Annotated in this window: 41 protein-coding genes and 1 pseudogene; 20 read left to right on the plus strand and 22 right to left on the minus strand. The window is 68.2% G+C overall.

Annotated features, from left to right (window positions below; genetic code table 11):
* The coding region (locus tag MKK84_RS35870; protein WP_409566466.1) for an FAD-binding oxidoreductase at nucleotides 1-421 on the minus strand (421 nt) is incomplete at its 3' end.
* Between MKK84_RS35870 and MKK84_RS08635 the strand changes: the two genes are divergently transcribed.
* From MKK84_RS08635 to MKK84_RS08665, 7 genes are all read left to right on the plus strand, one after another.
* Nucleotides 317-589, plus strand: a complete 273-nt coding sequence (locus MKK84_RS08635) for a DUF6504 family protein (protein WP_409566467.1) — start codon at nucleotides 317-319, stop codon at nucleotides 587-589. The two genes, MKK84_RS35870 and MKK84_RS08635, sit on opposite strands and share 105 nt — an antisense overlap.
* Nucleotides 586-3,864, plus strand: a complete 3,279-nt coding sequence (locus MKK84_RS08640; RefSeq protein ID WP_243918779.1) for an error-prone DNA polymerase — start codon at nucleotides 586-588, stop codon at nucleotides 3,862-3,864. Before MKK84_RS08635 ends, MKK84_RS08640 begins: the two co-directional genes overlap by 4 nt.
* Before the next feature lie 236 nt (nucleotides 3,865-4,100).
* Nucleotides 4,101-5,219, plus strand: a complete 1,119-nt coding sequence (locus MKK84_RS08645) for a histidine kinase dimerization/phosphoacceptor domain -containing protein (RefSeq protein ID WP_243918781.1) — start codon at nucleotides 4,101-4,103, stop codon at nucleotides 5,217-5,219.
* Nucleotides 5,216-5,698 carry a response regulator gene (locus tag MKK84_RS08650; protein ID WP_243918783.1) on the plus strand — a complete coding sequence of 161 codons (483 nt, stop codon included), beginning with the start codon at nucleotides 5,216-5,218 and terminating at the stop codon, nucleotides 5,696-5,698. The genes MKK84_RS08645 and MKK84_RS08650 overlap by 4 nt, the downstream gene beginning before the upstream one ends.
* 9 nt (nucleotides 5,699-5,707) lie before the next feature.
* A complete protein-coding gene (locus MKK84_RS08655) occupies nucleotides 5,708-6,169 on the plus strand; it encodes a hypothetical protein (RefSeq protein WP_243918785.1) in 462 nt (153 codons plus the stop codon).
* Nucleotides 6,170-6,236: 67 nt separating this feature from the next.
* Nucleotides 6,237-6,647, plus strand: a complete 411-nt coding sequence (locus MKK84_RS08660) for a Uma2 family endonuclease (protein WP_243918787.1) — start codon at nucleotides 6,237-6,239, stop codon at nucleotides 6,645-6,647.
* 3 nt (nucleotides 6,648-6,650) lie between these two features.
* The gene (locus MKK84_RS08665; RefSeq protein ID WP_243918789.1) at nucleotides 6,651-6,851 is read left to right on the plus strand and encodes a hypothetical protein; all 201 of its coding nucleotides are present in this window, start codon (nucleotides 6,651-6,653) and stop codon (nucleotides 6,849-6,851) included.
* Here the strand turns inward: MKK84_RS08665 and fae are convergent, their stop codons facing one another.
* Both fae and MKK84_RS08675 read right to left on the minus strand, forming a co-directional pair.
* On the minus strand, nucleotides 6,852-7,391 hold the full coding sequence (gene fae, locus MKK84_RS08670; RefSeq protein ID WP_020092273.1) for a formaldehyde-activating enzyme: 540 nt from the start codon (nucleotides 7,389-7,391) through the stop codon (nucleotides 6,852-6,854).
* A 64-nt stretch (nucleotides 7,392-7,455) separates the two neighbouring features.
* Nucleotides 7,456-8,697, minus strand: a complete 1,242-nt coding sequence (locus MKK84_RS08675) for an NRAMP family divalent metal transporter (protein WP_243918791.1) — start codon at nucleotides 8,695-8,697, stop codon at nucleotides 7,456-7,458.
* A 78-nt stretch (nucleotides 8,698-8,775) separates the two neighbouring features.
* Here MKK84_RS08675 and MKK84_RS08680 point away from each other — a divergent pair, with 78 nt between their 5' ends.
* Nucleotides 8,776-8,991, plus strand: coding sequence for a hypothetical protein (locus MKK84_RS08680; protein ID WP_243918793.1), 216 nt, complete (start codon nucleotides 8,776-8,778; stop codon nucleotides 8,989-8,991).
* 10 nt (nucleotides 8,992-9,001) lie between these two features.
* Here MKK84_RS08680 and MKK84_RS08685 read toward each other — a convergent pair whose 3' ends face one another.
* On the minus strand, nucleotides 9,002-9,469 hold the full coding sequence (locus MKK84_RS08685) for a hypothetical protein (RefSeq protein ID WP_243918875.1): 468 nt from the start codon (nucleotides 9,467-9,469) through the stop codon (nucleotides 9,002-9,004).
* A 385-nt stretch (nucleotides 9,470-9,854) separates the two neighbouring features.
* On the opposite strand from MKK84_RS08685, the gene lexA reads away from it, so the two are divergent.
* Nucleotides 9,855-10,583: a transcriptional repressor LexA gene (gene lexA, locus MKK84_RS08690; protein ID WP_243918794.1), complete on the plus strand. Its 729-nt coding sequence runs from the start codon at nucleotides 9,855-9,857 to the stop codon at nucleotides 10,581-10,583.
* Here the strand turns inward: lexA and MKK84_RS08695 are convergent.
* The gene (locus MKK84_RS08695) at nucleotides 10,577-12,847 is read right to left on the minus strand and encodes a ComEC/Rec2 family competence protein (protein WP_243918796.1); all 2,271 of its coding nucleotides are present in this window, start codon (nucleotides 12,845-12,847) and stop codon (nucleotides 10,577-10,579) included. The genes lexA and MKK84_RS08695 overlap by 7 nt on opposite strands.
* A 181-nt stretch (nucleotides 12,848-13,028) precedes the next feature.
* Here MKK84_RS08695 and gltX point away from each other — a divergent pair, with 181 nt between their 5' ends.
* From gltX to MKK84_RS08710, 3 genes are all read left to right on the plus strand, one after another.
* Nucleotides 13,029-14,456 (plus strand): glutamate--tRNA ligase, encoded by a 1,428-nt coding sequence (gene gltX, locus MKK84_RS08700; RefSeq protein WP_243918799.1) that lies wholly within the window; start codon nucleotides 13,029-13,031, stop codon nucleotides 14,454-14,456.
* A gap of 236 nt (nucleotides 14,457-14,692) precedes the next feature.
* The gene (gene gltA / locus MKK84_RS08705) at nucleotides 14,693-15,982 is read left to right on the plus strand and encodes a citrate synthase (protein WP_243918801.1); all 1,290 of its coding nucleotides are present in this window, start codon (nucleotides 14,693-14,695) and stop codon (nucleotides 15,980-15,982) included.
* 52 nt (nucleotides 15,983-16,034) lie between these two features.
* Entirely contained in the window at nucleotides 16,035-16,940 is a 906-nt protein-coding gene (locus MKK84_RS08710; protein ID WP_243918803.1) for a DNA-3-methyladenine glycosylase family protein, read from the plus strand.
* Between the two features lie 582 nt (nucleotides 16,941-17,522).
* Here MKK84_RS08710 and parC read toward each other — a convergent pair.
* Entirely contained in the window at nucleotides 17,523-19,769 is a 2,247-nt protein-coding gene (gene parC, locus MKK84_RS08715) for a DNA topoisomerase IV subunit A (protein WP_243918805.1), read from the minus strand.
* Between the two features lie 109 nt (nucleotides 19,770-19,878).
* Nucleotides 19,879-20,598 carry a DNA repair protein RecO gene (gene recO / locus MKK84_RS08720; protein WP_243918807.1) on the minus strand — a complete coding sequence of 240 codons (720 nt, stop codon included), beginning with the start codon at nucleotides 20,596-20,598 and terminating at the stop codon, nucleotides 19,879-19,881.
* 130 nt (nucleotides 20,599-20,728) lie between these two features.
* On the opposite strand from recO, the gene MKK84_RS08725 reads away from it, so the two are divergent.
* Both MKK84_RS08725 and MKK84_RS08730 read left to right on the plus strand, forming a co-directional pair.
* Complete coding sequence (locus MKK84_RS08725) at nucleotides 20,729-21,130, plus strand: hypothetical protein (RefSeq protein ID WP_243918809.1); 402 nt, start codon at nucleotides 20,729-20,731, stop codon at nucleotides 21,128-21,130.
* Between the two features lie 19 nt (nucleotides 21,131-21,149).
* Nucleotides 21,150-21,845, plus strand: a complete 696-nt coding sequence (locus MKK84_RS08730; protein ID WP_243918811.1) for a gamma-glutamylcyclotransferase — start codon at nucleotides 21,150-21,152, stop codon at nucleotides 21,843-21,845.
* Nucleotides 21,846-21,848: 3 nt separating this feature from the next.
* Here the strand turns inward: MKK84_RS08730 and MKK84_RS08735 are convergent, their stop codons facing one another.
* Nucleotides 21,849-21,992, minus strand: a complete 144-nt coding sequence (locus tag MKK84_RS08735) for a hypothetical protein (RefSeq protein ID WP_243918813.1) — start codon at nucleotides 21,990-21,992, stop codon at nucleotides 21,849-21,851.
* A gap of 276 nt (nucleotides 21,993-22,268) precedes the next feature.
* Here MKK84_RS08735 and MKK84_RS08740 point away from each other — a divergent pair, with 276 nt between their 5' ends.
* Nucleotides 22,269-22,892 carry a hypothetical protein gene (locus tag MKK84_RS08740; protein WP_243918816.1) on the plus strand — a complete coding sequence of 208 codons (624 nt, stop codon included), beginning with the start codon at nucleotides 22,269-22,271 and terminating at the stop codon, nucleotides 22,890-22,892.
* A gap of 55 nt (nucleotides 22,893-22,947) precedes the next feature.
* On the opposite strand, the gene MKK84_RS08745 is transcribed toward MKK84_RS08740, so the two are convergent.
* Nucleotides 22,948-23,979: a LacI family DNA-binding transcriptional regulator gene (locus MKK84_RS08745; RefSeq protein WP_243918818.1), complete on the minus strand. Its 1,032-nt coding sequence runs from the start codon at nucleotides 23,977-23,979 to the stop codon at nucleotides 22,948-22,950.
* Nucleotides 23,980-24,121: 142 nt separating this feature from the next.
* Here MKK84_RS08745 and MKK84_RS35875 point away from each other — a divergent pair, with 142 nt between their 5' ends.
* The 3 genes from MKK84_RS35875 (at nucleotide 24,122) to MKK84_RS08760 (ending at nucleotide 26,049) form a co-directional block, all read left to right on the plus strand.
* Complete coding sequence (locus MKK84_RS35875) at nucleotides 24,122-24,379, plus strand: SUKH-4 family immunity protein (RefSeq protein WP_409566468.1); 258 nt, start codon at nucleotides 24,122-24,124, stop codon at nucleotides 24,377-24,379.
* A 142-nt stretch (nucleotides 24,380-24,521) separates the two neighbouring features.
* Complete coding sequence (locus MKK84_RS08755; protein ID WP_243918822.1) at nucleotides 24,522-25,871, plus strand: alpha-glucosidase/alpha-galactosidase; 1,350 nt, start codon at nucleotides 24,522-24,524, stop codon at nucleotides 25,869-25,871.
* 31 nt (nucleotides 25,872-25,902) lie between these two features.
* Nucleotides 25,903-26,049, plus strand: a complete 147-nt coding sequence (locus tag MKK84_RS08760) for a hypothetical protein (protein WP_243918824.1) — start codon at nucleotides 25,903-25,905, stop codon at nucleotides 26,047-26,049.
* Nucleotides 26,050-26,268: 219 nt separating this feature from the next.
* On the opposite strand, the gene dnaE is transcribed toward MKK84_RS08760, so the two are convergent.
* Together dnaE and MKK84_RS08770 are read right to left on the minus strand one after the other, a co-directional pair.
* Nucleotides 26,269-29,787 carry a DNA polymerase III subunit alpha gene (gene dnaE, locus MKK84_RS08765; protein ID WP_243918825.1) on the minus strand — a complete coding sequence of 1,173 codons (3,519 nt, stop codon included), beginning with the start codon at nucleotides 29,785-29,787 and terminating at the stop codon, nucleotides 26,269-26,271.
* A gap of 205 nt (nucleotides 29,788-29,992) precedes the next feature.
* Complete coding sequence (locus tag MKK84_RS08770) at nucleotides 29,993-30,133, minus strand: hypothetical protein (protein WP_243918827.1); 141 nt, start codon at nucleotides 30,131-30,133, stop codon at nucleotides 29,993-29,995.
* Nucleotides 30,134-30,324: 191 nt separating this feature from the next.
* Between MKK84_RS08770 and MKK84_RS08775 the strand changes: the two genes are divergently transcribed.
* A complete protein-coding gene (locus MKK84_RS08775) occupies nucleotides 30,325-31,572 on the plus strand; it encodes a glycosyltransferase (protein WP_243918829.1) in 1,248 nt (415 codons plus the stop codon).
* A gap of 254 nt (nucleotides 31,573-31,826) precedes the next feature.
* Here MKK84_RS08775 and MKK84_RS08780 read toward each other — a convergent pair whose 3' ends face one another.
* The 4 genes from MKK84_RS08780 to proS form a co-directional block, all read right to left on the minus strand.
* Nucleotides 31,827-32,087 carry a hypothetical protein gene (locus tag MKK84_RS08780; protein WP_243918831.1) on the minus strand — a complete coding sequence of 87 codons (261 nt, stop codon included), beginning with the start codon at nucleotides 32,085-32,087 and terminating at the stop codon, nucleotides 31,827-31,829.
* A 324-nt stretch (nucleotides 32,088-32,411) separates the two neighbouring features.
* Nucleotides 32,412-33,125, minus strand: coding sequence for an ABC transporter ATP-binding protein (locus MKK84_RS08785; RefSeq protein WP_243918833.1), 714 nt, complete (start codon nucleotides 33,123-33,125; stop codon nucleotides 32,412-32,414).
* A 13-nt stretch (nucleotides 33,126-33,138) separates the two neighbouring features.
* Nucleotides 33,139-34,443, minus strand: coding sequence for a lipoprotein-releasing ABC transporter permease subunit (locus MKK84_RS08790; protein WP_243918841.1), 1,305 nt, complete (start codon nucleotides 34,441-34,443; stop codon nucleotides 33,139-33,141).
* Between the two features lie 9 nt (nucleotides 34,444-34,452).
* A complete protein-coding gene (gene proS / locus MKK84_RS08795) occupies nucleotides 34,453-35,778 on the minus strand; it encodes a proline--tRNA ligase (RefSeq protein WP_243918848.1) in 1,326 nt (441 codons plus the stop codon).
* A 555-nt stretch (nucleotides 35,779-36,333) separates the two neighbouring features.
* Here proS and MKK84_RS08800 point away from each other — a divergent pair.
* Nucleotides 36,334-36,504, plus strand: a complete 171-nt coding sequence (locus MKK84_RS08800; protein WP_243918850.1) for a hypothetical protein — start codon at nucleotides 36,334-36,336, stop codon at nucleotides 36,502-36,504.
* 7 nt (nucleotides 36,505-36,511) lie between these two features.
* Here the strand turns inward: MKK84_RS08800 and MKK84_RS08805 are convergent, their stop codons facing one another.
* The 7 genes and pseudogenes from MKK84_RS08805 to MKK84_RS08835 all read right to left on the minus strand — a co-directional run.
* Nucleotides 36,512-36,838 carry a DUF1467 family protein gene (locus MKK84_RS08805; protein ID WP_243918851.1) on the minus strand — a complete coding sequence of 109 codons (327 nt, stop codon included), beginning with the start codon at nucleotides 36,836-36,838 and terminating at the stop codon, nucleotides 36,512-36,514.
* A 4-nt stretch (nucleotides 36,839-36,842) separates the two neighbouring features.
* Complete coding sequence (gene mce / locus MKK84_RS08810; protein WP_243918853.1) at nucleotides 36,843-37,247, minus strand: methylmalonyl-CoA epimerase; 405 nt, start codon at nucleotides 37,245-37,247, stop codon at nucleotides 36,843-36,845.
* A 200-nt stretch (nucleotides 37,248-37,447) separates the two neighbouring features.
* Nucleotides 37,448-39,121, minus strand: a complete 1,674-nt coding sequence (locus MKK84_RS08815) for a ribonuclease J (RefSeq protein ID WP_243918855.1) — start codon at nucleotides 39,119-39,121, stop codon at nucleotides 37,448-37,450.
* Nucleotides 39,122-39,139: 18 nt separating this feature from the next.
* Nucleotides 39,140-39,943, minus strand: a complete 804-nt coding sequence (locus MKK84_RS08820) for a biotin--[acetyl-CoA-carboxylase] ligase (protein WP_243918869.1) — start codon at nucleotides 39,941-39,943, stop codon at nucleotides 39,140-39,142.
* Between the two features lie 7 nt (nucleotides 39,944-39,950).
* A complete protein-coding gene (gene nuoN, locus MKK84_RS08825) occupies nucleotides 39,951-41,396 on the minus strand; it encodes an NADH-quinone oxidoreductase subunit NuoN (protein WP_243918871.1) in 1,446 nt (481 codons plus the stop codon).
* Nucleotides 41,397-41,406: 10 nt separating this feature from the next.
* A complete protein-coding gene (locus MKK84_RS08830) occupies nucleotides 41,407-42,927 on the minus strand; it encodes an NADH-quinone oxidoreductase subunit M (protein WP_243918873.1) in 1,521 nt (506 codons plus the stop codon).
* 1 nt (nucleotide 42,928) lies between these two features.
* Nucleotides 42,929-43,592: pseudogene (locus MKK84_RS08835) on the minus strand (NADH-quinone oxidoreductase subunit L); the annotation flags it as partial.

The raw sequence follows: 43,592 nt of genomic DNA on the forward strand, positions 1-43,592 counted from the left end.
CGGGCGCGAAGAACAGGCCATACTCCGCCAGAGCCGCGTTGAGCTGGTCCTTCACTACCCCCGCCTCGACGCGCGCCGTGCCGCGCACTGGGTTGATCGCGAGGATGCGGTTCATGTGCCGTGAGAGATCGACCACGATCCAAGAGAAGGCGCCGGCCTTCATGACTGTCGCGTTCCTTCCGGAAACGTCGCTCCCCTCTCCCGACCCTCGCTGACGCGCGGGCCACCCTCCCCCGCAGAGGGGGGAGGGAAATCGCACGCCCTTACTTCCCTCGTCGATACCCCCTGGCCCGATCATCTCCCGCCCCGCCCCCTGGTGCTGTTCCCCCGGGGCGAGGCCGCCTGCGATGTGCTCTCGACCATCCCGGAGGGGCCGCCAAGGCGGTTCCGCTGGCGCGCGCAGATCCACCGCGTCACCCATGCCGAGGGGCCAGAGCGGGTCGCCGCCGAGTGGTGGCACGCGCCCGGGAACGACCGGGACTATTACCGCATCGAGTGCGAGGCCGGTCACCGCCTCTGGCTCTACCGCGACGGGCCGCATGCCCCCGACCGCCCGGCCGCGTGGTACGTCCACGGGCTGTTCGCGTGAGCGATCTCGCCTACGCCGAACTCGCCGTCACCACGAACTTCTCCTTCCTGCACGGCGCCTCGCACCCGCAGGATTACGTCGTGCAGGCGGCTTCCTACGGCCTGCGCGCGATCGGCATCGCCGACCGCAACACCGTGTCCGGCGTGGTGCGGGCCCATGCGGCGGCGCTGGCGCTGGAGGGCACCGCGATCCGGATTCTGCCCGGCGTACGCCTCGTCACCGAGGAGGGGTTCGAAGCCGTCACCTACCCGATGGACCGGGCTGCTTGGGGGCGCCTCTGCCGGCTGCTGACCCTCGGCAACCGGCGGGTCCGAAAAGGGGAGTGCCGCTTTTCCTTTGCCGAGATGCTGGAGGCCGCCGAGGGGCAGATGTTCATCGCCATGCCGCCGGCAAGGCGTCTGCAGGAGGGGTTCCGGGCGCGGCTGGAGGCGCTCGCCGCCGCCGCCCCGGGCCGGACCTTCCTGGGGGCGAGCCACACCCGCCGCGGCGACGAACGGCGGCGCCTCGGCCTGCTCGCCGAACTGGGCGCGGCTTCGGGCGCCCCGATGGTCGCGGTCTCGGACGCGCTCTACCACCACCCCGAACGGCGCCCGCTCCAGGATGTGGTCACCTGCATCCGGGAAGGCTGCCGGATCGGGGAGGCCGGCTACCGCTTGGAGGCCAATGCCGAGCGCCACCTGAAGCCCCCCACCGAGATGGCCCGGCTGTTTGCCGACCATCCGGGGGCGCTGGCCCGCACCATCGAGATCGCGCAGGCCTGCGACTTCTGCCTGTCCCAGCTGCGCTACGAATATCCCGATGAGCCGGTGCCGCCCGGTCGCACGCCGCAGGACTATCTGGCGGAAAAGACCTTCGAGCGGGCACGCTGGCGCTACGGCGGTGAGGTTCCGGCCGCCGTCGCGGCAACGCTCCACGAGGAGCTGCGGCTCATCGCCAAGATGGACTATGCGCGCTACTTCCTGACCCTGTTCGACGTGGTCGAATTCGCTCGCAGCAAGGGCATCCTCTGCCAGGGGCGTGGCTCGGCGGCCAATTCCGCCGTGTGCTTCTGCCTCGGCATCACCGCGGTGGACCCGTCCAAGCACCGGCTTTTGTTCGCCCGCTTCATCTCGGAGAACCGGGGCGAGCCCCCCGACATCGACGTCGATTTCGAACACGAGCGCCGCGAGGAGGTGATCCAGCACCTCTATGCCCGCTACGGCCGGGAGCGCGCCGCCCTCTGCGCCACGGTGATCCATTACCGCCCCCGCATGGCGATCCGCGAGGTCGGCAAGGTCTTGGGCCTGACCGAGGACGTGACGGCGGCGATCGCCGACACGGTCTGGGGCTCCTGGGGCACCGGCATGCCGGACCAGCACGTGCGTGAGGCCGGGCTCGATCCCGACAACCCCGCGATCCGGCAGGCACTCGACCTCGCTCATCAGCTGATCGGCTTCCCCCGCCACCTGTCGCAGCATGTCGGCGGCTTCGTGCTGACCCGCGGCCGCCTCGACGAGACCGTGCCGGTGGGCAATGGCGCCATGGCGGACCGCACCTTCATCGAGTGGGACAAGGACGACATCGACGCCATCGGCCTGATGAAGGTCGACGTGCTGGCGCTCGGCATGCTGACCTGCCTCAAGCGCGGCCTCGACTTTCTGGAGCGCGACCACAACACCTTCTACGAGACGCTGGCCGACCTGCCCCGGGAGGATCCCGCCACCTACGCGATGCTGGCGAAGGCCGATTCCGTCGGCGTGTTCCAGGTCGAGAGCCGGGCGCAGATGTCGATGCTGCCGCGCCTGAAGCCGAAGGAATTCTACGACCTCGTGGTGCAGGTGGCGATCGTGCGCCCCGGCCCGATCCAGGGCGACATGGTCCATCCCTACCTGCGGCGGCGGTCCGGGATCGATCCGGTAGAGTACCCCGCCCCGCATCCGGACTATGGCCCGGCGGACGAGTTGAAGGAGGTCCTGCACAAGACCTACGGTGTGCCGCTGTTCCAGGAACACGCCATGCAGATCGCCATCACGGCCGCGGGCTTCACCCCGGCCGAGGCCGATGGCTTGCGCCGAGCGATGGCGACCTTCCGCCATGTCGGCACGATCGGCGGGTTCGAGGAAAAATTCATCGGCGGCATGACCCGCCGGGGCTATCCGAAGGATTTCGCCGAGCGCTGCTTCGCGCAGATTAAAGGCTTCTCAACCTACGGTTTCCCGGAGAGCCACGCGGCGAGCTTCGCACTCCTCGTCTACGCCTCGGCCTGGATGAAGTGCCGGCACCCCGACGTCTTTCTGGCCGCGATCCTCAACGCCCAGCCAATGGGCTTCTACCAGCCGGCGCAGCTCGTGCGCGACGCCCGCGCCCACGGGGTCGAGGTGCGGGGCGTCTGCGTCAATGCCAGCGACTGGGACTGCACCCTGGAGCCGGCCGCGAACCCGGAGATGCACGCCGTGCGGATCGGCCTGCGCGTCGTGCGCGGCCTGCCCGAGGCTGCGATGCGCCGGCTCGTGCGGCTGCGCGCCAACGGCTATGCCAGCATCGAAGGCTTGCAGGCGTCCCTCGCCCTGCCCCGCAACACCCTGGAGCGGCTGGCCGAGGCGGATGCGTTCCGGTCGCTCGGCCTCGACCGGCGTGCCGCCCTATGGATGGTCCGTACCCTGGAGGGGACGTCATCCCGCAAGGCCGCAAAGGCCGACGGCACCGAGCGCCGCGCCCATCTCCTCGATGCGCCCCTGCCGCTCTTCGCGTGGCACGCCGATGACGGCCTGTTCCGGCACGAGCCGGCTGTGGAGCTACCGGCTTTGGCCCCGTCCGAGGCGGTGGCCGAGGATTATGCCGCCACCGGCCTCTCGCTCCAGGGGCACCCGGTCGCCTTCTTCCGGGTGCGGCTCGCCCGGATCGGCGCGATCCCGGCCCGGGCCCATCTCGATCCCGCCTTGCCCCAGGGGGCGCGGGTCACGGTGGCGGGGCTCGTGCTGATCCGCCAGCGGCCGGGCACCGCCAAGGGCGTGGTGTTCCTGACCCTGGAGGACGAGACCGGTATCGCCAACGTGATTATTTGGAAGACGGTGTTCGAGGCCAATCGCCGGGCCGCCATGCAGGCCCGGTTCCTGGCCGTGCGTGGCCGGATCCAGCAGGCGGATGGGGTGGTCCACCTCGTGGCGGAGGGGTTTCGCGATCTCACCGCTTCCTTACGCGACCTGCGCGAGGCCGGGATGACGCTGCCCCCCGAGAAGACGGATTTCGGCGTGCCCCCGGACCGGCGGATGTATCCCAGCCGGGACTTCCACTGAGTCCCTCTGGCGCGACTCTAGGATGTTGCCTTCGACATTATCCCCTTGGATCTATTCTGGTCACCCGAATGGGTTGATCACCCAAGGTGCGGCGTTCTGTCTACCGAAATATGAACCTTCCGCGCATTGGCCCCGAACCGATCCCATGACTAGGTGGTTAAGCTCGCGATTGCGGAAGCGCAGCCACGACCCGATTGCCGGAGGTGACGAACGCCGGGCAGAAGAGAGCAGGTTCGATGGAACAGCCCGACGCTTGGCATCAGACGGACCGGCTCGATACCGAACAGGGCAAGGGCGATCCCTTCGCCGCCGCGGTCCGCGCCACGCGGATGCCGATGATCATCACCAATCCGCGGCTTGCCGACAACCCGATCGTCTTCGCCAACGACGCCTTCCTGCGGATGACTGGCTACGACCGCGCCGAGGTCATGGGCCGCAACTGCCGCTTCCTCCAGGGCAAGGAGACTGACCGCGGCGCCATCGCGCTGATCCGCGAGGCGGTCACGGCCCGCACCGACATCGCGATCGACATCCTGAACTACCGCAAGGACGGGGTGCCGTTCTGGAACGCGCTCTATCTGAGCCCGGTCGTCAACGAGGCCGGCGAGGTGCTGTTCTTCTTCGCCTCGCAGCTCGACGTCACCGACCGGGTGGACGCGCATCTGCGGGTCCAGCAGGAGAAGGACCGGTTCGAGGCGGAGGTCTCCAAACGCACCCGTGACCTGACCGAGGCGCTGGCCACGCAGACCATGCTGGTCCATGAGGTCGATCACCGGGTCAAGAACAACCTGCAAATGATCGCGGCCCTGTTGTCCATGCAGACCCGGGCGATCACCGATCCGGCTGCCCGCACCGCCATGCAGGCGATGCTGACCCGGGTCGAGGCGCTGGGGACGGTCCATCGGCGGCTCTACCAGTCCAACAATGTCGAGCGGTTCGACGTGGCCGAGTTCGCCCGCGACCTCGCCACCGATCTCGTCCGCGGTTCCGGCGACCGGATCCGCCTGCATCTCGACCTAGAGGCGGTGGAGATCCCGGTCGCCAAGGCGCCGCCCGTGGCGCTGATGATGAACGAATTGATTACCAACGCTCTCAAGCACGCCTTCCCGGGCGACCGCCCGGGGCGGCTCTCCGTGACGGTGGCGCCGGACGAGGCCTACTTCACCATCAAGATCGCCGATGACGGCATCGGCATGCCCCTCCAGGTGATGGAGCAGCGCTCCTTCGGGAAGCGCCTGATCGGCACACTCTGCCGCCAGCTCAATGCCAGCATCGCCTGGATGACCAACGATCCCGGAACGATCGTCACCATACGCCTGCCGCGCGAGATGGCCGGCGGTCTGGAGGCTGCGTGACCGAGCCGCTCAAGATCCTCGTGGTCGAGGATGAAGCCCTCATCCTGATGCAGATCGAGATGATGCTGGAGGACGCTGGCCACTGCGTCGTGGGCACGGCCATGACCGCCCGGGAGGCCATCGCCCTCGTCCACGAGACAAGGCCCGAGTTGGTTCTCATCGACCTGCGCCTCGGCGACGGCTCCTCGGGTCTCGACGTGGCGCAAGCGGTGCGCGATCTTGGCGGTATCACGGCCGCGTTCATGACCGCCAACGCCCAGGCGCTCAGCGAGGATATGGCGGGAGCCACGGCGGTGATCGCCAAGCCGTTTACCGGTACGGTACTGGAAGAATCTCTGACCTACCTGGAGGATTGCGTGCGCCGGCCGCCGCCAACCGCGAGCGTGCCGCCGGGGATGCGCGTCGCCGAGGCGTGGCTCGCGAATTTTGCCCGGATGCGGGCCGATTCGACCCCTCGACAGGGGCCGCGCCGCAGCTAGAGTGCTGTCATGCCGAGCTTGACCGTGACGCGCCTCCTGGCCGCCCTCGCCTGCCTGCCGCTCCTCGCGGCGGCAGCCCGGGCCGATACCTGCGACGACCTCGCCCGGCAGATCGCGGGGGCGATCGGTGGCAAGGTCGGCAAGCGCGCTGGCCCCAGCATCGACATCCGCCTCGCCGGGCTGATCAAGTTCGACGTGACCTGCCGGGCCGAGCCGATCGTGCAGGCAACCTCGGCCGAGCCCGCCCCCTCGGCGACCTTCTTCCGCGACCTGTCGGTGGCCTCCGAGATCCTGATCGGAGAAGCGGCCGCCACGGTCGAGCCGATCATCGCCAACGCCTACCGGACGTCCCTGTCGGAGCGGCGCAAGTCGTTCATCCAGCAGAACGGCTGGTCGGCCTCCTGCTACACCGACTCGGGCAGCACCACGATGCGCACCCTGTGCTCGGTGGGGCGCATCCCGCCGGGATAAGGCGCCCTTGACCGGGCGAGCGGCCGGCGGGACGCTCCGCATCTGTCGAGTCTGCTCGGGCTATCCCATGACGATTCTCGAGACGCAGCCCGTCCACAGGACCGATCCCCACCGGGGGTTCTGGGACTTCATCGTGACGCGTCCCAACGAGGAGAAGTGGGAACTCATCGAGGGCCAGATCGTGATGCAGGCCCAGCCGAGCCTCGTGCATCAGGTCATGGTCGTCAATCTCCAGCGCCTCCTGAACGAGGGGCTGGCACAGTCGGGCTCGACGTGGATCGCCCTTCACGACCCGGCCATCGACCTCCGACCCTTCATCACGGGACATACCTACGTCCCTGATGTCGCGGTCATCGATGCGGCGACCATCGAGGCTGACCAGAACGTCGTCGACGGCTGCTATCTGGCTGCCGAGATCCTCTCGCCGAGCGACCACCGAAAGCTCCCCGGCACGCGCCAGACGAAGATCGACGTCTAGCGTGTGGGCTACGAGGCCTTGCCGCTCTGTCAGGCCGTGCTCCTGATCGAACAGAAGAGCCCCGCACTGACCCTGTCGGTGCAAATCGGCCAGACCTGGACCCTCATTCGCCTGACCGGGGATGACCGTCTGGTCCTCCCCGGCTTCGGTCTCAACTGCGCAGTGGCCGATCTCTGCGCCCGCACGCCCGTGGCGCGGCGCTGATCAATATTCGATCACGCCGTCCAGCGCGTAGTGCTTCACGGTTTTCCGGTTGGCGATCAGCTCGTCCACCGTCGGCTCGCCCTTAAGGGCGCGGGCGATGGCGAGCTTCGTCGCTTCGTAGTTGGTCCGGTAGAGGTCCTTCTGGTCGAGGTTATCGTCCTCGGCGCAGCGCTGATCGAGCCAGATCATGATGATCATGCACAGCTCGTCGAGCCCGTCCTTCGGCAGGATACCCTCGATGATGCAGTCCACGATCGCGTCGCCGGTGGCCGCCTGGACCACCCCTCCGAGGAGTTCGGCATACTCGGCCGTGTGGATCGTGACCTTGGTGGTCATCATCGTGGCGGGGCGCACGAGCTGGTTGAGGTCGCGGACCACGAACATCCGGGTGTGGCCCTGCACCTGACCCATCATCGACGCGAAGGCCTGGCCCACCGGACCGCGCACGGAGCCGATCAGCACCTCTGGCATCGCGTCGGTGTACTGGCCCTCGGCCGCCAGCACCGTGGCCTCGCCCGTACGGAACCAGATCTCTTGCATGTGTCGACTCCACCGTCTCGGAAGACCCGGGGGAGACATCATCGGGCCGCGCGCGTCAATCGCTTCAGAGCAGGCCGACAGCGTCGAGCACACCGACCAGCGCGAAGGCAATGGTGACGCCCGAGACGACGTAGACCACCCACTTGTAGGCGCCCGCGACACGCTTGCCCTCCGGAAGGGCGCGGGTGGCGAGCAGGATCAGGAAGCCGAGCGCGAGCGGCAGGAGCAGGGCGTTCATCACTTCGACGGCGATGTTGAGCGCAACCAGATTCGGCACGAGCTGGACGGCCACCGCGCCGGCCGCCACCACCAGCGCGAAGGCGCCGTAGAAGGCCGGTGCCTCCCGGAGCGATTGCTCCAGGGAATGCGGCTTTCCCATCACGTCGCCGAAGCCCCAGGCCAGCGCGAGGGCGACCACGTTCAGCGCCACGAAGGCCGCCGCGATGATCCCGACCCCGAACACCATCTGCCCGAGCCACGGCCCGAGCGCCGGCGTGAAGGCGCCGGCGAGATCGCCCACGGTCTCCAGCCCGTTCCTCGTGCCCTGCCCGGCCTTGCCGATCGTGGCGGCCGCCGCGATCAGGATCGCCCCCATCACGCATTGCGAGATTACCGCACCCACGAGGGTGTCGATCCGCGAGTTCCGCGCGTGGTCCCAGCCGAGGCCTTTGTCGACAATCGCCGATTGCTGGTAGAAAATCATCCACGGCATGATCACCGCGCCGATATTGGCGGCGATCAGCACCCGGTACTGACCATCACCGAGCGGTATGTGGGCGAACGACGTGGCGATCTCGCCCAGATTCGGCCGCGCCGCGATGGCGAGGCCGATGAAGACCAGCTCGAACAGGCCGACCGCCAGCGCCACCACCTCGACGCGCCGGTAGCCGCCGGTGAAGACGAGCCCGAGGAGCAGAAGGGCCGGCAACCCGAGGCACACGAGCCGCGGCACCCCGAACAGGTCGCCGATCCCGGCGATGCCGGAGAATTCGGTGACGATGGCGCCGATCCCGGCGACCACGAGGCCGCCATACGAGATCCAGGCCCAGACCGGCCCGTAACGCGCGCGGATCAGCTCGCCATGGCCACGGCCCGTGGCGGTGCCGAGCCGGACCGTCAGCTCCTGGACGACGTACAGGATCGGGATCAGCAGGATCTGCAGGAGCAGCAGCGAGTAACCCCAGCGGGCGCCGCTCTGGGCCGCCGTGATCAGGCTTCCGACATCCGTGTCGGCGAGCATCACGACAAGTCCGGGGCCTGCGGTCTTGAGGAACGCGTTCAGGCGAGGCAGGGAGGCGCTGGGCACGGCTCGGGAACAGGCCCGGGTCAGGGCGGTTCCGGCGGGCGCCTGCGGCGTTTTCCCGGCACGCGGGAGGAGTATGCGATGGCACAGGGCACGGATCGGGGCTCGGGCTGGAGCCTTCAGGCGAGCGCCGTGCCCGATGGGGTGCGGCTCGAACTCGCCCTGTCCGACCTTGGCGGCGGGCCGGTTACCGCCGCAATCGTGCTGGACCGGGCCGAGGCCCGCGCCTTCGCGCGTGCCCTCCTGGCCGCGGCCGGCGACGCGACAGAACGCACCTTCCCGAAGCCGGGGACCTGAGCGGGCCGGCTCAGCGCTGGGCTGCACCCGGGTTGCGGCCCGGCAGGCGCGGCACCACCGTTCCGCGCCGCTCGACCGGCACGTCGCAGGCGTAGGCGAACTCCGACTTCAGCGAATCGAACACGGTCTCGCCGGTGATCCGGCAATCCTCGCGCACGGTCTCGTCGAGATAGGCGCGGGCGGCCGTGCGGAAGCGCGTCACCCGGGTCGCACCCGGCTCCGGATCGATGCGGACCTCACTCAGGTTGCAGCCGGCATATTCGCGCAGGGCGTTGGAGACGACCAGCATCCGGCGCAGCTGCCGGTTGTCGTAGACCTCGTAGGGTTCCTTGCAGCCGATCGTGACCACCTGCGGCGTCAGCGCCACGTAGTTCCGGGAGATGTAGGCGAACCCGGTGGTGCAGCCGGCAAGCGCCGAACCCAGGATCAGGGCGCCGAGGGAGAGCCGGAGGTGCCCTGGAGCCGCGCGCTTCCGCATCCTCGTCATCCCAAGCCCGATACCGCCCCGCTCCCCGGCGAGGCGCGCGAGCATTGAAACGGCTCCGCTTGTGCCGTCAATGCGTTTGTGGTTCGCATCGCCCGCGCCGGGTGGGACTCAGCTCCCTGGCGTCCGGCACGGGTTCGGCATGTCCTTCGTCCCGGGCCTGGAGGCCTGACCGGCAACGACGGTGTGCGTCACAACATAGGTGCGGCAGGCCGGGGGCGCACCGCGTTCGAACCGGCCGAGGATCGACAAGATCGTCGATCGACCGGACAGCGTGGCCATAACGCGCTTGCAGAACACTTGCGGAACGTTTAACCTGTTCGCGATTTGTTTCAGAGGCCGCCTCGGGGCGGTCCGCAAAGTCGCGAGGCCCCCGTCGATGCTCACGCGCAAGCAGCTTGACCTCCTGCGGTTCATCCAGAGCCGCGTGCAGGAATGCGGCGTTCCCCCGTCCTTCGACGAGATGAAGGATGCGCTCGATCTCAAGTCAAAGTCGGGCATCCACCGGCTTATCACGGCCTTGGAGGAACGCGGCTTCCTGCGCCGGCTGCCGAATCGGGCGCGCGCCATCGAGGTGATCCGCATCCCCGAAAGCCTGGCGCAGGCGGCGGCGCCCACTCCGGAGCCGCGCCGCTTCACCCCAAGCGTGGTGGAGGGCGGCAAGTCCCGACAGCCGGCGGCGCCTCCCATGCCGGCGAGCGCACGGATGATCGACGATTCCGGTCGGGCCATCTCCATCCCTGTCATGGGTCGGATTGCGGCCGGAACACCGGTCTCGGCGATCCAGAACCAGAGCCACGCCATCACGCTGTCGCCGGACTTTCTCGCGGGCGGTGAGCACTACGCCCTGGAGGTGCGCGGCGATTCGATGGTTGAAGCCGGGATCCTCGACGGCGACCTCGTGGTGATCCGCAAGCAGGACACCGCCAATACCGGCGACATCATCGTGGCGTTGATCGACGACGAGGAGGCGACGCTCAAGCGCCTGCGCCGCCGCGGCTCTTCGATCGCCCTGGAGGCTGCCAACCCGGCCTACGAGACCCGCGTCCTGGGCCCCGACCGGGTCCAGATCCAAGGCCGGCTGGTCAGCCTCGTTCGCCGCTACTGAAGGGGTTCGGCGGGGGCGTCGATCACGACGTCCGTCGCCGGGGCCTGTGGCGTTTCGGGTAACGCCATGCCGCCGGCTGCTCCGATGGGGGAATCCGTCGATTCGAGACGCGTACGGGCAGGCCTCGGACGCCAGGGGGCGGACCGGCCGTCGCCGTGGGCGGTGCGCATCGTAAACCCGTTTCCATCAGCACGCAGGGCGACGGCCCCGTTCATGGCCAGCATCCGGCGATCGATCACCAGAGGCCCCGTGCAGGTCGGCGGCGCCGCGAGGCTCGTGATCAGCACGGCGGCCCGGGCACAATCCTCCGGGAAGGCGCGCCGATCGCGGACCAGGGCAACGGCCCGTCCGTCCGGGAGAAGCGCGGTACAGCCGAGCCGGTCGCAGCGGCCGCCCGGCGCCGCACCGGAGCCGCGGTCGAGCCGCCGCCCGTCGCCATCCGCCTTCAGCCATTGCTCCAGCACGAAGCCCGAGGGGCTGCCGAGGATCGCGAGCCGGCTATCCGGGCCGCGTACCGCGGCGCCCCAGCCCTGCCGGTCGACATAGAGATCGTGGCGCTCCGGTTGGGCCATCAGGCCAAGCCCGAGCAGTACGGGTGGCAGGGCAAGCCAGCGGAGCTGCGAAACCGGTAGCGTTGCTAGGAGCAGCGCTGCCGTCAGGGCGGCGAGGGCCCCGGTGCCGAAGGCTGGCACCACCACGCTGGCCCGCTCGAACCCGGCGATCCAATGCGAAATCGCCAGCATGCCGCCCACCGCCTGTCCCATCAGCCACCAGACCGGCCGGTCGAGGGCGAAGGGATAGGCAATGCACCCGATCACGGCCGAGGGCATCACCACCAGCGAGACGAGCGGCAGGGTCAGAGCGTTGCCGATAAGGCCGAAGGGCTGGATCGTCTGGAAGTGGTAGGTGGCGAAGGGCGCGGTCGCGATCTGCGCCACCAGCGTCGTCGCCAGGGTGCCGGTGACCGCCGACAGGCTGGTCCCGACGAACCGGCCTATCCGTCCCGCCCCGGGCCGTACGAACAGGCGCCCGTCGATCAGCCGCGCACAGGCGATCAGCCCGGCCACCGCGCCGAACGACATCTGGAAGCTCGGGCCCAGCAGCCCTTCCGGTTCACGGGCCAGGGCGATCAGGGCGGCCAGTGCGAGGTTGCGCATTGACAGGGCTGGCCGGTCCGCGAGAATCGCGCCCAGCATGATCAGGGTCATGATCAGCGAGCGCTCGGCGGCGATGTCCCAGCCCGAGAAGGCGCAATAGCCGCTCACCCCCACCATGGCGAAGCCGGCCGCGATCTTCTTGATCGGCCAGAACAGGGCGCAGTGGGGGACCAAAGCGAGGAAAGCCCGCACCAGCCAGAACACCACGCCGGCGGCCAGCACCATGTGGAGGCCCGAGATCGAGACCACGTGGTAGATCCCGGCGGCGCGCAGGGCATCGTTGCTCGCCGGACCGATCAGCCCACGCTTGCCGGTCACCAGGGCGGCCGCCACGGCCCCCGCCTGGCCACCCTCGGCCTCGGCGATCCGGCGGGTCAGGACGTTGCGGGCCTCGTCCAGCATCGCGGCGAGTAGCAGGCGCAGGGGCGGCGGTTCCGTGGGGGGCCGGACCGTGACCGCGCCGACCAGCGAGCCGACCGCGCCGATCCCCTGAAAATACGCATCCCGGGCGAAGTCGTAGCCGCCGGGTCGGGCCGCCTCCGGGGGTGGCAGCAGGCGTGCGGTCGCCGCGATGGTCTCGCCCGGCCTCGGGATCGGCGTCTTGCGGAACGAGACGCGCACCCGGGCCGGCCGCACCTCGGGCCTGAGCCCAGCAAAGCTATCCACCCGAATCACCAGCCGGGCGCCGACCTCGCGCTCGTCGAGCGCCTCAATCGTCCCGGTGAGCGGCCCGATCGTGGTCCGCGCCAGGATCGGCGCGGCCACCTGCGCGACGCGCCAGGTCGCCGCCGCGAAGCCAAGGAACGCGAAGCCCGCCGCGAGCGCCAGCGCCATTGCCACCGGCCGGGCCCCCAGGAACGGCACCGGCGCGAGCGCCAGCGCGGCCCCGATCAGCGGGGCGGCCAGGACGGGCGTGCCGTCCACGACCCCGAAATACAGCAGGATCCCGGCCCCGAACGCCACCGCCAGCCAGGGGAACAGGCGGCGCTGCTCGGCCTCTCGGGCAAGGCCCTCGGCCACCCAATGCCGGAAAGCCGGAAGCGCGGGCGCACGCGGAGCGGCGAGCACAAGGGTGCCCCCCGTCAGCCTCGCGCCGATCCGCCGCATTGCCCCTGCCCCGATCCGCGCGACCTGTCTTCGGCGGCCGGGCGATTCCCCGGGCGATTCTTAACGCATCCGCAGCCCCGTGCTACAGGCGGCGCTTCGTGCTACGGGCGCCCTTTCGAGCGTGCCCGTGTCGAGCTCACCGTCCCGCGCTCCCCGCCTCGCCCCCGAACATACCGGACCGATGTCCTCAGCCGTCGTCACGCGCTTCGCCCCCTCGCCTACCGGCTACCTGCATATCGGCGGGGCCCGGACAGCGCTGTTCAACTGGCTCTATGCCCGTCACACGGGCGGCCGGATGCTGCTGCGCATCGAGGATACCGATCGGGAGCGCTCGACCAAGGGCGCGATCGACGCGATTCTCGATGGGCTCACCTGGCTGGGCCTCGACTGGGACGGCGACGTGGTGTTCCAGTTCGCCCGCGCCGAGCGCCATCGCGCCGTGGCCGAGGAGTTGCTGGCCGCGGGGCGCGCCTATCACTGCTACGCCACCGCCGAGGAGCTCACGCAGATGCGCGAGTCCGCCCGTGCCGAGGGGCGGGCCCCGCGCTACGACGGCCGCTGGCGCGACCGCGACCCCTCCGACGCACCCGCCGGGATCAAGCCGGTGATCCGTCTGCGCGCGCCTGCCGAGGGCGAGACCGTGGTGGAGGACGCTGTCCAGGGCCGGGTGACCTGGGCCAACAAGGATCTCGACGATCTCGTCCTGCTGCGCTCGGACGGAACGCCGACCTACATGCTCGCCGTGGTGGTGGACGACCACGACATGGGCGTCACCCAGGTGATCCGTGGCGACGACCACCTCACCAATGCCGCCCGCCAGGCCCAGATCTTCTCCGCGCTCGGCTGGGACATCCCCAAGATGGCCCATATCCCGCTGATCCACGGGTCGGATGGGGCCAAGCTGTCAAAGCGCCACGGGGCGCTCGGCGTCGAGGCCTATCGCGATCTCGGCTACCTGCCGGCGGCGCTCCGCAACTACCTCGTGCGGCTCGGCTGGAGCCATGGCGACCAGGAAGTGTTCTCCACCGAGGAGATGATCGCGGCCTTCGATCTCGGAGCGGTGGGGCGTTCGGCGGCCCGGTTCGACTTCGCCAAGCTCGCCAACCTCAACGGCCTCTACATCCGCGGCAGCGCCGATGCCAACCTCGTTGCGGCGATCGAGACGATCCTGCCACAGGTCGGGCCCGAGCGCGGCCTGTCGGCGCCGCTGCCGTCGGATCTTAAGGACAAGCTCACTCAGGCCATGCCGGGGCTGAAGGAGCGGGCCAAGACCCTGATCGAACTCCTCGACAGCGCCTACTACCTGTATGCCCAGCGCCCATTGGGGCTCGACGATAAGGCCCGCGCGCTTCTCTCCGATGAGGGTCGCGCGCGCCTTGCCGGCGTCAAGCCGGCCTTGGAGGCGCTCCCCGAGTGGAGCGCGACCTCGACCGAGGGCGCAGTGCGCCAATACGCGGAAGAAGCCGGCTGCAAGCTCGGGCAGGTCGCCCAGCCCCTGCGGGCGGCGCTCACCGGACGCACCACCTCCCCGCCTCTGTTCGACGTGATGGCGGTGCTCGGTCGGGACGAGACCCTGGCTCGCCTCGGTGATCAGGCCCCGCAGGTCTGAGGCCTCTTGGGAACCGCGGGTTCCGGCCCGGATTTCGCATGATGCAATTCGTTTGACGAATTCGCTTGGCGTCGGGGTTCGGTTGTCACCGACCCCGTTGCTGCTGCAGTGCCGTTTGGGTAACCCATGCCAGTGAGCACCCGCAGCATAACGCGGTGTGCTTGAGGCCCCCGGGGCCGATTCGGCGCAGCCCGAGTCCGGCATCCGCCACGTCGCCAGAGAAGGGTCCACGATCCATGAGCGCACCCAGCACCATCACCGTGGACGGCAAGTCGATCGAATTGCCGGTGAAAACCGGCACGATCGGACCGGACGTCATCGATATCGGCAAGCTCTACGCCCAGACCGGCGCCTTCACCTTCGATCCGGGCTTCACCTCGACGGCGAGTTGCGAATCGAAGATCACCTACATCGACGGCGACGAGGGCGTGCTGCTCTACCGCGGCTACCCGATCGAGCAGCTTGCCGAGAAGGGCGACTTCCTCGAGACCTGCTACCTGATGCTGTTCGGCGCCCTGCCGACCGCCGGCCAGCGGGCCGATTTCGAGTATCGCGTCACGCGCCACACCATGGTGCACGACCAGATGAACCGGTTCTTCACCGGCTTCCGGCGCGACGCACACCCGATGGCGGTCATGGTCGCCTCGGTCGGCGCCCTCTCGGCCTTCTATCACGACTCGACCGACATCACGGATGAGAGCCAGCGGCTGATCGCATCGATCCGCATGATCGCCAAGATGCCGACGCTCGCCGCGATGGCCTACAAGTACTCGATCGGCCAGCCCTTCGTATATCCGAAGAACGACCTCGATTACACATCAAACTTCCTGCGGATGTGTTACGCGGTTCCGTGTGAAGAGTACGAGGTCAACCCGGTCTTCGCCAAGGCGCTCGACAAGATCTTCATCCTGCATGCCGACCACGAGCAGAACGCCTCGACCTCGACGGTGCGGCTCGCCGGCTCCTCGGGCGCCAACCCGTTCGCCTGTATCGCAGCCGGCGTCGCCTGCCTGTGGGGGCCGGCCCATGGCGGTGCCAACGAGGCGGCGCTCAAGATGTTGATGGAGATCGGCACGCCGGAGAACGTCGGCAAGTACGTCGCCAAGGCCAAGGACAAGAACGATCCGTTCCGCCTGATGGGCTTCGGCCACCGAGTCTACAAGAACTACGACCCGCGCGCCCGGATCATGCAGCACACCACCCACCAGGTGCTGAAGGAACTCGGCAAGACCGACGATCCGCTGCTTCACGTCGCCATGGAGCTGGAGCAAATCGCCCTGAAGGACGAGTACTTCATCGAGAAGAAGCTCTACCCGAACATCGATTTCTACTCGGGCATTACCCTCAAGGCGATGGGCTTCCCGACCGACATGTTCACGGTGCTGTTCGCGGTGGCCCGCACGGTCGGCTGGATCGCCCAGTGGGCCGAGATGATCGAGGATCCCTCGCAGAAGATCGGCCGGCCGCGCCAGCTCTACGTGGGTCCGGCCCAGCGCGACTACGTGGCGGTCGATCAGCGCGGCTGAGGCGGACCTGTCCTCGGAGAACACTGACGGGGCGGCCGAGAGGCCGCCCTTCGTGTTCGTGGAGGTGCCGGACGGGTTCGGCCTCCGCCTCCCCTACCACCCGCCCTACGACTGGGCGGCGATCCACGCCTTCCTGGGCAAGCGAGCGATCGCCGGCCTAGAGTCAATTGCGCCTGATGGCTCGGCCTACAGGCGCACGATCCGCGTCGCGGAGCGACACGGGATCCTGACGGTGGAGCCTGCTGGGGATCACCTTTGGGTCGCATTGCGCAGCATCGATCCCGTCCACGCCTCCCCGGTGGCCGAGCGTCTGCGCCGCCTGTTCGATTGCGACGCGAATCCGGCCACCATCGCGGCGTTCCTCAATGCAGATCCGATCCTGGCCCCGATGGTAGCGGCACGGCCGGGCCTGCGCCTGCCGGGCGCCTGGGAGCCGTTCGAAACCGGCTGCCGGGCGATCCTCGGCCAGCAGGTCTCGGTGACGGCTGCGATCGGGCTCGCCGGCAAGCTGGTCGCGGCGTTCGGGACGCCGCTTGCCGCGCCAGTGGGCGGCCTGACCCACGTCTTTCCGGACCCGGCGGCGCTGGTCGAGGCGGATATCGCCCTGGCGCTCAACATGCCGCGGGCCCGCGGCGCGGCGATCCGGGCGCTCGCGGCGGCAGCGCTGAACGATCCGGACCTGTTCGCCCCGGCGGTGTCGCTGGACGCTGCGGTTTTGCGCTTCACGGCGATCCGCGGAATTGGGCCTTGGACCGCGCAGTACATCGCCATGCGGGCGCTCAAGCTGCCGGATGCTCTGCTGGTGGGCGATGTCGGACTGCTGCGGGCGCTTGAGGCCGGCGTCGGGCGGCCGAGCCCTGCTGAACTTTTGGCGCGCGCTGAGGCATGGCGGCCGTTCCGGGCCTACGCGGCTCAGTACCTCTGGGCGGCGGATGAGGCGGCTGTGAAGGGGCGGTGAGGCGAGCGGTAGGCTTCCTTTTCCGCATGGTGACGGCGGTTTAACTTATGGGCCGGCTGGGGGGCCTGGTTGATGTCGGAACTGGACTACGAAGCGCGCGACAAGCTCGTCGTGAACGAGCGCATTAAATTCTCCGCCACCTATGCCAACGGCCTCGCTATCGCAATCTTTGCCGTGGGCGGTTTTGCGCCGTTCATATCGACCGCCCTATCGGACCGTCCGCACTTCGAGCCCGTGCTCTTCGCCATGGTGGTTTGCTGGATCATGAGTGGTGCCATACATTGGTTTGTGAGGCGCACGCTTCGGGATCTTGGCCATGACGACAGCCCAGTTCCTTCTCCTGCTTGCTGTCCCGATTGGTGGCGGTGTGTTGGCCTTTGGCGCGCTCTGGCTCAATCACCGCTCGCACTGAGACGGGATCTGTCCCACCCGCGCCCTCATCCTGGGATGCCGGGGCGTAGCGGAGGCCTCGAAGGAGCCCTCCAACCAGTCGCGCGATCCCTGTAAGCCTCCTTCGGGGCTGCTGCACAGCATCTCAGGGTAAGGGCGCGGGTTGGAAGCCCGTCACCATCCCTCCCCGCTTCACCGCCCGAACCGCTCGAACTTCGGGAAGCTGCGCGCCATCATCAGTCCGACCTCGGCGCGGTGGCCGATCCACTTCTCCAGCACCGTCGCGTTGGCGAGCCGACCTTCGGCTGAGCCGTCCTGCCAGGGCAGACCATCCGCCAGCTTGAACACGTGCGCGTCAATGAGCCCGCCGCTGCGGCAACGCTGGAGCCGGACGCCCTTGCCGCGGGCGAGTTCGGCTACCTCGGAGGTCGGGAAGATCAGCAGCAGCTTCTCGGTGTTGACCACCGCCACGTGGTCGCCGTCCGCCGGCACCAGCACAGCCGCTTTGGCGTCACCGTCGAGGCCCAGTACGCTCTTGCCCTTGCGGGTGTTGGCCACGAGCGCGTCGGCGGGCGCTATGAAGCCGCGCCCGTCGGAGCCCGCGATCAGCAGCTTGGTCTCCGGCCGGTAGGGCAGAGCCGCCACGATCTCGGTGCCGTCGTCGAGGTCAGCCATCAGCCGCACCGGATCGCCGAAGCCGCGCCCGCCCGGCAGCTTCGACGCTTCCAGCGTGAACACCTTGCCGTTGGTGGCCAGCAGCAGGATTTTTTGCGTGGTCTCGGTCGGGAAGGCGATCTTCAGGGTGTCGTCGCCCTTGAAGGCCACACCCGACAGGTCGGCGACATGGCCCTTCAGCGCCCGGATCCAGCCCTTGGTCGAGACGAGCACGGTGATTGGCTCACGCTCGACCAAAGCTGCCGTGAAGTCGATGCCGCCGACATCCGGCGGGCTCGACAATTCCGTACGGCGCTTGCCCAGCTTGGTCTCGGGCCCAAAGGTCTTCTTCACGGCGCGGATCTGCGCCTGGATCGCCTTCCACTGCGCCGGCTCGGAGGCCAACAGGGCGTCGATCTCGGCCTTCTCGGCGGTGAGCGCGTCCAGCTCGCGCTTCAGCTCCATCTCCTCGAGCTTGCGCAGGGAGCGCAGGCGGGTGTCGAGGATCGCGTTGGCCTGGATCTCGGTGAGTTCGAACCGGGCCATCAGGGCGGGCTTCGGCTCGTCCTCCTCGCGGATGATGCGGATCACCTCGTCGAGATCGAGATAGACGATGAGCAGGCCGCCCAGGATCTCGAGGCGCCGGTCGATCTGCCCGAGGCGGTAGCGCGAGCGGCGCTGCAGCACCACGCGGCGGTGATCGACCCATTCCCGCAGGCATTCGGTAAGCCCAATCACCTTCGGCACGAGGCCGCCGACCAAGACGTTGAGGTTGAGCGGGATCCGCGCCTCCAGCTCGGTCAGCCGGAACAGCGATTCCATCAGGATCACCGGATCGACCGTGCGCGAGCGCGGCTCCAGCACGACGCGCACGTCCTCGGCGGATTCATCGCGCACGTCGGCCAAGAGCGGCAGCTTCTTCTCCTGCAGCAGCTCGGCCATCTTCTCGATCAGCCGGCCCTTCGGGATGCCGTAGGGGATCTCGGTGACGACGATGTTCCACGTGCCGCGGCCGAGATCCTCCTTGGCCCAGCGGGCGCGGACCCGGAAGGCGCCGCGGCCGGTGCGGTACGCTTCGGCGATCGATTCCGCCGAATCGACCAGGATGCCGCCGGTCGGGAAGTCCGGCCCCTGCACGAACTTGGCGAGATGCGCCGAGGTCGCCTCGGGATGGTTGATCAGGTAGAGCGCCGCGTCGCACAGCTCGGCGGCGTTGTGCGGCGGGATCGAGGTCGCCATGCCGACCGCGATGCCCTGGCTGCCGTTCGCCAGCAGGTTCGGGAAGGCCGCCGGCAGAACGATCGGCTCGTCCTTCTCGCCATTGTAGGAGGGCCTGAAATCGACCGTATCCTCGTCGATCCCGTCGAGCAGCAGGCGCGCGACCTCGGTGAGGCGCGCCTCGGTGTAGCGGTAGGCCGCTGGACCATCGCCGTCGATGTTGCCGAAATTGCCCTGGCCGTCGACCAGCGGGTAGCGCTGGGCGAAGTCCTGGGAGAGCCGCACCAGGGCGTCGTAGATCGCTTGGTCGCCGTGCGGGTGGAAGTCGCCCATCACGTCGCCGACGATCTTGGCGCACTTCTTATGTGCAGTGTTCGGGTCGAGGCGGAGCAGCCGCATGCCGTACAGGATGCGCCGATGCACGGGCTTCAGCCCGTCGCGGGCATCCGGCAGGGCCCGATGCATGATCGTGGAGAGCGCGTAGGCGAGGTAGCGCTCCTCCAGCGCGGATTTCAGCTCGACGCTCTCGATCCCGTCGCCGGACGGCGGCTCGAAGGGCTGGCCCATGACGACTCCTCAATTCAACGTCATCACCGCGGCCCGTCAGCCGGGGGCCGCGCAACAGCGCCGACAACCCGAATCCGAGGCCGCGAAAATCTGGAACAGAACGCGAACACTAGCCGGCCTCGCAGCCGAGCGCAACGAATCGCGTCCGCTCTTCGGGGGCTCCGAGGCCACGCGGCCCCCAGACGTGCCGGTCGAGGAAGTATCCCGTCAAGGTAAACCCTTGTGCAACGCCGTCCGGGCCGGGGGAACCGCCCGCGTGCAGGAAGGTCGGGAGCGCCAGCAGGCGATCGCGAAACGGCTCGCCCGCCGAGGCGCTGACCGCCCGTCCGCTCTTCGGCGAGACGTAGGCGAGGGCGTCGTTGCCGCCGGTGGCCGCGCAGGCGGTGAGATCGAGGCCGAAGCCGAGTTCCGACAGGATCTCCAGCTCGAAGCGCACCATCAAGGGCGGCGCGATGGCGGGGTCGTCAAGGTGCTCGACCAGGATCCCCGCCGCCGCGTAAAGCGCCGGGTGCGGATCGCGCTCGGGCAGGAGCCGCAGCAGCGCCGCCAGATGGCCCATCCCGTAGAGCGCCAAGCCCGATCCGATCAGCCGGGAGACCTGTGATTCGAGGGGTTCCACCGCGAAGGCGCCGAGACCCTCGTCGAGGCGCGCCCGCCATGTCAGGCGCACGCGGTTGCCGGGTTGCAGCACCGGCTGCATCCGGCGCGAGCGGCCGCCATGCACCAGGCCGAGATGGCGCCCGTGAGCCTCGGTCATCGCTTCGAGGATGACGCCGCTCTCCCCGTGCCGGCGCAGGCCGAGCACCAGGGCGTCGTCGGTCCATTGCATCGAGTCACGTCATACGGTGGGAGGGGGCGGCTCGCGGCGGGCGCGATCCAGTGGAAGCCCTCATATAGGATGTTCCGGCATCCTGCGCCCGGTCCAGCCCCGGGCAGCCTTGGCGGTGTAGCCAAGCGGAATGCTGCCCCGCGCCGCCCTCGTCGCTCTCCTGTCCCTCGTCGCCGTCGGTGCGCAGGCCGCACCGCGGACGTCGAAGCCGGCGGCCGACGCGGCCCCCTCCCCGGCCCTGCTCCAGCGGATCGCCACGCTGGCGCTGAAGCAGGTCGAATTCGGTTCGGTGTCGCTGCTGCCGGTGCGGTTCGAGGGCAGCCGGATCGCCGGGCCGATCGAGGATGGGAGCCGGGTGATCTATTGCGTGTCGGGTCACATGTACGGCCGGACCTTCGGCAAGCCCGAGAAGCCGAAGGTGGTGTTGCGCTACGCGGACGACCGGCTCACGGTGCTCGACGACGACGAGGTCTGCACCGGGCACCGCACTCGCCCCTTCCCCGAACTCGACGCCTTGGGCAACAAGCGCTGAGGCCGCCGCGTTGAGGGTGATGCCGTTTCAGAATGCCCGAACCCTCGATCTCAGCCTCGACCTGATCGCCCGCGCCCATTCCGTCCCTGTGCCCGACGACCCGGACGCCCTCGCGGTGCTGTCGGACGCTGAGCTGGGGCCGGGCCTAGACGCGATCGTCGACGGCCGTGCGGGCAGCGCGGTCTGGGTGTTCGCCTACGGCTCGCTGATGTGGAATCCGGAATTCCCGGTGGCTGAGCGCCGGATCGGGACGGTCCGTGGCTTCCACCGCCGCTTCTGCCTGCTCCAGCGGCGCTTCCGCGGGACGCCGGAGCGGCCGGGCTTCGTCCTGGCGCTCGACCGCGGCGGCCTGTGCCGGGGCGTCGCGTTCCGCCTGCCCGATTCGGAGATCCGCGAGGCGCTGACGCCGGTGTGGCGTCGGGAGATGCGCGGTCGGGGCTACGTCGCCCGCTGGCTGCCGGTCGCCACCGAGGAGGGGACCGTCTCGGCCCTGACGTTCCTGGCGAACCGCGCCAGCGACCGTTACGCCGGCCGCCTGTCGGATCCCGAGATCGCCGAAAAGATCGCGGTTGCATGCGGCCATAAGGGGCCGAGCGCCGAGTATCTGTTCCGGACCGTGGAAGCCTGCGAACGGCTCGGCATCCGCGACCGGCACCTCTGGAGCCTGCAGGCCCTGGTGGCTGCGCGGCTCAGGGCCGGCGTCCCGGCGGCGTGAGGCTCAGGCCCAGGCGCGCTTCATCACGAGGGCGACACGACCGCCCGCGTGCTCCGCATCCGGGTTGCGCGGCTCCCGGATGCCGGGGGCGCGGCCGGTGGTGACGTAGACCAACAGGGTCAGGACGAGCAGGATTTTCGTACGCATTGGCGACGCTCAAGCTTGAGCACCAGTGCATAGGATCGATCGGTTTTTACGGAGTTGCTGCAACGCACGCGGGTGCCGATGCCGCGCAGTTCGCGCGATCATGGTGAATAGAGCGTTGCCGCGGGAGTTCGATCTCCAGATGCCACGAGCCAAGAGGTTGCGTCGATCAACCGGCAAAACGCGATGCGGATCAGGACCCTAGCGGGACGGCCGGGTTCCGGTTTCCGGGGCGATGCGCTATGCCGCCGGCCCGAGATCTCCACAGGCGAGGACAGGATGCGGCTTCGGATCGGCGTGGGCTTGGCAATCGTGATCATCGCGGCCGTGGCCCTCCTCGCAGGACCGTTGCGCCGCGGCGAGCGGTTGTCCGACATCCTCACCGGGCGGACGCCCCTGCTGAACGGCGTCAGCCGGCCACCGGGAGGCAGCGCGGACCTCACCGGTGCCGCCGACCTGGGAACGGACCAGAGGTCGGTGACCCTGCACGTCGCCTGCGATCCAGGCGGTACCGGCCTGTCGGCTGCGCTGACCGTGCCGCGCTTCGCCGAGCTGGCGCCGCGCTTCGATTTCGGCGGGCTCGAAGGCTCCGGCGGCGAGACGCCGCTTACCGGAATCCTGGTTTCCGGCGCCGGCAGCGTGCGCTCTGTGCGCATGCCGGCCCAGGGCGCGGCGACCGGTGCGGATGCGGGCTTTACCCTGACGGTGACCGGGGCCCGCCGCGGCGAGGATCCGCTGCGCGGAATCGCGCTGGCGCTTACGCAACCCAGGGCCAAGCTGACATGGACTCAGGCGAGCCCGCGTTCCGGCGACCCGGCCCTGACCGCGACCTTCGCGCCGTCGGAGAGCGAGGCCGCCGCGCTGAAGGGGGCCCTCGGCGGGTGCCTCGCGGCGCCGTTCTGATACCACCGCGCCGTGTAGGACGGCCATCCGACCCGCCCGAGCCCGCCAGCGGTGATCAGTTCTTGGCGGACCCCGTCGAGGCGCGGATTATGAAATCCGGCTCCAGACGGACCCGCGGGATAGCCGGGCTGCGGCCGTTCAGCCGTTCGAACAGCATCTGCGTCGCGATCTGACCCTGGTGCACGCCATCTGTGCGGATGGTCGTGAGTGCGGGCGTCAGCCAGGGGGCGAAGGGCAGGTCGTCGAAGCCCACCAAGGATAGATCTTGGGGCACAGTGCGGCCGAGGGCATGCGCCGCGCTGAGCACGCCGATCGCGATCGTGTCGTTGCCGGCGAAGATCGCGGTGACGTCCGGACGTCGGTTCAGGAGCGCGAGGCCGGCGCGGTGACCGCTTTCCGAACTGAAATCCCCGACCTCGATCGCGTCCGCGTCCAGCGCCAGCCCATGGGCGTGCAGGCCGGCCTCAAGCGCAGCGAGGCGCGCTTCGGTGGCGATGAAACTGCGCGGTGAGAAGGTGATGGCGCCGACGCGTCGGTGGCCGAGGCTGACCACGTGATCGACCGCCTTCATCAGCACGGGGCGTGTCGCGAAGGTCACCGACACTTCACCCGGGTGACGGACGGAACCGACGAGGACGAGCGGAAAGTCCTTCTCGATCAATGAGACGAGCGCCGTATCCCCCGCTCTTGGATTGAGCACGATCAGGCCGTCGATCCGCCGGGACTCCACCAGATCGTCGTAGGTGCTTCCCGGGCCGCCGCTCTCCAGCCCCGCCACGAGTACATGCAGCCCGAGCTGCCGATTGGCCTTCTCGACCCCGTAGAGCACCTGGGTGACGAACTGATCCACTAAGAGGATGGAGGGATCGGAGACGATCAGGCCGATCGTCTCGCTCTGGCCGCTGACCAACATGCGCGCGGCCGAGTTCGGCTTGTAGCCGAGTTCGTCCGCCGCCTGCAGCACCCGCTCCCGCGTCTCCTTCGCGATGACGATGCTCTCGGACCGGTTGAGAACGAGGGAAACGGTCGCCCGCGAGACACCGGCCCGGCGCGCCACATCGTGGCTGGTCACGCGTTTCGTCGGCATCCGTCGCCTCCGCTGATCTGCCCGGGGAGGCCGTGGCTCGCGATCGGCCCGCCGCGAAACCTTCGGTTCGGCCGGTACGCGACTTAGGTCTCGGACAGCCCGTTGACAACGCAAAATTCTCATGATGAGACATTGATAACACGTGTTAGCTAGCGCTTTGGCGCGAGCTGGCACGTGTCAATGCGAACCTCTGGGGGGTGGTTGGCATGGTGGGGACGACGCGATCCGTTTCGCTGATGCAGCGGCGGCAGAGGGAGGCTTTCATCGGCCTGTCCGCCGTCGTCTCCGCTCTTCTGGGCTCCCCGCTGTTCCACCGCCTGCCCAGGCTCAGCGCGGGCGCGATCGGTCCGACCGGCAGGACCATGATGCGGGCGCCGAACACCATCGGCCTCGACCATGACGCCCTGCTGCTTCTGGTGGACGTGAACTCCCGGCGTTTGGCCGGCGTCACGCGCACCGTCTGGCTGCGCGCGGTGGGCATCGCCGGCCAGCCGGAGGCACCTATCCCCGTCCCTCTTCCGACCGAGGCCTGAACGACTCCCATGCGCCGCCCCAGAATCACGTTCATCGGAGCCGGCTCGACCGTCTTCATGAAGAACATCATCGGCGATGTGCTGCATCGCCCGGCCTTCAAGGACGCCATCATCGCCCTGATGGACATCGATGCCGAACGCCTCGCGGAGAGCGCGATCGTCGCCGGCAAGCTTGTGCGCGCCCTCGACGCCCGCGCCACGATCGAGACCTATGGCGACCGGCGCGCCTCGCTGGTTGGGGCGGATTTCGTCGTGGTGGCGTTTCAGATCGGCGGCTACGAGCCCAGCACGGTCACCGACTTCGAGATCCCGAAGCGGTTCGGCCTGCGCCAGACCATCGCCGATACGCTGGGCGTCGGCGGCATCATGCGGGGCCTGCGCACGGTGCCGCAGCTCTGGGCGATCTGCGCCGACATGCTGGAGGTCTGCTCGGAGGCGGTCCTCCTTCAGTACGTCAACCCGATGGCGATCAACACCTGGGCGATCGCGGAAAAATTCCCGCAGATCCGGCAGGTCGGCCTGTGCCACTCGGTGCAGCACACCGCCGAGGAACTGGCGCGCGACCTCGACATTCCCGTCGCCGAATTGCGCTACCGCACGGCGGGGATCAACCACATGGCGTTCTACCTGAAATTCGAGCGCCGGCTGCCGGATGGCTCCTTCCGCGACCTGTATCCCGATCTTCTCGAAGGCTACCGCGCCGGTCGTATCCCGAAGCCGTCGAGCTGGAATCCCCGCTGCTCGAACACGGTGCGTTACGAGATGTTCGCGCGGCTCGGCTACTTCGTCACCGAGAGCTCGGAGCATTTCGCCGAATACACGCCGTGGTTCATCAAGCAGGGGCGCGAGGACCTGATCGAAAAATACGGCATCCCGCTCGACGAGTACCCGAAGCGCTGCATCGAGCAGATCGCCCAGTGGAAGGAGCACGCGAAGGACCTCACCGGCGACGGAACGATCGTGGTGAAGCCGAGCCACGAATACGCTTCGTCGATCATGAACGCGGTCTGGACCGGCGAGCCTGCGGTGATCTACGGCAACCTGCGCAACAACGGCTGCATCACCTCGCTGCCCGATGCCTGCGCGGTCGAGGTGCCCTGCCTCGTGGATGCCAACGGCATCCAGCCGACCCATGTCGGGGCGCTCCCGCTCCAGCTCACGGCACTGATCCGCACCAACATCAACGTGCAAGAACTGACCGTGACGGCGCTGATGACGGAAAACCGCCAGCACATCTATCACGCCGCGATGATGGACCCCCACACGGCGGCCGATCTCGACCTCGACCAGATCTGGAGCCTCGTCGACCAGCTGACGGACGCCCACGGCGCGTGGCTGCCGGACTGGGCACGCGCCTGACCGTCGGGCATCCGAACCCGGGGGCTGCGGCGTGCCGGGTGGGGTCCGCGAGCCGCGGGCGCTCTGCCTCTACGTGCGCTTCCTGAACCAAGACATCATCGATCTGAACGCGCGGGTGCCGGTGGGGACGCGGGCGGTTGTGCGGGCAGCCAACGGCTCGGTGCTCTCTGTCTTATGAACCGCGCCCTTTCCCGGGCACCTGAAACGCAGTGAACGGTGATCCGAAATCCAGCATGTGAAGCGCCGCGCTGGCGGCACGACTTGATCCAGCTGGACGCTTCGCAACGTCTCGCGCTGGATCCTGGGTCGCATTCCGCTGACGCTCCATGCGCCCGGGATAGGGGTTGTCCCACAAAGGCAGTACCTTTGACGGGTACCGCCCGGTTTAGGCAGCCCCTCAACTCACCTCCACCTGCACCACCCCCGGCACGGTCCGGAGCTGGCCGGCCAGCGCCGGGCTCGCCTGGAATTTACCGGGCAGCCGGATCTCCACCTCGCGCTCGCCGCCGTCGAGTTTGAGGATCAGCGAGACCTCGCTCTCGCCGCGCATGGATAGCCGCTGCTGCACGGGGGCGACCCCACGCGGATCGCTCAGATGGATGCGGATCCCCTTCTGGTGGCGGGCCACCGCTTGATCGAGCGGTTCGGCGGTGAGGATCCGGGCGCGCACGTCCTCGCCCTCGAGATTCGCCTGGAGCTGAAGCACCAGCGGCCGTCCCGGCTCCAGGATGTCGCGGTACTGGCCGAGTCCCTCGGAGAAGATGATCGCCTCGAAATGCGCGGTCCGGTCCGACAGGGTGACGATGCCCATCTTGTTGCCGGTCTTGGTCCGCCGCTCCGCCCGGTCGAGCACCGAGGCCGCCACCCGGCCGACGCTTGAGGTTCCGGCCCGCACGGCGCGGCAGAAATCCGTCCAGCTCTGCACCCGAAGCTTGTCGAGCAGGTCGCCATACTCGTCGAGCGGATGGCCCGAGATGAAGAACCCGATCGCCGCGTATTCGCGCTTCAACGTATCGGCCATGGGCCAGATCTCGTGGGGCGGGATGCGCAGGGAGACATCGTCCGCCACCACGCCGCCGAACATGTCGGTGACGCCGGCGGTCTCGGCCTCCGCCGCGCTGGCGGCGAGCTTCATCATCGGCTCAACCGCCGCGAAGGCGCGCGCCCGGTCGGGCTCGATGCAGTCGAGCGCGCCGGCCTGGACGAGGCTTTCCAGCGTGCGCTTGTTGATCATCCGCGGGTTCAACCGGCGGGCCAAGCAGGCGAGGTCCTTGAACGGCCGGTCGCCGCGCGCCTCCACCAGCGCCCGCACCGCCTCGCGGCCGACGCCCTTAATGGCGGCGAGCGCATAGTAGATCCGGCCGTCGCGCACCTCGAACACCTCGCCCGAGGTGTTGATCGAGGGCGGCTCGACCACGATCTTCAGCCGCTGCGCGTCCTGACGGAATTCGGCGAGCTTGTCGGTGTTGTCGATGTCGAGGGTCATGGCGGCGGCCAGGAACTCGACCGGATGGTTCGCCTTCAGGTAGGCGGTCTGGTAGGTCAGCAGCGCGTAGGCCGCCGCGTGGCTCTTGTTGAAGCCGTAATCGGCGAACTTGGCGAGCAGGTCGAAGATCTCGTTGGCCTTGGCTTTGTTCAGCCCGCGTTCGGTGCAGCCCTTCAGGAACCGGTCGCGCTGCGCGTCCATCTCGGCACGGATTTTTTTACCCATCGCGCGCCGGAGCATGTCGGCCTCGCCGAGCGAGTAGCCGGCGAGAACCTTGGCGATCTCCATCACCTGTTCCTGGTAGACGATGATGCCAAAAGTCTCCTTCAGCATCGGCTCCAGCTTGGGATCCGGATACCAGGACGCCTCGTTGCCGGCGTCGCGGCCGAGCTTGCGCTCGCAATAGACCGGGATGTTGGCCATCGGGCCCGGCCGGTAGAGCGCCACCAGGGCGATGATGTCCTCCAGCCGGTCGGCCTGCATCTCGCACAGCGCCTTGCGCATGCCGGCCGATTCCACCTGGAACACGCCGACCGTCTCGCCCCGGCCCATCGGCCCGTAGGTTTTTTCGTCGTCGAGCGGCAAGGCGGCCAGATCGATGTCGATGCCGCGCTTCTTCAGCAGATCGGTGCAGCACCGCAGCATGGTGAGGGTTTTTAGGCCCAAGAAGTCGAACTTCACCAAGCCGGCCTGCTCGACCCATTTCATGTTGAACTGGGTCACCCGCATGCCGGTCTTCGGATCGCGGTAGAGCGGGACCAACTCCTCCAGCGGTCGATCGCCGATCACCACGCCGGCCGCGTGGGTCGAGGCGTGACGGTGCAGACCCTCCAGCTTCTTGGAGATGTCGATCAGCCGGCCGACAACCGGCTCCTCCTCCATGGCCTGCTGGAGCTTGGGCTCGCCCTCGATCGCCTGGGCCAGCGTCACGGGGTTGGCCGGGTTCTGCGGCACGAGCTTGGTCAGTTTGTCGACCTGCCCGTAGGGCATCTCCAGCACGCGGCCGACATCGCGCAGCACGCCGCGGGCGAGCAATGTGCCGAAGGTGATGATCTGCCCGACCTGCTGCTCGCCGTAGCGCTGCTGCACGTACTTGATCACCCGCTCGCGGCCCTCGACGCAGAAGTCGATGTCGAAATCCGGCATCGAGACGCGCTCGGGGTTGAGGAAGCGCTCGAACAGCAGGCCGAAGCGCAGCGGGTCGAGATCGGTGATCAGCAGCGACCACGCGACCAGCGAGCCGGCACCGGAACCGCGGCCCGGACCAACCGGGATGTCGTGGTCCTTGGCCCACTTGATGAAGTCCGAGACGATCAGGAAGTAGCCCGGGAACTTCATCGAGACGATGACGTCGAGCTCGAAGGCGAGGCGCTTGCGGTAATCGTCCTCCGAGAAGCCCGGCGCGGTGCCGTGCTGCTTCAGGCGCAATTCCAGCCCGGCCTCGGCCTGCCGGCGCAGCTCGGTCGGCTCGTCGGCCGCAACCGTCTGCACGCCCGTCTCAGCCGCCTCCGCAAGCGCCTCCGCCATCGGCGGTGTCTCACCCGCCGCGACCTTCGAGAAGTTCGGCAAGATCGGCTTGCGGGTCCGTGCCCGGACTGCGCAGCGCATGGCGATCTCGACGCTGGCCTGAAGCGCGTCCGGCAGGTCGCGGAACAGCTCGCCCATCTCGGCGCGGGTCTTGAAGGCGTGGCTCTGCGTCACCCGGCGGCGGCGGTCGTCCGAGACGATGCGGCCCTCGGCAATGGCGAGCAGCGCGTCGTGGGCGTCGTAATCGTCGGGCTTGGCGAAGTAGGGCTCGTTCGTCGCAACGATCCCGAGGCCATGGCGGCCGGCGAGGTCGAGGAGCGCGGTCTCGATCCGTCCCTCCTCGGGCTGGCCGTGACGCTGAAGTTCGACATAGAGCCGATCCTCCCCGAACGCCTCTTTGAGGCGTTTCAGGCGGGCGAGCGCCAGTTCGGGCCGGCCGGCCCGGAAGGCTGTGTCGAGGGGGCCGGAGGGACCACCGGTGAGCGCGATCAGCCCGTCCGAGCCGCCGACAAGGGCCGCGGCATCCAGGCGGGGCGATTCACCGAGCGCCGTATCGAAATAGGCATGGCTCGCAAGCCGCAGCAGGTTGGCGTAGCCGGTCTCGTCCTGGGCGAGCAGCACGACGCCGTGGCTCGTCGGTGCGTTCCGCTGATGCGGATCCGCCGCTTCGAAGGCGACCGAGAGTTGCACGCCGGCGATCGGCTGCACACCATCGCCCGCCGCCTTCTCGGAGAATTCGAGAGCCCCGAACAGGTTGTTGGTGTCGGTGAGCGCCAGCGCCGGCTGCCGGTCGGCGACCGCAGCCTTGATCACGGCGCCGACCTTCAGCGCGCCTTCGAGCAGGGAGTACGACGAGTGGACGTGGAGGTGGACGAATCCGACCTCCTTGAGCTGCCGTGGCATGACCGACCTTGTTCCGGGGACGCACAGCATCCCCGCTCGGCCTTTCCAAGTCGACGGAACCGGAGCCGGCGCCGGACGATATCCACCGGTCGTGCCCCGGAAGCACCAGTTTGGGCGTCCCCTGTGGACAATCGGCACCAAAGGGCGGATCGCCTGTGCATAACCTGCCCGCGACCGGAACCGGACAGGAAATCGCAGCCGTGGGCTAACGCACCGGTGCCAAGGCTATCGCCCAGGCGCCCACCGCCGCGAATAGCGTTCCGAAGGCCATGAACTCCAGCATTCCGGTCAGGACCAACCGCTTCAGCATCGTCGCGCCTCCGTGTTCCTGGCTGAGTATGTTCATGTTTTGTTCCGAATAAAAGGCCTCCGAGTAACACGTCTGCTAGCGCCTATAGTTATGGTAAAAAGTATCTTGATGCGGATCGGGCAGGCTGGCATGCCCCGCGCCGAGAACATGCTCGTCATCTGAACGGGGGTTCGAAGGAGCACGCCATTACCGCGCACCAGACGGCCGAGCGATGCGACGTCGCCCTCGTGGCCGTCGGCACTCACGGCGACGTGCTGCCGTTTATCGCCCTGGGGTACGAGCTGACCAAGCGCGGCCATGGCGTCTCGCTGGCGGCGCCGGCGCCGTTCGAGGCGATGGCCCGCCGGGCCGGTCTCGCCTTCGAACCGCTCGGCACGGTGGCGGATTACGAGGCGGTGATCCGCCAACCGGAACTCTGGCACCCGCAGCAGGGCTTCCGGCCCATGTTCGACTTCGCCCTGCAGGTCGCGGAGGCCACCTGCCTGTGGCTCGGGGCAACCCGGGCGCGTGGAGTCGACCTGCGGGTGGTCGCCTCGCCCCTCGGCTGGGGCGCGCGGCTCGCTCAGGATCTCTACGCACTTCCGACCGCCACGCTGCACGTGATGCCGTTCCTGATCGAGAGCCGCTTCGACCCGCCCCGGCTGCCCGGCCTGCCGCTGCCGCGTATCCTGCCGGCGTCGTTGCGGGCCTACGTCAATCTCGGCGTCGATGCCGTCGCGGTCGGCCCGTTCACGCTGCCGCCGCTGAATGCGCTGCGCGCGCGCCTCGGCCTCGATCCGGTCAACCGGCTGCGGCACTGGTGGAACAGCCCGTCGCGCATGCTCCTGATGTTCCCCGACTGGTATGCCGCGCCGCAGCCCGACTGGCCGGCCCAAGCGGTGCAACTCGGCTTCCCGCTGGTCGACCGGTTCGGCGACGTGCCCGCCATGCCGCCGGAGCTCGACGCTTTCCTGGCGGCGGGCGAGCCACCGGTCGTCTTCACCTACGGCTCGGCCATGCGCCAGGGTGCGCCCTTCTTCGACACCGCTGTGCAGGTCTGCCGGCGCATGGGCCGGCGCGGCGTCCTGCTCGCGCCTCAGGGCGGGCAGATCCCGAAGCCCCTGCCGGCGGGGCTCATTCACCTGGCCTACGCGCCGTTGAGCACGCTGCTGCCGCGCAGCGCCGCCCTGGTCCATCACGGCGGCGTCGGGACGGTGGCGCAGGCGTTGGCCGCGGGCATCCCGCAACTCGTGGTCCCGGTGGCCTTCGACCATTTCGACGAGGGCCGGCGGCTCAAGGACAGGAACCTCGGCGCGACGCTCAACCGTCGCGCGTTCCGGCCTGCCCGCGCGGCGCGGGTCCTGAGACGATTGCTCGCCGATCCCACGGTCGCGCGCGCCACGGCGGCCGCCCGGGCGCGGATGGCGGGGGGGCGCAACGCGATCGCCGACGCCTGCGACCAGATCGAGGCGCTGGCTGGCGGGCATGGATCTTGAACGCGGTCTCCACGGAGTGGCCGCCGGCTTTGCGATGAAAAACCTGCGACCGCCCAAGCACCGAAGCCACGTTTCAACAGACCCAAAGCCGGCCGCCGCTTCGGGGAGCAGCCGCCGGCTCCGGGGCGTCATCCCGGGATCACGGGCCCAGCAGCACGCCTGCCGAGCCGACCAGGGTCATGAGGATGCCGCTCACGAAGGCGCCGATCATGACGTAGGAGAGGGGTTTGAGCTTCATCCGTGGTGGCGTCGGATCAGCAGCGGTAGCCGCCGGTGGTCTGGCCGTACTGCTTGATTGGCCGGGTCTGCTGGTCGGCGTTGCCCTCGGCGGCCGAACTCATCGGGCAGCCTTCGTAGAACGGGGCGTCGTGGACGCCGAGGCCGAGCGCGCCGGTGGTCTCGGGCGCGTGGGTGTTGAAGCCGGTCCAGCGGGCCTCGGGGGCGGCCAACGCGGAGGACAGCGGCGCAGCGGCCAGGACAAAAGCGGTGCAGGCGGCGGCAAAGCGATTCTTCATGGACATTTCCCTGATGAAGTGAAGTGGCTCTGGGTCGTCTTTCGCAGTTATGCTTGCGTGATTGCAATATAGTGGCCGAATGCTCTTCAGGACGTGACGCGCCGCACGCGACGCGATGGATTAAAAGACACGGGCATTTCCGCGCGCCGGCGCTGACGGCACGGGCGCTCGCGGCGCTCCGGAACAGCCGCCGATCCGGCCGAACGCGACCCCTCCCCTTCCATACGAGGAGTGAGATGCCCCCGGCCGGATCCGGCAACGTGGGGCGTACAGAGGTCAAAGGGATTGCGCGCGAAAGCGCCTGGGTAGTCCGGGCAATCCGGCTCAGTCGAGCGGCGTGATCAGCCCGTCGCGGATCGTTACCCGGCGGTCCATGCGGGCGGCGAGGTCCAGATTGTGGGTCGCCACCAGGGCGGCCAGGCCCGAGGCGCGGACCAAAGCCATCAGCACCGAGAAGACGTGGCCGGCCGTGCCGGGATCGAGGTTGCCGGTCGGCTCGTCGGCAAGCAGCAGCCGTGGGCCGTTGGCGACCGCACGGGCGATGGCGACGCGCTGCTGCTCGCCCCCCGACAATTCAGCCGGGCGGTGCGGCAGCCGGTCCTTGAGGCCGAGGAAGCTGAGCAGTTCCGTGGCGCGGGCCTTCGCCTCGGCGCTCTTCAGGCCGCGGATGAGCTGCGGCATTACCACGTTCTCCAGCGCCGAGAACTCGGGCAGCAGGTGGTGGAACTGGTAGACGAAGCCCATCTCCCCGCGCCGCAGGCGGGTGCGCTCGGCATCCACCATGGCGGCCGTGGGATGGCCGCCGATATAGACCTCGCCCCCGTCCGGCCGCTCCAGGAGCCCGGCGAGGTGCAGGAGCGTCGACTTGCCGGCGCCGGACGGCGCCACCAGCGCGACCAACTCGCCCGGCCAGATCGCGAGGTCGGCCCCGCGCAGGATCTCCAGGGCGCCCTCGGCCTGGGGATAGCGCCGCTCGACGCGGGAAAAGAACAGGGCCGGCACCGGCGGATCGCCGGCGGGCTGGGTCGTATCGCTCATTGGGTACCGCCCGTCAGCCGTAGCGGAGGGCCTGCACCGGATCGAGCCGGGCGGCGCGCCAAGAGGGATAGAGCGTCGCCGCGAGCGACAGCAGCAGCGCGGTGATCACCACGGCGGTGATCTCCTTCGGGTTCATCTGGGCCGGGATCTCGGCGAGGAAGCGCACGGTCGGATCCCAGGCGCCCGGAAACAGCACGTGCTGAATCGGCTTGATGTTCAGCGTGATCAGGACGCCGAGTGCCAGCCCGCCCAGTGTCCCGACGATGCCGATCAACGCGCCGTTGATCAGGAAGACCCGCATGATCGTGCCCGGCGTCGCCCCCATCGTGCGCAGGATCGCGATGTCGCTCGACTTGTCGCGCACCAGCAGGATCAGACCGGAGACGATATTGAGCGTCGCCACCACCACGATCAGGCTGAGGATCAGGAACATCACGTTGCGCTCGACTTCGAGCGCCCCGAAGAAGGTCCGGTTGCGCTGGCGCCAGTCGGTCAGCAGGATCGGGCGCTCGGCCGCCATCTCCAGGGGCTCGCGCATGTCGCCGACATGGTCGGGTTCGTCGACGTAGATCTCGATCATGCTGACGTCGCCGTCCTTGTTGAAGAACGCCTGGGCCTCGGTCAGCGGCATGAACACGAAGGTCTGGTCGAACTCGGTCATCCCGACCTCGAACACCGCCTTGACGGTGTAGCTCTTGGTTCGCGGTGCCGTGCCGAACGGTGTCGAAGAGCCCTTCGGCGTCACCAGCGTGATCGTATCCCCGGCCTGCAACCCGAGCGTGTCGGCAAGCCGCCGACCGATCAGCACGCCGGTGCCGTCGTCGAACCCCTCCAGGGTGCCACCGCGGATCGAGGCCGAGACCGCCGCGAGCGCGTCGAGATCGGCCGCCCGCACGCCGCGGATGATGACGCCGGAGCCGCCATACTGCGACGAGGCGAAGGCCTGCCCCTCGACCAGCGGCACCGCGGCACGCACGCCCGCGACCTTGGAGAGGCGCTCCGACAGGTCGGTCCAGTCGTTGAACGGCCGGTCGATCGGCGTCGCGAACAGGTGGCCGTTGATGCCGACGATCTTGGACAGCAGCTCCGCGCGAAACCCGTTCATCACCGAAAGCACGATGATCAGCGTGGCGACGCCCAGCGCGATACCCAGCACCGAGAAGAACGCCACCACCGAGACGCCGCCGCCCCGGCGGCGGGCGCGCAGATACCGGCCGGCGAGGATCCACTCGAAGGGCGCGAAGGGTGCCGTGCCCGTGCCCTGGCGGAACGCAGCCGCGAAGCCTTTTACCCGGTCCAGCGCCGCTGATGCCGCCATCGGCACGGCTCAGACGCGCCGAATGCGTGCCAGCAGATCGACGATGGCGAGGCTCTCGCGCTCACCCCCGGCGCGCCGCTTGAGCTCGACCTTGCCCTCGGCCAGGCTTTTCGGGCCGACGATCACCTGCCAGGGCAGGCCGATGAGGTCGGCGGTGGCGAACTTGGCGCCGGGCCGCTCGTCGCGATCATCATAGAGCACCGACAGGCCGGCATTCTCCAGATCCGACTGGATCTGCGCGCAGGCGCCGTCGGTGGCGGCATCGCCGGTCTTGAGGTTGATCAGCGCCACGTCGAACGGCGCGACCGAGTCCGGCCAGATGATCCCGGCCTCGTCGTGGCTCGCCTCGATGATCGCCGCCACCAGCCGGCTCGGGCCGATGCCATAGGAGCCCATATGGACAGGGCGCTCGATCCCGTCCGGCCCGGCGACCTTGGCGCCCATCGGCTCGGAATACTTGGTGCCGAAATAGAAGATGTGTCCGACTTCGATGCCGCGGGCCGCCAGCTGGCTCTCCTCGGCCACCTCGGCGAAGGCCTCCTTCTCGTGCATCTCCTCTGTGGCGGCGTAGTGCGAGGTCCAGGCATCGACGATGCCCTGGAGGCCGGCGATATCCTCGAAATCGACGGTTTCCGGCGGGATGTCGAAATCGAGATAGGCTTTGTCGCAGAAGACCTCGCTCTCGCCGGTCTTGGCCAGGATGATGAACTCGTGGGACAGGTCGCCGCCGATCGGTCCTGTATCGGCACGCATCGGGATCGCCTTCAGGCCGAGGCCCGCGAAGGTGCGCAGGTACGCCACGAACATGCGGTTGTAGGCATGGCGGGCACCCGCCTGATCGAAATCGAACGAATAGGCGTCCTTCATCAGGAACTCGCGCGAGCGCATCGTGCCGAAGCGCGGCCGCACCTCGTCTCGGAACTTCCACGAAATCTGGTAGAGGTTCTTGGGCAGGTCCTTGTAGGAGCGCACGCTCGCCCGGAAAATCTCGGTGACCATCTCCTCGGCGGTGGGGCCGTAGAGCATCTCGCGGTCGTGTCGGTCCTTCAGGCGCAGCATCTCCTTGCCGTAGGCGTCGTAGCGGCCGGATTCCCGCCACAGCTCGGCCGATTGCACCGTCGGCATCAGGATCTCGATGGCGCCGGCGCGATCCTGCTCCCGACGGACCACCGCGCAGACGCGCTCCAGAACCCGCAGGCCGAGCGGCAACCACGCGTAGATGCCGGCCGATTCCTGGCGGACCAGGCCGGCACGCAGCATCAGCCGGTGCGAGACGATCTCGGCTTCCTTGGGCGTCTCGCGCAAGGTCGGCATGAAGTAGCGGGAGAGACGCATGTCGCCAAAGTCTTGGAAAGGGGGCCGGCCGGGAGGAGCCGCGGCGCGTCGGCACACAACACGTGGGAGCCGCAAATTACAAGCACTGCGCGACCACGACGCGGCGTAATCGCGGCGAAGCCGTGGCACGGGCCTCTCTGCGGAGCGGCAATGCCCGATGGGAGAGCGGTCTGCCTATTTGCCGGCAAGAAAGCGCAGTTTTTTCTCGCAGACCCGGTGACAACACGAATTGTTGTTCCTATAAGCGACCGGCGATGTTTGCGATGCCCGGAAGAGGCGGCGCAAGGTCCGAGTCTCGGGAGGAAAAACGGCCGCCCCGCAAGCAATGCGGAGGATATTCAAGGCCGAGCCATCTTAAGCTTGAAAGCAAGGCCTCGGGCCTTGCTTTTTTTATGCGCGCTCTGGGCTCGCGGCGGGGTGGCCGTTGTGAGCAGCGATGATTGCGCGGAGAACGGGCGGTGCCGCCGCATTTATGCGCGGCGTCGGCAAGCCCTCAGCCCGTCACGGTTGTTTCGCACGGCAAGCTTGGCCTGGATCGGCCCGGGTGAGCCCGCCATGCACTTCGAAATCCGCCGGGCCAACACCCTCTGGGCCGAGGATCTCCGTAGCGAAGCCGACCCGACGATCGCCGAGGCGGATCGGACTTATCCGTCGGCTGCCGAGGTCTCCGCGGCGGCCCTGGCCTTCGCCCATCTGGTGGGGCCGTCTTCCGGCACCCTGTTCTGAGACCGCGCTAAAGCCCGGTCAGCGGGAAGATCGCCAGCGCGAGCAGGAAGGCCGCCCCGGCCACCAGCGTTGTCCAGATCGCCTTCTCGCGCAGCCGCGGGCGTGCGGGCGCACCGGGATCCTGCCCCGGTACCACATGGGTCGGCCGCGTCTCCGGCTGGTTGCGCAGCGGCAGGACCGCGAAGAGCAGCGTCCACCACACCACGAAGTAGAGGGCGATCGCCCCCCCCACGGTCAGCTTGAACAGACCAACCCCCGCCGCCACGAAGGCAGCGACCAGCACCGTGATCACGCCGAGTGTGATCGGCGTCGAGCGGGCTAGGGCGGACATCATCGGCTCACACCTGTTCCAGCTCGACCAGGGTGCCCAAAAAGTCCTTCGGGTGGAGGAACAGGACCGGCTTGCCATGGGCGCCGATCCGCGGCTCACCGGTGCCGAGCACGCGGGCACCCTGCGCCTTCAGCGTGTCGCGGGCCGCCAGGATGTCGTCGACCTCGTAGCAGACATGGTGGACGCCGCCGCCGGGATTGCGGTCCACGAAGGACGCGATCGGCGAATTTTCGCCGAGCGGCGCCATCAACTCGACCTTGCTGTTGGGCAACTCCACGAACACGACGGTGACCCCGTGCTCCGGCTGCGGCAGAGGCGGCGTGACCGTGGCGCCGAGCGTATTGCGGTAGATCGCACAGGCGGCGTCGAGATCCCGCACGGCGATGGCCACATGGTTGAGACGGCCGATCATGGTTGTATCCTCCCCGGCGTGCTCGCTCCCTATCCGGAAGCTTTGTTCATTCGTTGACAGGGCTCAGCCACCGTGTGGGGGCGACATGCACCCTCTCCCGCACGGGAGAGGGGACTTGAGTCTCCGCCCGGCAGCCAATCAGCAAGATCAGCCGGCGCAAGTCGCTACAGACTATGACGACTTGAGATCAGCAGCCAGTCTCAAACTTCCACAACCTGCACGTGGCAGGCCGGCTTCTTGCCCCAGACCTCGTTGACCGCGGTGCGCACGGCCCGGTCGACCGCCTTCTCGACGCCCTCCGAGTCCTTGAGCTTGCCCCGCGACAGGCCCGCCAAGCTGCGCGAGACCGCATCCACGATGGTCTCGATCAGTGGGTCGCCGGAGCGTCCGCGGTTCGGCAGGCCGATGATGTCGACCGCCGGCTCGCCCAGCACGACGCCATCCTCGTCGATGGCGATCGCCACCGAGACAAGGCCCGCCTGCATCAGCTTGCGCCGCTCGGGGATCGCCCGGTCCTTCTCGTCGATCAGGACGTCGCCGTCCTTGAACAGGCGGCCGACCTTCACGTGGTCGATCACCGCGGGCGTGCCAGGGCTGAGGCGGATCAGGCTGCCGTTGCGGGCCTTGACGACGTTCTGAACGCCCTGCGCGCGGGCAAAGCGGGCATGCTCGTCGAGGTGAAGTGCCTCGCCGTGGACCGGGATCGCGGTGCCGGGGCGGGTCCACTTGTACATCTCGACCATCTCGTCCCGGCGCGGGTGGCCCGAGACGTGGACGAGGGCGCTGCGGTCGGTGATCACCTCGACGCCCTGCTCGATCAGGTCGTTGATGATCGACCCGACATCGCGCTCGTTGCCGGGGATGGCGCGCGATGAAAAGATCACCTGATCGCCTGCGGCGAGGCTAATATCCGGATGGTCGCGGCGGGAGACCCGGGCCAAGGCCGCCCGCGGCTCGCCCTGGGAGCCGGTGAGCAGGGCCACGACCCGCTCGCGGGGCAGGCTCTTCCAAGAATCGGCGCGGCGGAAATCGGGCAGGCCGTCGAGATAGCCGCACTCGCGCGCGACATCGATCACCCGGTCCATAGCCCGGCCGACCGCCACGATCTCGCGGCCACAGGCCACAGCCGCCTCGGCGACGGCACGGATGCGGGCGACGTTCGATGCGAAGGTGGTTACCGCGACCCGGTGGGGCGCCTCGGCGATCAGGCTCTTGAGGGTCGCGGCGACCTCGCGCTCGCTCGGGGAAAAGCCCTCGCGGACCACGTTGGTGGAGTCGCAGACCAACGCCAGGATGCCCTCGTCGCCGAGCGCCGTGAAGGCCTCCGGCGAGGTGATCTCACCGGCCACCGGCGTCGGATCGATCTTCCAATCACCGGTATGGACCACGAGACCCGCCGCCGTACGGATCGCGATGGCGTTCGACTCCGGGATCGAGTGCGAGACCGGGACGTATTCGAGCTCGAACGGCCCGACGGTGATGCGCCGGCCAGGCTTGACCTCGCGCAGGTCGACCTTCGGGGCACCCGGATCCGAGAGGCGGCGGGTCTCCAGCAGGTTCTTGGCGAAGCGCGTCGCGTAGACCGGCGCCTTGACGCGCGACCACAGCTCGGAGATCGCCCCGATATGGTCCTCGTGCGCGTGAGTGATGAAGATCCCGAGCAGGTCCTTGCGCCGTTCCTCGATGAACGAGAGGTCCGGGAACATCAGGTCGACGCCCGGCATGTTCTCCTCGCCGGCGAAGCCCATGCCGCAATCGACCATGATCCACTTCCGGCCCTTCTCCGGCCCGAAGCCGTAGAGCGCCGCATTCATTCCGATCTCGCCCACGCCGCCGAGCGGCAGGAAGACCAGCTCCTCCTGTCCCATTGCCATCTGTATCGTCGTCCAAACTCAGGCCGCCGTCGCGGCCGTTCCGAAATGCACCTCGCCCGCCGTCACGGTATGCCGGTTCCCATCGGGGGCGAGGATCACGAGCCGCCCCCCCTCGTCGATCGTCTCGAACACGCCCTGCAGGATGTGTCCGCCGCTGTGCACCGCGATCTCCGATCCGAGACCGGCGGCCCGCGCCAGCCAATCGGCGCGCAGGGCAGCGAAATTCCGTCCCCGGTCCCAGGCCCGCGCGCGCGCAGCCATCCGGTCCGAGAGGTGATCCAGTAGCGCCTCCGCGCCGCCGGCGTAACCCGTCGCCGCCAAGCTTGTTGCCGGCAACCCGTCCGGGGCCGCCGCGACGTTGACGCCGAAGCCGACCACCACGGCCCGCCGGCCACCCGGCAGCGTCTCCGCCTCCAGCAAGAGGCCGGCCAGCTTCGCTCCGCCTAGCAGCACGTCATTCGGCCATTTGAGCTTCAGAGATCGGGCGGCGATGCCGGAAGCGGTATCCGGCAGTGTGCCGCAGGCCGCCTCCAGTGCCTCAATCAGCGCGAGGCCCGCCACGAAGCCCAACTCGGCGAGGTGCTCAGGCGCGACCCCGGCCACCGGCCAGAGCACGCTCGCCGCGAGGTTGCCCGGCAGGGACGCCCAGCTGTTGCCCCGGCGGCCTCGCCCCGCCTCCTGGCGATGCGTCGCGACCCAGAGCGGCCCGGTCTCGCCGGCGCGCGCCTGCGCCATCGCCTCCGTGTTGGTGGAGCCGAGGGTCTCGTGGACGTGCAGGCGGTGGCCCTGGCTGCGCGCCTTGGGTCCGAGTCGATAGGGCAAGGCCGTCCTAGAACAGCGACTTGGCGGCCCGCCCCGCGGCACCGACAAGCGGCCCTGGTAGCAGGAAGAACAGCACCACCACCACGCTCGACAAGGCGAGCACCACGCGCAGGCCCGGGGCCATCGCCTCGTAGGGCTCCTTCGGCTCGTCGAAATACATGATCTTGACCAGCCGCAGGTAGTAGTAGGCGCCGACCACGCTGGTCACCACGCCGATCACCGCCAGCGTCACGAGGCCGGCCTTGATGGCGGCGGCGAAGACGTAGAACTTCGCGAAGAACCCAGCGAGCGGCGGGATGCCGGCCAGCGAGAACATCATCGCGGCGAGGCAGAAGGCCAGCCACGGATGCGTGCGCGACAGGCCCGACAGATCCTCGATCTTCTCGAACATCACGTCCCGACGCCGGAGCGACAGGATGATCGCGAAAGTGCCGAGCGTCATTGCGAGGTAGATGATCATGTAGGTGACGAGCCCGCTGATCCCCTCCTCCGAGCCGCAGGCCAGCCCGATCAGCGCGTAGCCGACATTGGCGATCGACGAGTAGGCCATCAGGCGCTTGATCGAGCTCTGGCCGATCGCCGCGAAGGAGCCGAGCGCCATCGACGCCACAGCGACGAAGATGAAGATCTGCTGCCAGATCGCCGTCACGTCCGGCATGGCGCCGATGAAGACCCGCACGGTCATCGAGACCGCCGCCATCTTCGGCGCGGTGGCGAAGAAGGCGGTCACCGGAGTGGGCGAGCCCTCGTAGACGTCGGGCGTCCACATGTGGAAGGGAACCGCCGACATCTTGAAGCACACGCCCGCGGCCAGGAACACGATGCCGAGCACGATGCCCAGGCCCGCATTCTCGTTCAGCGCCGAGACGATGCCGGGGAACGAGACCGTGCCGGTGAAGCCGTAGACCAGCGAGGCGCCGTAGAGCAGCATGCCGGAGGAGAGCGCGCCAAGGACGAAGTACTTGAGGCCGGCCTCGGTGGATTTGATGTCGTCCCGGTGGAAGGCGGCGATCACGTAGGCGGCGAGCGATTGCAGCTCCAGACCGAGATAGAGCGCGATCAGGTCGTTGGCCGAGACCATCACCATCATGCCGATGGTGCAGAGTACGATCAGCACCGGGAACTCGAACCGGTCGATGCGCTCGCGCTTGAAGAAGTCGTGCGCCAGCAGGATCGTCGCCGAGGAGCCGAGCAGCACCAGCGACTTCATCACCTTGGAGAAGGAATCCGAGACAAACGCCCCCGACAGGGTCGTTATCCGTCCGTTCACCGGCTGGGAGATCACCACCGAGAGGGCGACGAGGAGCAGCACCAGGGCGCCGACGCTCACGGCCTCGGCGGAGCGGTCGCCGCGCCACGCGCCGTAGAGGATCAGGAGCAGAACGCCGATGCCGAGGATCAGCTCGGGAAGAAGCGGCGCCAGCGAGGGCAGGACGGAGTGGACGGTGGTCATAAGGTCCGTCTCAGCGCAGGACCGGCAGCGCGGCGGCCGCGGTCTGGGTGTTGGACAGGGCGGCCTTCATGCTGGTCATCAGCGCGTCGGTCGAGGGCGCGAACACGTCGAGCACGGGAGCCGGGTGCACGCCGTAATAGATCGTCAGCGCCACCAGCGGCGCCAGGATGATCTTTTCGCGGGTATCGAGATCCAGGATGCCCTGGAGGTTGGGCTTGTCCAGCTTGCCGTAGATCACCCGCGCGTAGAGCCAGAGCGCGTAGCCCGCCGACAGGATGATGCCGAAGGTCGAGAAGAACGCGACGTTCGGGTTCGCCTTGAAGGCGCCCAGCATCGACAGGAACTCGCCGACGAAGCCGGAGGTGCCGGGCAGGCCGACATTGGCCATGGTGAACACCATCATGGCCACCGCGTAGAGCGGCATCCGCTTTACGAGGCCGCCATAGGCGGCAATCTCGCGGGTGTGCATCCGGTCGTAGACCACGCCGACGCAGAGGAACAGCGCGCTCGCCACGATACCGTGGGAGATCATCAGGAACAGCGCACCCTGGATGCCCTGCTCGTTCAGGGTAAACAGGCCGAGGGTCACGAAGCCCATATGGGCCACCGACGAGTAGGCGATCAGCTTCTTGATGTCGGTCTGCATCATCGCGGTGAGCGAGGTGAAGATGATCGCGATCACCGAGAGGGCGAAGACCAGCGGCGCAAAATCCTGGCTCGCCACCGGCAGCATCGGCAGCGAGATCCGGATGAAGCCGTAGCCGCCCATCTTCAGGAGGATGCCGGCCAGGATCACCGAGCCGGCGGTGGGCGCCTCGACGTGAGCGTCGGGCAGCCAAGTGTGGACCGGCCACATCGGCATCTTCACCGCGAAGGAGGCGAAGAAAGCCAGCCACAGCCAGGTCTGCATCTCCACCGGGAAGCGGTATTGGAGCAGGGTCGGGATGTCGGTGGTGCCGGCCTGCCAGTACATCGCCATCACGGCGAGCAGCATCAGCACCGAGCCCAGCAGGGTGTAGAGGAAGAACTTGAAGCTCGCGTAGACCCGGCGCGCGCCGCCCCAGATCCCGATGATCAGGAACATCGGAATCAGGCCGGCCTCGAAGAACAGGTAGAACAGCAGCAGATCGAGGGAGGCGAACACGCCGATCATCGTCGTCTCGAGGACGAGGAAGGCGACGAAGTATTCCTTCACGCGGACGTTGATCGAGTTCCACGAGGCGCCGATGCAGAACGGCATTAGGAAGGTGGTCAGCAGGATCAGCGGCATCGAGAAGCCGTCGACGCCGAGCTTGAACCGGATCGTCTCGGTGAGCCACGCATGGCTTTCCACCAGCTGGAAGCTCGACGAGGCGGTGTCGTAGCGGTTCCAGGCGACCAGCGAGAGCAGGAAGGTGACGATCGTGGTGGCGAGCGCAGCCCAGCGGGTGTTGCGCGCGACCGATGCCTCGTCGCCGTTCAGCGTCAGGATGAAAGCCGCGCCGCAGAGCGGCACGATCAGCAGGCCGGAGAGGATGCCGAGGCCGAGCATGTCAGTGAGCCCCCTTGGGCAGGCCGGACATCAGGTACCAGCTGATCAGGCCAGCGACGCCGATGAGCATCACGAAGGCGTAGTGATAGAGGTAGCCGGTCTGGAGGCGGACCACCCCGCGGGTCACATCCACGACGCGCGCCGCGATGCCGTTGGGACCGAGCCCATCGATGATCCTGCCGTCGCCCTGCTTCCACAGGAACAGGCCGAAATCCTTGGCCGGGCGGACGAAGATTCGGTCGTAGATCTCGTCGAAGTACCACTTGTTGAGCAGGAACCGGTACAGCGACGGCTGCTGCGCGGCGAGCGCACCCGGCAGTTCCGGCCGGCGGATATACATCCAGTAGGCCAGGACGAAGCCGAGGATCAGCATGATCAGCGGCGAATAGGAGACCAAGGCCGGGACCTCGTGGATCTCGTGCATGATGTGGTTGTTCGGCCCATGCGCCAGGGCATGGCCCCAGAATGCATCCATTCCCTCGCCGATGAAGCGGTTGTGGAAGATGAGTCCGGCGAACAGTGCACCGAAGGCAAGGATCGCCAACGGCAGGGTCATCACCAGCGGGCTCTCGTGGGGCGTCTGATCGCCATGGTGCCCGTGATGGTCATCGGCGACGAGGTCGCTCTGGTGCGCCGGCTCGATGTCGTGGCCGTGATCGTCGTGG

It is taken from the genome of Methylobacterium sp. E-065, assembly GCF_022829605.1.
In the GTDB taxonomy this organism is placed as follows: domain Bacteria; phylum Pseudomonadota; class Alphaproteobacteria; order Rhizobiales; family Beijerinckiaceae; genus Methylobacterium.

Coding starts and splice junctions, on each gene's coding strand:
- MKK84_RS08645 (WP_243918781.1), top strand. CDS start 4,101: ATGGAACAGCCCGACGCTTGGCATCAGACGGACCGGCTCGATACCGAA.
- MKK84_RS08655 (WP_243918785.1), top strand. CDS start 5,708: ATGCCGAGCTTGACCGTGACGCGCCTCCTGGCCGCCCTCGCCTGCCTG.
- MKK84_RS08660 (WP_243918787.1), top strand. CDS start 6,237: ATGACGATTCTCGAGACGCAGCCCGTCCACAGGACCGATCCCCACCGG.
- fae (WP_020092273.1), bottom strand. CDS start 7,391: ATGCAAGAGATCTGGTTCCGTACGGGCGAGGCCACGGTGCTGGCGGCC.
- MKK84_RS08680 (WP_243918793.1), top strand. CDS start 8,776: ATGGCACAGGGCACGGATCGGGGCTCGGGCTGGAGCCTTCAGGCGAGC.
- MKK84_RS08685 (WP_243918875.1), bottom strand. CDS start 9,469: ATGCGGAAGCGCGCGGCTCCAGGGCACCTCCGGCTCTCCCTCGGCGCC.
- lexA (WP_243918794.1), top strand. CDS start 9,855: ATGCTCACGCGCAAGCAGCTTGACCTCCTGCGGTTCATCCAGAGCCGC.
- MKK84_RS08695 (WP_243918796.1), bottom strand. CDS start 12,847: ATGCGGCGGATCGGCGCGAGGCTGACGGGGGGCACCCTTGTGCTCGCC.
- gltX (WP_243918799.1), top strand. CDS start 13,029: ATGTCCTCAGCCGTCGTCACGCGCTTCGCCCCCTCGCCTACCGGCTAC.
- gltA (WP_243918801.1), top strand. CDS start 14,693: ATGAGCGCACCCAGCACCATCACCGTGGACGGCAAGTCGATCGAATTG.
- parC (WP_243918805.1), bottom strand. CDS start 19,769: ATGGGCCAGCCCTTCGAGCCGCCGTCCGGCGACGGGATCGAGAGCGTC.
- recO (WP_243918807.1), bottom strand. CDS start 20,598: ATGCAATGGACCGACGACGCCCTGGTGCTCGGCCTGCGCCGGCACGGG.
- MKK84_RS08725 (WP_243918809.1), top strand. CDS start 20,729: ATGCTGCCCCGCGCCGCCCTCGTCGCTCTCCTGTCCCTCGTCGCCGTC.
- MKK84_RS08730 (WP_243918811.1), top strand. CDS start 21,150: ATGCCGTTTCAGAATGCCCGAACCCTCGATCTCAGCCTCGACCTGATC.
- MKK84_RS08735 (WP_243918813.1), bottom strand. CDS start 21,992: ATGCGTACGAAAATCCTGCTCGTCCTGACCCTGTTGGTCTACGTCACC.
- MKK84_RS08740 (WP_243918816.1), top strand. CDS start 22,269: ATGCGGCTTCGGATCGGCGTGGGCTTGGCAATCGTGATCATCGCGGCC.
- MKK84_RS08745 (WP_243918818.1), bottom strand. CDS start 23,979: ATGCCGACGAAACGCGTGACCAGCCACGATGTGGCGCGCCGGGCCGGT.
- MKK84_RS08755 (WP_243918822.1), top strand. CDS start 24,522: ATGCGCCGCCCCAGAATCACGTTCATCGGAGCCGGCTCGACCGTCTTC.
- dnaE (WP_243918825.1), bottom strand. CDS start 29,787: ATGCCACGGCAGCTCAAGGAGGTCGGATTCGTCCACCTCCACGTCCAC.
- MKK84_RS08770 (WP_243918827.1), bottom strand. CDS start 30,133: ATGAACATACTCAGCCAGGAACACGGAGGCGCGACGATGCTGAAGCGG.
- MKK84_RS08780 (WP_243918831.1), bottom strand. CDS start 32,087: ATGAAGAATCGCTTTGCCGCCGCCTGCACCGCTTTTGTCCTGGCCGCT.
- MKK84_RS08785 (WP_243918833.1), bottom strand. CDS start 33,125: ATGAGCGATACGACCCAGCCCGCCGGCGATCCGCCGGTGCCGGCCCTG.
- MKK84_RS08790 (WP_243918841.1), bottom strand. CDS start 34,443: ATGGCGGCATCAGCGGCGCTGGACCGGGTAAAAGGCTTCGCGGCTGCG.
- proS (WP_243918848.1), bottom strand. CDS start 35,778: ATGCGTCTCTCCCGCTACTTCATGCCGACCTTGCGCGAGACGCCCAAG.
- MKK84_RS08800 (WP_243918850.1), top strand. CDS start 36,334: ATGCACTTCGAAATCCGCCGGGCCAACACCCTCTGGGCCGAGGATCTC.
- MKK84_RS08805 (WP_243918851.1), bottom strand. CDS start 36,838: ATGATGTCCGCCCTAGCCCGCTCGACGCCGATCACACTCGGCGTGATC.
- mce (WP_243918853.1), bottom strand. CDS start 37,247: ATGATCGGCCGTCTCAACCATGTGGCCATCGCCGTGCGGGATCTCGAC.
- MKK84_RS08815 (WP_243918855.1), bottom strand. CDS start 39,121: ATGGCAATGGGACAGGAGGAGCTGGTCTTCCTGCCGCTCGGCGGCGTG.
- nuoN (WP_243918871.1), bottom strand. CDS start 41,396: ATGACCACCGTCCACTCCGTCCTGCCCTCGCTGGCGCCGCTTCTTCCC.
- MKK84_RS08830 (WP_243918873.1), bottom strand. CDS start 42,927: ATGCTCGGCCTCGGCATCCTCTCCGGCCTGCTGATCGTGCCGCTCTGC.